Genomic DNA, 55,743 nt, shown 5'->3' on the forward strand with positions numbered 1-55,743 from the left:
CGCCTCCGCGGCGTCGCGGATCTCCCGCTCACCGCTGAGGAAGACCAGGATGTCGCCGGGGCCCTCGGCGCACAGCTCGTCCACCGCGTCGCCGATGGCCGTGATCTGGTCGCGCTCGACGTCCTCGAGCTCGTCGGAGTCGTCGACCAGCGGCCGGTACCGCACCTCGACGGGATAGGTGCGGCCGGAGACCTCCACGATCGGAGCGTCGTCGAAGTGTCGGGAGAACCGCTCCGGGTCGATGGTCGCCGAGGTGATGATCACCTTGAGGTCGGGGCGCTTGGGCAGGATCTGCTTGACGTAGCCGAGGATGAAATCGATGTTGAGGCTGCGTTCGTGGGCCTCGTCGATGATCAGCGTGTCGTAGCGCCGCAGCAGCCTGTCCCGCTGGATCTCCGCGAGCAGGATGCCGTCGGTCATCTGCTTGACCAGCGTGTCCTCGTCGGCGCGTTCGGTGAACCGAACCTGGTATCCGACCGCGTCGCCGACCTCGACGTCGAGTTCGGTGGCGATCCGTTCGGCGACGGTGCGCGCGGCGAGCCTGCGCGGCTGGGTGTGACCGATGGAACCGAATACACCGCGGCCCAGTTCCAGGCACATCTTTGGCAGCTGCGTCGTCTTGCCCGAACCGGTCTCCCCGGCGACGATGACCACCTGGTTGTCCCGGATCGCGCTCATCAGGTCCTCCCGCCGCCCGGTGACGGGAAGCTCCGCGGGATAGCTGATCTCGGGAACCCGCTCCCTGCGGCGGGTGACGCGCTTGTGCGCGGCCGCGATGTCGTCCGAGATCTCGGACGCGACGCCGCGCAACGCCTCCTGGTCGCGGATCTTGTGCGCGCCTTCGATGCGCCGCCGCAGCCGCCGGTGGTCCTGCGGCATGAGTTCGGTGAGGCGGTCGCGGAGCTCGGACAGCGAGGGCGGAACGGGTGCAGTGGCCATACTCTCTCCAGGATAGAGATCCCGGCGGGCGGCACGCCGCCGTGCTTCACGAATCACACTCGACCAGCTCGGCGACGGTCACGCCGAGCGGAAGGGAGCCGGGCGGAAGCGGGAACGCTATCAGCCCGTCTCCGCGCGGCACAGTATCGCCGTGGGGGTTCTGCCCACGCGGGTGAGCACCACGGTGGCCGCCTCGTCGCCGGAGAGCTTGAGCCTCCGGCGCAGGGCGTCCGGATCCACGTCCAGACCGCGGACCAGAATCTCCAGCCGCCCGACGCCGTGGCCGCGCAGCAGCGCGCGCAGGCTCTTCTCGTTGTACTTGCCGTGCTCCAGCACTCGGAACGCCCGCACGCCCGGGGGTGGTGTCTCGCCGGTCAGGTAGGCGATGCGGTGGTCGAGCTGCCCCAGGCCGTAGCGGGCGGCGTACTGCCGCACCAGCCCGGCACGCACGACGGCGCCGTCCGGATCCACCAGCCACTCCCCGATCGACCGCTCCGGGCAGTCGTCCGGTTCGGCGTCGGTGACGCGCAGCTTCGTCCCGCCCGACTCGTCGAGCAGGGTGGCCCCGCGACGAACCCCCGGTTCGGCCAGGCCGCCGAACCACAGCGACGCCTCACGCACCTGCCCGACCAGCGAGACCAGCTCGATCTCGGCCCGTTCCGGCACCGCCTCGAAATCCAGTCCGGGCGCGCACTTCACGACCAGGTCGCGGTCCCGGTAGGTCTCGACCAGCTCCCGAAGCGGCGGTTCCAGATCCTCCGGGCTCCACTTCCTGCGTCCCGCACCGTCGCGGCGGCCGGGGTCGGCGACCACCGTGGTCGCCGTGGTCACCGGTCGTAGTGCGTCCGCCCGCACCAGCATCGGTTCCACACCGCGCGCGGCCAGGTTGCCGCGGGCCATGCGGAGCCGCACCTCGTCACGATCGGAACCGACGAAGCTCCGGGCCAGCGGCGCGATCTCCGCGAGATCCGCCCCGATGGAACAGGTGACGTCGTGCACGTCCCTGCCCACCAGCCGGGCGGCGCGGTGCGCGGCGACCGAACCGGTCGTGGCCTGCTGCAACGCGGTGTCGGTGAACAGCCAGTCCGCGGCGTCGCGCAGCTTGGCGGCGGCCCTGCGACGCAGCGCGACGGTCTCCAGCACCGCCGCGGCGTACCGCTCGCCCGCCACCTCCCGGGCGGCTGCCGTGTCCGCCAGACGGGAGGAGTCGGTCAGCGGGAGTCGCGCGACCCGTTCCAACGCCTGCCGTCCCGGTGCGGAACGCAGAAACGCGACGTCGGAAGGGTCGAACCGGTATGCCACGATGCCGCCGGATCAGTTGCCGGTGAACTCGGCCTTGCCGGGACCGTTCTCGATGAACGAGCGCATCCCGATCTTCTGGTCCTCGGTGGCGAACAGGGAGGTGAACAGGTGGGTCTCGATCCGTAGCCCGGTGTGCAGATCGACCTCCAGTCCCTCGTCGATGGCCCGCTTCGCCGCGGCGAGCGCGTGGACGGGGCCGTTGACGAACTGTTCGGCCCAGCGGCGCGCGGCGGCGTAGACGTCCTCGGCGGCCACGATCTCGTCCACCATACCGATCGACAGCGCCTCCCGCGCCTCGACGAACCTGCCGCTGAAGACGATGTCCTTGGCCTTGCTCGGACCGACCAGCCGAGCCAGTCGCTGCGTGCCACCGGCGCCGGGGATCACCCCGAGCAGGATCTCGGGCTGTCCTACTTTGAGTCCCTCGCCCGCGATGCGGCGGTCGCAGGTGAGCGCCAGCTCGAAACCGCCCCCGAGCGCGTATCCGGTCATGGCGGCCACGGTGGGCTTGGGAATCTCGGCCACCGCGGTCAACGCGGCGGAGAGTCCGCTGCGCTCCTTGCTCGCCATCTCGGTGGCCGACTTCTCCGACATCTCCTTGATGTCGGCACCGGCCGCGAACACCTTCTCGCCGCCGTAGACGATCACCGCACGCACGTCGTCCCGCTCGGCGGCCTCGTTGGCCACCTCCAGGATCTCGCGCTCGACCTGACTGTTGAGCGCGTTCATCTTGGGCCGATCCAGCCGGATCGTGCCGATGCCGCCGTCCACTTCGAGCCCGACGAACTCACCCACGTCGCAAACCTCCTGAAAGCCTGTGAAAACGCGCTGATCCAACCACGAACGGTGCCGCAGGCTACCGCGCTGGAACACCCGCCGCGCCCGTGGCCTCGGTCACAACCGCCGCGCCCGGACCCGTGCCGGAGGTGGCGGGGAGGACACGAGGACGGGATCGAGACAGCAACGCGGGCGCGCCGAGAACTCGCCGCTGCGCTCCGGGCAGCGCTGACCACGCGGCGGTTCGGCCCCGGGACGTACGTGCGTGACACCTAGTATTCCGCTCGGAGCGCGGTCCGAAACGAGTGGCCCCGGTGGAGCGCGAGCCCGGGACCACTCTGTTGCCGGGCTACTGGATCACTCGAACCGCTCGTTCTTGACGGCGTCGATGAACGCGGCCCACTGGGTGCCGGTGGTGGTGAAGTATCCGGCCGAGCGGTCCTTGGTGTCACGCACCGCCGCGCCATTGCCGATGCGGCCGATCTCGACGCACGCGGTTTCGCGAGACGAGTAGCTCGCCTTGCGCCATCCCTGGGGGTGTACCGTCATGGTGTTGTTTCCTCCAGCTGTTCGATGCGGGTAGCGATGACCCCGGTCGTGTCCTCCTTGGTCATCGCTGCTTGCTGGAGGTTGTCTACCCCATTGCGATAAGTGGTGACCGCTCCGGGTGAGGAGAGGAACACTCCGGAGCCGAGGGTTTCGAGATGCACGATCGGTGCGGCGGTGCCGAACTCGAAGTACATGAAGTGCCCGCTGTGTAGCGGTGTCCATCCGAGCCCTTCCGACAGGACTCGGATCGAGACGTTCGGCAGCTCGTTCATCTTGACGAGGTGGCGGAGCTGATCCAGTCGAGCGTTGTCGTCGCACACGGGTGCGTCGAGGACGTGTTCGAGGATGAACGCCTCGAACGTCGGCGCGTTGGTCTTGGTGAGTACGTCGCGGCGACCCGCGCGCATTCCGATTTTCGCCTCGCGCTCGCCCGTCGGAAGTCCCGACATGATCGCCCGTGCGTAGTCCGAGGTTTGCAGGATACCCGGAATCAGCAGTGGCGCGGCCTCGACGAAGTGTGTCGCGGTGCGCTCGTACTCGATCAGTGTCACCAGTTCCTCGCGCACTCCGGGAATGCCGGGACGCAGCCAGTCGGGCTCGTCGGCGTCCCGTGCCATCTCGACCAGGCGCTCACGTTCCCTGCTGGTGATCTCCAGCGCCTCGAGAATGCTGGTCACGTCGTCCACAGTGATCACGCGGCTGCCGGATTCGGTGCGTGTGATCCAACCGTGCGAGGTTCCAATCCGGCGAGCCAATTCGCGGACGCCTATCTCGGATTCTTGACGCACTTTGCGCAGTTCAGCGGCGAGTGAGCGTGCTTTGGGGCTGCCTGGTCTGGATTGGGTCATGAACCGAATCTAGCGCGTTGTGGATTCAGAGATCATCCCCCGATCGAAGGATTGCAAGGGTGTATCTAAATCCAACAAACTGGTCCATGTCCAGTTGATACAGCGTTCGGTGCGGAGCGTATTCAATGCGAAACAGATACGACCTGTCCGGTATGGGTGAGCGGGCGAGGTGTGTTCATGAGGGTGGTCCGGGCTCGGTGCGGGTGTGGATGTCGCCGCACACGCCGACCGTGGTCCAGATCGACACTCCGACCGTCTACAACCGGACACGGTGGACGCTCGCGCAGGCCCGACACCTGCGCGCGGTGCTGGACGCGGCGATCCGGGCGGGAGAGCGGGCATGAGTCCCGGCGAGTTCGCGATGTGGGTCGCGCACGAGCAGTGGCGCATGGAACAGCTCTCGCACGACATCGCCGGGCGGCTGGCCACCGGACGGCAGTGCCGCGAGGCCGCCGAGGTGTTCGAGCGGATGGCCGAGTTCCTCCGGCGCTACGCCGACGAGCTGGACGGGACCACCGTCGTCGACGGCGACACCGATGCCTGACGAGGTCCGGGCCGACGCGGCGCTGACCGAGATCATGCCCACCCTCCGACTGGCCCGGTTCTCGCACTGGCGCGGCACGTTACCGCTGTCGGCCGTGACGAAGCGCCGCCCCGGAAGCAGCGACCTACCCGGTCGGCCCACGGCGGACAGCCCGCTCGCGCTCAACGGCGCGGACCCGGATCTGCTCGCCCGCGTCCTCGCGGGCCTCCGCGCCCTGTAAGCCACGGCTCGGCACCGTCGAGACCCCGACCTCCGGTGCCGGGCCGTCCACCGCCCGGCCGGTCTCTCCCCTTCCCCGTCCGGCCGGGCGGTTCCCAATCACCGCAGGAGACACACATGGATCTTTCCGGCACCCTCGAACCCCCACCTGAAACGTGGTCGGTCCGGTCGCCGCACTGGCACGCCTACCTGTTGTCAGGTGTGACCGGCAGGCGGGAGCGCAGGCATCACACGCCCGCGAGAGGGCCTGATCGACCCGCACGAGGCCGCCGCATGGGTCGCTGGGGACCCCACGGGGCGCTCCGATCGCGTCCGCGCCCGCGAATCCGCCGACCAGCGCACGACACACCCGTTGATGAACGCGATGCCCTGATACGAGCGCCGCAGCAGCCAATTCCGCCACGCCTCGGCGGTCTCGGGGGTTTCCCCGGCGGTCGCGGGGTCGTGCTCTCCGTGCGGGTAGTGCCAGTATCCGCGCCACTCGTCCTTGAGTCTCTCACGGCGTACGAGTGCGTCGGTCACGTCCTCGTTGGACAAGTCGAGCTCGGACTCCGGGGGATCTTCGGGGAGCACATCCCACTTGCCGTACTCGGCGGGCGTCGGAAACGGGCGCATGGCGCGGATCATACGAACCGGACGGACACCGCGAACCGACGAGACAACCACCAAACGCACTACACTGGTGAGCAATCCAGTAATGCTGATGCGCCGTCCCCGACCGAGGCCGGTGTTTTCTTGTGTTCCCGGCTTTCTATGCGACGAAGAACGCACCACGCTCGAACCTGAACCGCTCCCGCTCGTACGCCTTCGCTGTCGTCCCCTGCTGATAGGAGATCAGTAATGCTCGACGACATTCGCGACCGGCTGCGACAGATTACCGACACCGTGCCCGTCCCGGAACTGTCCGAGGCCGAAACCAAGCTCGACGAAGTGCGCTGCCAGCTGTGGCAGGTGGTCAGTGGCTCCGACCAGGAGCACGTGCGGCAGGCGCTGGGACGGCTCAACCTGGCCCATGAGAAGACCGGCGAAGCCCTGCAGGCCATGACGCTGGCTTCCGACCATACGCGCGACTACACCACTGCCCTGTAAGGAACCAAGGTGTCCGATTCCGACGTGCGACACCTGGCAAACGAGGTCAGCGGTGCTCTCGCACAACTACCCACCGAACAACTACAACAGGCACGGGTCTGGCTCGACGAGTACGCCCTGCCCACCCTCGATGAGATATCCGACGGCAGCCAGAATCCACAGCTGTACGAGGCCATCGGCCTGTTCCACCAGGCCCGCGAGCTCATCGACGACGTGCTCGCACTGTCCGACAACACCCGCGGACGCCTGGTGAACTACCTCGCCACCCTCGGCATGAGCGGCGACCGGCCCTCGCCGAGCCTGCCCCATCCCTCGACCCTCCCGCGTGTTCCCACCGACGCGTCCCGGGACCGTTCGTGGATCGACCAGGTCCGCGAACGGCTGCCCGAGCACACCGGCGGACAAACCACCGGACTCATCTACGACCAGGACGGAAACGAACAGATACTGACCAGTGGCCGAGACCAGAAACTCTCCGACCGCATACGCCTCACTCTCGACACATCGAGCGTGTATCCCCCACATCGAGGAGACGCGTCCCCAGTGGTCGACACGCACGTCGAAGCAAAGTACGCCCAACGGATGAAAGAAGCAGGGCAGACCTACGGCGTCGTCGTACTGAACAATCGCATGTGTCCTGACCCGTGGGGCTGCCATGCTGCGGTACGAGCCATCCTGCCTCGTGGATCAACACTGGCCGTATGGGAACCAGGGGAAATACGTCCCATCGAGATACGTGGAGAGGCAACACCATGACCACCATCGACACGGGGACCGTCGTAACCGGCATTCTCGGTCACGACCTCCACTACGCACGCACTGCCGAGGAAACCGCCGATCTCGTCGAGGCCGTCCTTCGCACCCGGTATTCCCAAATCTACGTGTGGGATCGACCCTGCTTGAGCTTCCGCGACGAACACGGTCCAGCTTTCCCGCACGCGAGACTGCGCATCACCGCCGACCCCAACAACGGTTGGGGCGCACTCAGCCACATGGACGCACGCCCCGAAGCGGTCAACGGTGCGGCGGCAGACTCATACAACCCCCACACCACCGAGGAGACACCACCACTGCTGTTCGATCCCGAGGGCGACCTGTGGTTCCCCGCCTCGGCCTCACTACCCCTCGACCAAGCCCGCGAAGCCATCACCGAGTACTGCCGCACCGGCACACGACCCGAATCCGTGCGGTGGCAACCCGGACAATGGTATTGAGCCCGACCCTTGCTGTGGATCGCTACCCGAATTCGGACCGTCCGGAACGAACGCAGGCGGGAGGTCCCGCCGAGCGAGCGTCCCGACGACCCGAAACCACGATCAGTCGCGCCGCGTCGCGAAGTAGCGGTCCCCGGTGCGCTGCAACCGCAGGTCCTGGCCGAAGGTCTCGGAGAGGTTCCGCTCGGTGAGCACGTCGTCGAGCAGTCCCTGCGCGACCACGCCGCCCTCGCGAAGCAGCAGCGCGTGGGTGAATCCGGGTGGGATCTCCTCCACGTGGTGCGTCACCAGCGTCATCGCGGGCGCGTCCGGATCGAGGGCCAACGCCGAGAGCCTGGCGACCAGTTCCTCGCGCCCACCGAGATCCAGCCCGGCAGCGGGTTCGTCCAGCAACAGCATCTCGGGATCGGTCATCAGTGCCCGCGCGATCAGGGCGCGTTTGCGCTCCCCCTCGGAGAGGGTGCCGAAGGGCCGATCGGCCAGCTCGGCGATGCCCATGCCGCGCAGCAGTTCCTCGGCGCGCTCGGTGTCGATGTGGTCGTAGTCCTCGTTCCACCTGCCGACCACCGCGTAACCCGCGCTGACCACGACGTCGCGCACGAGCTCCTCGGCGGGCATCCTCGACGCCAACGCGGCCGAGCACAGCCCGATGCGAGGGCGCAGCTCGAAAACGTTGGTGCTGCCGAGCCGCTCACCGAGCACGTCGACAGCGCCCGTGGTGGGATACATCTCGGCACCGGCGAGCTTGAGGACGGTCGTCTTCCCCGCACCGTTGGGTCCGAGTACCACCCAGCGCTCGTCCAGCTCGACCGACCAGTCCACATCGGTCACGAGTGCGTTCGCCGCCCGCCGGACACTGACGCCATCCATCCGGATGACCAGGTCGTCCACGTCTACCTCCCAGCCGTGACCGGCCGTTGTGCGCGCGTTGGTCGACACGCGCTTCGCCTCCGCCGCGGACCGGCGGGGTTTCCGCGTCCGCGCTTGTCATTGTCCCGCTCGTCCGGTGGGGCTCCTCCACCGGGAGACAACCCCACCGGCCACGATATGCCAGTTTTTCCCGCGAAATCGACGCCCGATTCCGACGGGGACGAGTAACATCCCTCGCCCGTGCACCCCTGGTTGAGACTACTCGGCAAACCCTGGTTCGTGGCGGCGACGGTGGCCCTGGTCGTACTGACGACCGTGGAAACAGCCCTGGGCAACGGCGCTCTCGGTGTGCTCGCGGCCGTGACCGGGGCACTGCTCGGCACGATCGTGCTCCCCATGTGCACTCGGACGGGACTACTGCTGGGCTCGTTCCTCCTGGGACTGCGGGTTCGACACATCGTGTTCGGCGCGGGCCGTCGACTCGGCACCGTACGGGCCGGGCAAGTGGAAGTGACCTTTCGCACACTGCCCGTGGTGCTCAGCGCGGACATCGGGCCACGGCGGGAACCGGTCATCGCACGCTGCTGGACGGCCGGACTCGTCTCGGCGCTGTTCGGGGTGGCCGTGGCCACCGCGGGGTGGTTCGGGCTCGGGACACCGTTCTGGGACGGCTTCGCGCCTGCCGCGACCGCGGTGCTGCTGTACCAGCTGATCCCCGGCAGGACGCCGCTGCGCACCTCGACGGGATGGCTGCTGTTCGGACTGCCCCGGCAGGACGCGGGGCGCGCGCGGGAGTTCCGCGCGGGCGCTTACGCCGCCGAGGCACACAGGCTGCTGCAACGCGGTGAGCTCGATCGGGCGCAGGCCGTGGTGGACGAACTCGGCGGGATCGCGCCGGACTCGCACACCGCGCTGTCCTGCCGGGTGACCATGCACGAGGCGCGCGGTGAGTTCGACACGGCCACCATGCTGCTGTTGGGACAGCTGTCCGAGCAGCAACCGCCGCGACGGGAGATGTGCTACATGCTCGCGGGACTGGCCGGACTGGGGCTGGCCGCGGCGGAGGCGGGACAGCTTCCCGCCGCCGACATCGTGCCCACGGCCGAGCGGGCGCTGCACGACTCCGTCCGGCTGGGTTTCCCCGCCTTCGAGCTCAGCGGAACGTTCGGGCTGCTCGCGCTGTCACAGGGCGAACCGGCGGAGGCGGTCCGGCTGTGCGGGACCGGGGCGGAGTACTCGACCTCGACCACCAGCCGGGCGGACAACCTGGCGACGCTGGCGAGGGCGTACATGGCCGAGGGCGAGAACGGGCGGGCCCGCGAGACGCTGGCCGAGGCGGAACGCCTCGCGGACTGGTGGCCCCGGGTCCGCTCGGTGCGGGAACGACTGGACGTGGTGGGTTGACCGGTGTTCCCGCGGTCGACCAGCGCGGGAACACACAGGAACACCGGAGGCCGACCGAGGGTGATTCACGACCTCTCGTCGGCGGGCACCACCTTGCCGAGCTCGGCGGGGCTGGAGAGCAACCGATGCTTGGGCAACACCCGGACGGTGTAACCGGCGGGTCCGGTGTGGGGCAGCGTCACGGTGGCCTGGTAGCCGCCGTCGGCGACACAGCGCATCGAGGTGGTGACGAAGTCGCGCAGCTCGTCGGAGTCGTCCACTCTGCCCACCACGACCTGCACGGTCACGTCGGAGTCGTGCAGGCCCGCGAGCTCCACCAGCGCGCGCACGGTGATCTTGCCGCCGAGCAGCGGGGTGGAACCGTCCTCAACGGACATGTAGGTGTCGGTGACCCGCACCGCGCTCCACGCCTCGTCCAACCGTTCCCGGTAGCTCGCGATCTCCTTCGCTCCCCGGTAGTCGTTCGCGGTGGCGGCCTGCACCGAACGAACCGCGGGCGAGTAGTGGTTGTCGACGTACTCGCGCACCATGCGGGAGGAGTGCACCTTGGGCCCCAGCGTGGCCAGCGTGTGCCGCACCATCGACATCCAGCGACCGGGCAGGCCGTCGCTGTTTCGCTCGTAGAACATCGGGGCGACGTGTTCGGTGATCAGCTCGTAGAGCGCGTTGGCCTCCAGATCGTCCCTGCGTTCCGGGTCGCTGACCCCGTCGGCGTTGGGGATGGCCCAGCCGTTGTGGCCGTCGTACATCTCGTCCCACCAGCCGTCGCGCACCGAGAGGTTCAACCCGCCGTTGAGCGCCGACTTCATGCCGGAGGTTCCGCATGCCTCCAGCGGACGCACCGGGTTGTTCAGCCACACGTCGCAGCCGGCGTAGAGGTACCTGGCCAGTGACATGTCGTAGTCGGGCAGGAAGACGATGCGGTGGCGCACCTCGGGATCGTCGGCGAACCGGACGATGCGCTGGATCATGGCCTTGCCGCCCTCGTCGGCGGGGTGCGACTTGCCCGCGACCACCACCTGCACGGGACGGTCCGGATCCAGCAGCAGGGCGCGCAGCCGTTCGGGGTCCCGCAACATCAGGGTGAGCCGTTTGTAGGTGGGCACTCTTCTGGCGAACCCGATGGTCAGCACATCGGGATCGAAGACCGAGTCGCACCAGCCCAGCTCCAGCTCGGAGGCACCGCGCTGCAACCAGGCATGCCGCAGCCTGCGTCGCACCTCCTCGACGAGCCTGCCACGCAACGAGCTGCGTAGCTCCCACAGCAGCGAGTCGCTGACCGGCTCGATGCCACGCAGCCCCGCCCCCTGGTCCATCTCCGACTCACCGATCAGCTTGCCGAGTTCCCGCGCCGACCAGGTGGGACCGTGCACCCCGTTGGTGACCGAGGAGATCGGGATCTCCTCGGTGTCGAAACCGGGCCACAGGCCGCTGAACATCCGCCTGCTGACACCGCCGTGCAGTTCGGAGACGCCGTTGGCGCGCTGCGCCAACCGCAACCCCATGTTGGCCATGTTGAAAGTACCCGGTTTGTCCTCGGCACCGAGTTCGACGACCTTGTCGGTCGGAACTCCGGGAAGCAACGACTGCGCGGAGCCGTCACCGAAGTAGTGCCGGACCAGGTGAATCGGGAAGCGGTCGATCCCTGCGGGGACCGGGGTGTGGGTGGTGAACACGGTGCCGGCGCGGACCGCGGCCACCGCCTCGTCGAAGCCGAGACCGGGATCGGCGAGCAGTTCCCTGATGCGCTCCAGCCCGAGGAAACCGGCGTGGCCCTCGTTGGTGTGGAACACCTCGGGGGCGGGTGTGCCGGTCAGCTCGCAGTAGGCGCGCACCGCGCGCACCCCACCGATGCCCGCGAGGATCTCCTGCCTGATCCGGTGACTGGCGTCCCCGCCGTAGAGCCGGTCGGTGACGCCCCGCAGGTCGTCCTCGTTGTCGTCGACGTCACTGTCCAGCAGCAACAACGGGACGCGCCCCACCTGGGCCTTCCAGATCCGGGCCCGCAGCAGCCTGCCCTCGGGCACCGCGACGTGCACCATCACGGGCTCCCCGGAGGGGCGGGTCAACAGCTCCAGCGGCAGCCCGCGCGGATCCAGCACCGGGTACTGCTCCACCTGCCACCCTTCGGGGGAAAGCGACTGCCGGAAGTAACCGGAGCGGTAGAGCAGCCCCACTCCCACCAGCGGAAGTCCGAGGTCGGAGGCGGACTTGAGATGGTCCCCGGCCAGCACACCGAGCCCACCGGAGTAGTTGGGAAGCGCCTCGGTCAGACCGAACTCCATCGAGAAGTACGCGATCGACGAGGGCAACGGCGTTCCCTCGTCGCGGCGTTGCTGGTACCACCGCGGCACCGTGAGATAACGACGCAGATCGTCGTCGACCGCGCGGCAGCGGGCGAGGAAGTCCTCGTCCGCTGCCAACCTGTCCAACCGCTCCGCGGGGACCTCGGCCAGCAGCCGGAGCGGATCACCACCGACCTCCGTCCACACGTCCGGTTCGACGGAGGCGAAAAGATCCTGAGTGGGCGGATGCCAACTCCAGCGCAGGTTGATGGCAAGTCGGCCCAGGGCCTGTAGGGAATCCGGCAGGTGCGCGCTGACGGTGAAGCGACGAACGGCTCTCACGGACGCGCAGGGTATCTCGCCGGGACACGAGGCCCGAACCACCCACGCGCGAAACCCGGCATGCGAACCTGGTGTACGTGCCCACGAGACCCCGCCGCGACCGCGTTCCCCGAGCGAATCGTGCCGAACCGGACTCGCGGACCTCGACGACGGGGCGGAGCCGCCCCCCTCCGGGGAGATCCGTTCGGAAGGCGCGGTGCCGGGTCGTGTCGCTGCTGCCGGTGGTGCTGCTCGCGGTGCTGAGCGGTTGCACCGCGATCCGAAGCGCACCCACCTCCGATCCGGGTGTCCTCCGTCACGCCGTGGCTCCCTCGTTCGTGTTCGGGACCGATTCCTCCGCCGTGGACGAACTGGCGGCGACGGTGGTCACCGACGCGCAGGACTACTGGGAGGGCGAGTTCCGCCGAGTGTTCGGACGGGACTGGCACGATCTGGACGGCGGCTTCTTCTCGGTGGACACCACCGACGAGAACGCCACACCACCGCCGTGTTCGGCCGACGTGGCGGAGCTGACCGGCAATGCCTACTACTGCGCCTCCGTGGACGCGATCGCGTGGGATCGCGCGGCGATGCTGCCGGTGCTGCGGGACCACTACGGCCAGTCGGCCGTGGTGCTGGTGCTGGCGCACGAGATCGGGCACGCGGTGGCGCATCGGCTCGACGGCGAACCCGCGTCCGGCGAGCGGAGCCCGCTGCGGATCGAGACCACCGCGGACTGCTACGCGGGCAGCTATGTGCGGTGGGTCGTCGACGGTGACTCGCGACGGCTGCGAATGGACTCGGCCGAACTGGACGCCGCGCTGCGAGCACTGATCAACTTCGCGGATCCGGCGGCCCGACGCGTCGCCGACGCGCACGGCACCGCCTACGAGCGCACGGGCGCGTTCCAGGACGGTTACACGAACGGTCCGCGAACGTGCACCAGCGGGCGCGAGTTCAGCGGTGAGTGGTCGACCGGAGGCGGCTCGCGGGGCAACCGCGACGTGACGACGCTGCTACGCGACCGAGTTCCCCCGGCCCGACAGTTCTTCGACGAGCTGGTGGAACGGCGGGGCGGTCGGTGGGATCCACCGAAACTGCTGGAACCGGGGGCGGCCGGCTGCGCGGGGGCCGCCATCCTCACCGAATGCGGCGGGAACGTGCTCGCGGTCAACCGCGAACGACTACGACGTTCGATCTACGAGCTCGGTGACCAGGCCGCCGAAACGTCCCTGATCGGCGCGTTCGCCACCGCCGCCGCACGGGGGACGGCTTCCGGGACGCCGGAACGGCGGGGAATCCGTGCCGCGTGTCTCACGGGTGCCTACACGGGTCACCTGGTACGCGACACCGATCGTGCCTCCGGCTCGGACCTGAACGAGGCGATCCGCGCCGTGCTCGCCGGTGACGCGGCACGCCGGGAGGTGTTCGGCACGAGCACGGCCAGTGGCTTCGAGGAGTTGCGGGCGTTCCGGGCCGGGGTGAGCGGTACCGCGAAGTCCTGTTCGTAGAGTGCCACCCCGCGCGGAACAACACGTCGAGTCGTGCGGACCTCCGGGATTCACTTGGTTCTCGGGCGGGTGCGCCTGGGGAAGTGTCGGGGATGGTTCATTCGCTACGCTGCGCGTGGCGCTCTGCCGAGCCGAGGTGGAGGGACAGGACCCGAGCGATTTCGAGGATGGGGCACGTCAGTGGGACGAAGCTCGACGACGCGGCGCCTGCTGGCAGGCTCGGCGACCGCCGTCGCACTGTGCTTGTTGGTGACGGGGTGTTCCCGTCCGATCGACGGAATTCCGACCGCCAACGACGAACCGGAGGTCGACACGGTGGCCGGACTGCCCGCCAGTGACGGCCCGAGTGGCCGCAAGCCTGGTGCGGCGGACGTGAAGTTGCCGGTGGTCGGGAGCACCGGGGGTGAGATAGACACCCTCGCGGTCGACACTGTCGCCGACGTGCGGGAGTACTGGAAAACGGCCTATCCGGACACTTTCGACGGCACCGCGTTCCGCCCGATCACACGGCTGGTCTCGTACGATTCCCGGAACACCGACAGGCGCGTCTGCGGACAGCGGCTGGCCGGGTTGGCGAACGCCTTCTACTGCCCGCGAAGCGACACGATCGCCTGGGACCGCGGGGTACTGCTGCCGAAGCTGCGCGGCACGTTCGGGCAGATCGCCCCGGTAACCGTGCTGGCGCACGAGATCGGGCACGCGGTACAACACCGGGCGGGCCTCGTGGACGAGGACACACCGACGCTGGTCAGCGAACAACAGGCGGACTGCTTCGCAGGGGCGTTCTTCCGGCACGCTGCGGAGGGCTCGGCACCACACATCCGCGTGTCGACCGGTAACGGGCTCAACACCGTCATGGGAGTACTCAGCTACATCCGGGACGCACCGGGGCGGACCGGCTTCGCGGATCCCCGGGCTCACGGCACCGCCTTCGACCGTGTTTCGGCGTTTCAGTACGGCTTCAGCGACGGTCCGAGCCGGTGTGCCGAGATAACCGAGAAGTCGGTCACGGAACGAACCACCCAGTTCCACTTCTGGAAGGACAAGCAGGAGTCGGATCTTCCGGTGGAAGCGGACAACATCCGAGCCGTGGAGCGGAGCCTGCGGAAGGTCTTCAGCGAGACCGGGTTCGCTCCCCCCAGGGTGATCATCGGTCCCCGCTCCTGCGGCGATGCCGACGGCACCGAGCCCGTTTCGTACTGCGTGGAGACCAACACCGTCTCGGTCCGGCTGGACGGGCTGCGGGAGATCGCCCAACCACCCACGAACGGCGAACGCACCTCGGGCTACGGGGACTTCGCCGCCTACGCCCAGCTGGCCTCCCGCTACACCTTGGCCGTGCAGGAATCGGCGGGGTTGTCGCTGCGTGGTGACGGGGCGGGGCTGCGTACCGCTTGTCTGGTGGGCGCGTGGAGCGGCCTGCTCGTGGAGGACCCGATCGGGCAACGCAATCCGGTCGGCAAGCTGCGAATCGCCCCTGGCGACGTCGACGAGGGCGTGGCGGCGCTGCTGGGTGAGGACAGTCTGATCGCAGCGGACATGGCCGGTAGTCAGGCCCCCGCAGGCTTTCCCCGGGTCGAGGCGTTCCGCATCGGATTCCAACAGGGGATGAGCCCCTGCGCTTCCGAGTACGGCACCTGACCGGCGAGTGCTCGTCTCATCCCCCTGGAACGAGTCCGGTGGCGCCTGCCGCCGAACTCGTTCCAGGGGCGGAAGAACCGGGCACCTCGGTCGAGGCACCCCGCGGCTCTCGCGGGGTGTCGTCTCTCGCGTGGCTCAGAAAAGCGCGTTGGCCAACGAGCGCCGCGCGTCGGCGACTCGCTGATCGCCTTCCGGGAACAGGCCGAACATCTCCAGCAGCTCCTCGCGAACACGATCGCGGTCCGCACCCGAAGTGCGCCGGACCGTACCGATCAGCCGGTTGAAGGCATCCTCCACGCGCTGTTGCGCCAGTTCGGCATCGGCGGCGGCGAGCTGTGCCTCGACATCCTCGGGTGCGCTCTCGGCACGCTCGATCGCGCCGGGATCGGCGCTCTCGGCACGGGCGGTGAACCGGACCTGTGCGAGTGCGGCCTTGGCCTGCTCGTTGTCCGGCTCCGCGTCGAGGATCGACTGATACGCCTGTTCGGCGGCCGCGTACTCACCGCGTTCCAGCGCCTGCTCGGCCGCGGTGAACCGGGAGTCCTCCTGCTCCTCCTCGGCCGCGCCCGCGCCCTGCTCGGCGGCACTGATACCGGGAAGCTGATCGCGCTGCGAGTCCAGGATGGAACTGATCCACTGCCGGATCTGTTCCTCCGGCTGCACGCCCTGGAACGCCTCGACCGGCTGCCCACCCGCGATGGCGATCACCGTGGGGATCGACTGGACACCGAACAGCTGCGCGATCCGCTGGTTGTTGTCCACATCGATGGTGGCCAGTACCCAGGAACCGCCACCCTCGTCGGCGAGCTTTTCCAGAATCGGGGAAAGCTGCTTGCACGGCTGGCACCAGGTCGCCCACAGGTCGACCACGACCGGCACCTGCATCGACCGGTCGACCACCTCGGCCTGGAAATTGGCCTCGGTGACCTCGACGACCGAAGCGCCTCCCCCACCGGAGTCACCACCGGCGCCCGAGCCCGCGGACGCGGACTTGGCCTGGGCGTCGGCCCGGTTCTTCAACCCCGACAGGTCGACCGCCCCTGCCATGGAGGCGGCGGCCGCCGAGCTCTGCGCTGCTTCGGAATTCTGGCGTGGATCAGGCCGTGTCACACCCCCATCGTGCCACGTCTCCAGTAGCAGGCGGTGCACACCCCGACACCCCGGCCCGGCAAGGTGAAGAGCCCGAAATCGATCACAGAATGCGTTCGAGCAGGCATTTTATCTCTCGAACGAGTTAGCTTTGCTCACTCGATCAGGGGGATCTGACGAAAATCTCTAATCTTCGAACGGGACAGCGTCGAAACCCACTCACGAGTCCGCGAGAGGCGCCGCACCATGCGGTGCCCCGCAACTCCGTAGGGACTCGATCGGGATTTTTCCCTACCCACAAGTTCGACGAGAGGTATCAGACAGTGCGTATTGCAACCCGTGTTGCCGGTGCAGCAGGCGTCGCCACCCTGGGCATGATGACCATGGGCACGGTCGCGTTCGCCGACACCAAGGACAACGACGGCATCAACGCGGTGGACGACAACAACATCAGCGCGGTGCCGATCCAGGCCTGCAACAACAACATCAGCGCCGTCATCGGTGTCACCCTCAACCTGCTGACGGCCCAGAACTCCCAGTGCGTCAACGCCCCGGTGGTCGACCACCCGCTGTCCAAGTGAGCTGACGGAGCTCCGCTGGGCGGCACGAGGAGCGTCCCGATCCGGGAACGTTCCGAGGCCGCCCCGTGAGTTGGTTGTCCGCCGCGGCGGGTGAATCCGCCTCGCATCCGGTGAACCACGGATGCGGTCGGCGTCCTCACGGACCCGGGACGCCACGAACGACGGGGATTCGCACCCCGTCGCGGCGGACACTTCACACGGCACGCGCGTCCCCGCGGCGCGCGTGCCGATGGCCGGTTCTGATCGTCCGATAGTCGGCTACCCGGCTTTTTGGCTGTCCGGCTTTGGCTGTCCGGCTTTTGGTCGCCCGCCCCGCTCGGCCGAACCATCGGGATCGACTCTCAGCTGCCGCCTTCGAGCCGCTGCTCGACGCGCTCGACCTTCTCCCGGAGTTGGTCGGTGTGACCCGGCCGGATGTCGGCCTTGATCACCAGACTCGTGCGGGGTGCCCTGGACGACACGGCCTCGGTGGCACGCCGAACCACGTCCATCACCTCCTCCCACTCGCCTTCAACGGTGGTGAACATGGCGTTCGTCTCGTGCGGTAACCCGGAGTCGCGCACGATCCGCACCGCCTCCGCGACAGCGGCACTCACGCTGTCGGAGTCCCCCGCTCCGGAGGGGGCCACGCTGAATGCGACCAACATGTGTGTTTCTCCTGACTACGAAGTCTCGTTTCCATCGGGCTTCGCGGAGCGGTACCGCGACGAACCTACCGGCACCGCCTGGCGCACGTGTCGGACACGCGCCGACCACGGCTGCGGCGAACACCCCACATCGCCCGTTCGTGCAACAGCACGCTGCTAGCGTCGAATGCCATGAGCCCCCGCCAACCGCTGCCTTTCGATCCCATAGCTCGCGCGGCCGAGACCTGGTCGCAACGTATCGGTCCTTCGTCGACGATGGCCGCGGTGACCAGCATCATGCGGGTCCAGCAAATCCTGCAGTCGGCGGTCGACTCGGCACTGCGGCCGCACAACCTGACTTTCGCCCGCTACGAGGCGCTCGTGCTGCTGTCATTCTCCCGGCAGGGAAGCCTTCCGATGCGTGTCATGGGGGACCGGCTGCAACTGCACCCGACCAGTGTCACCAACATCGTCGATCGGCTGGAAGCCGACGAACTGGTGCGACGCGTCCCCCATCCGACCGATCGACGTACGACGCTGGTGGAGATTACCGAACACGGCCGCACGGTGACGGACAAGGCCACGGAATCGGTCACCGACATCGACTTCGGACTCTCGGGCATCACCGAACGACAGACACAGCAGCTCACCGAGCTGCTCGGCAAGGTCAGACAGGCTTCCGGGGACTTCTGACCGGATTCCTCCGGCTCGGTCGTCCGAAGCTCGTCGAGCGGAACCACCCGGCGATTCCCACTCCCCGATGCGGAGTCATCGAGTGGGCACGGTCCCGGCAACCCCGGAGCCGTGTCACAGCTCCCGGCTGTTCGCCCCCACGAGGGGCCGGAACACCGCGGGCCGAAGCCGCCGTGCGGCGACCCACCGTTCCGCGACCGGAAACGGCCACGCACGTCACGCCCCGGTCAGTTCAACGCACGCAACGCGCCGACCAGCCTCGACAACGACGTGGGACCCAACGGTTCCGGTGTGGTGAGCAGTCCGCGTCGCAGCGCCCAGCGCTCGAAAACCACCGATCCGAACGGCGGGACCGAAGCGATCAGGGCGAGCACCAGCACCCGGAAACTCCATCGCAGCGGCCCGTACATCACCAGGCTGACGACTACGTAAGCGGTGAACACCAGACCGTGAATCCATCCCGTGACGGTCACGGCCTCGGGAAAGCCGAACCCGTACTTGAGCACCATCGCGAGCAGCAACCCGGCCCACGAGACGGCCTCGGCGACCGCGATCAGTCGGAACCATCCGACACCAGTCCTGAGCACGATCTCACCATATCGTGGGAGCCGCCCGCTCCGATGTCCGGTATGCACCGGTGTGGGTACGACACGGGCGCACCGGACTGGTCGTTGTCGGTGGAATTTCGTTCAATGAAGGCATGACTCGTTGGGTGCTGCACTTGGACATGGACGCTTTCTACGCGTCCGTGGAACAGCTCACCCGCCCAACGCTGCGCGAACGGGCCGTGCTAGTCGGTGGAACGGGGCCGCGCGGCACCGTGGCGGGAGCCAGCTATCCGGCGAGGAAGTACGGAGCTCGCTCCGCCATGCCCATGTCGGAGGCCAGACGCCGGTGCCGCACCGCGGTGGTGCTGCCGCCGCGTTTCCGGCTCTACCGGGAGGTGAGCGAGCGTGTCTTCACGATAGTCAGGCAGCTTTCCGAGCGGTTCGAGCAGGTTTCGATCGACGAGGCGTTCCTGGAGCCGATCGAGTTGACCGGGTCCGCTCCGGAAGTCGTGGCGGAGTTCGCGGAAGCCCTCCGTGCCCGGGTGGCCACCGAGGTCGGAGTGCCCGCCTCCGTCGGGGCGGGATCGGGCAAGCAACTGGCCAAGATCGCCTCGGGAATGGCGAAACCGGACGGCTCGATGGTTGTTCCCCCCGACGAGGAGCGGGAGCTGTTGGCCGAGCTGCCGGTACGCCGCCTGTGGGGCATCGGCCCCATCGGTGAATCCAAACTGCGCCGTATCGGGGTGCAGACGATCGGTGAACTCGCGGCGTTGAAACTCGGCGACGTGACCTCGTTGCTGGGGCAGGCGCACGGCACCGAACTGCACGAACTGGCGCACGGCATCGACGAGCGGGCCGTGACCGAACGAGCCGAGGCCAAACAGGTCAGTGCCGAGACGACCTTCGACACCGACCACACGGAGCCGGCCGTGCTGGCGGAGGAGATAGTCGGCATGGCCGAAGCCGCCCATCGACGGCTGGTGGCCTCCGAACGCGCGGCACGCACCATCACCCTGAAGGTGCGCGACGCCGACTTCAGCACCATCAGCCGCTCCGAAACGCTGTCCTCGGCCACCACCGAACGCGAGGAACTGGTGGCGGCCGCGCGACGGTTGGCCGGAATCGCGGTCAGTCCCGGCGTGCCCGTGCGACTGGTCGGGGTCTCGTACTCGGGACTGACCGTCGCCGAACAGGCCACCCTGTTCCGGGTTCCCGAGACCGACGAGAGCGAACGCCCACCCGCCTCCTCGGAACCACCACCCCGCTCACCCACGCCCCCCGCCACCGCCGAGGGACGGCAGTGGCGCCAGGGCGACGATGTGAGCCACCCCAGCTGGGGTCACGGCTGGGTGCAGGGTTGCGGCCACGGACGCGTGAGCGTGCGGTTCGAGACGTCCATCACCGGCCCCGGGAGGATGCGTACCTTCGACAGCGGGGATCACGAACTGGTGACAGCGGACCCGCTCGACAGTCTCGGCGGAAGCGGTGAACCGGCCTGACCGCTCTGCCGCCGACCGGCGCGCCGGGGGGCCGGGTCCGGTTCCCCCGTGCGCCGAACCCCGTACGCCGAACCCCGTGCTCCGCTGCGCTCACCGCGGCGCTTCGATGATCGTTCCGGCTTCGGCGATTTCGCGAGAAATCGACGCGGATTCGGTGCTGCCGGTGCCGAACCCCTGCCACTCTCGCAGCCGCCACCAGCACCGTCACGCAGACCGACCGGTGACGTTGTGAACGGAGTCAGGTTTCGGGTGTCGGGGGCCGCCTGCGGTAGTTCCCCACCCAGACGCGCGGCGCGGCGGCCTGCACGGCCTGCTCCAACCGCTTGGGAAGCCTGCTCAGCACCGGCAGGTGGAATCGGTAACGCACCGAGGGAAGTCCCTGCATGGGCGGGGTCTCCTCGACCCGCCAGCGCTCCAGCTCGGGATGCCTGCCGGGAAACGCGGAATCCGCGGGGAACAGTTCCAGACAACGCCGACGCTCGGGGTGCACCAGCCTGCGGTTCTCGATCGGGCGCAGCGAACCGATCCCGGCAGCCGCTACCTCGTCCCAGGGCACCGCGAACACCTCACCACTGGTGCGGGGGCAGATGCCGCGCTGGTCCACCAGGAACCCGCGACCGCTCAACGACCCCTTGGCCGAGGTGATGAACCAGACGAAACAGACCCCGAACACGAGCTGCCAGATCCACAGCCACACCCCTCCGGGGGAATCGACCAGCGCCGCCGCGCACAACACGGTCAGGAAACCGCTGATACCACCGCCGACCGCGAGATTGCGGAAGGCCGCGGCGCTGACGTCGATGTCACGGGCGTGCTCGCCGAGCAACACGGCCCGACCGCCCGCACGTTCCGGGCCCGCGCTGGTCGGGTCACCACCCGCTCGTCGCTGCACCCGGGTGGACGGATAGGCGTCCTGCCTGGTGCTCCCGGGGGCGGACGGCGGAGTGGGCTCCCCCGGCGGGACGTTGCGACGTTCCACGACCGTTTCCTGCTGTGGAACCGTACGGCGTGGGGCCGTCTTTCCCTCCGGATCCACACGATCGGCGCGTTGCCATCCCCCGGGTAGCCACTTCATGGCGCCAGAATATCCTCACCAGCGGTGTTCAGGTGTCACGGACCGCCGCTGGAACGCACCGACGGTCGCGTGAACCCGATCACGTCCGATCAGCTACGCGGCGCGTGCAGCAGCAGGGCGTCACCCTGTCCGCCACCGCCGCACAGCGCGGCGACACCGTCGCCGCCCCCTCGCCGATCGAGCTCGAGGGCCAGGTGCAACGCGAGTCGCGCTCCCGACATGCCGATGGGATGCCCGAGCGCGATCGCTCCTCCGTTGACGTTGACCTTTTCCTCGTCGATCCCCAGCACCTCGGTGGAAACGATCCCCACGGCGGCGAACGCCTCGTTGATCTCGACCAGGTCGAGGTCGGTCGGTGCCACTCCCGCACGGTGGCAGGCCCGGTTGATCGCGTTGGAGGGCTGCTCGTGCAGACTGGCGTCCGGCCCAGAGACCACGCCGTGCCTGCCGATCTCGACGAGCCAGTCGAGCCCCAGCTCCTCGGCTTTGGACTTGCGCATCACCACCACGGCCGCGGCCCCGTCCGAGATCTGCGAAGCCGTCCCTGCCGTGATCGTGCCGTCCGGGTCGAAGGCGGGGCGCAGTTTGCCGAGGCCCTCCGCCGTGGTGTCACCGCGGATTCCCTCGTCGCTGTCGACGATCACCGGGTCGCCCTTGCGGCGCGGCACTGTCACCGGCGCGATCTCCTCCGCGAACACACCGCGTTCGGCGGCTGCCGCGGCCCGCTGGTGCGACCGTGCGGCGAACTCGTCCTGCCGGGCACGGGTCAACCCGTAACGACCGTTGTGCTTCTCGGTGGAGGCCCCCATCGCGACCTGGTCGAACGAGCAGAACAGCCCGTCATGGGCCATGTGGTCGAGCATCCGCACGTCGCCGTACTTGAAACCCTCCCGCGAATCACCCAGCAGGTGCGGCGCCCGCGTCATGGATTCCTGCCCGCCCGCCACGACGACGTCGAACTCACCGGCACGGATCTGCTGATCGGCCAACGCGATCGCGTCCAGCCCGGAGAGACAGACCTTGTTGACGGTCAACGCGGGAACGTCCATGCCGATGCCCGCCGCCACGGCCGCCTGCCTGGCCGGGATCTGTCCGGCACCTGCCGTGAGCACCTGCCCCATGATCGTGTACTCGACCTGCTCCGGAGCGACCCCGGAACGGCGCAGCGCCTCGGCTATGGCGATCCCACCGAGCTGGGCGCCGGAGAAGTCCTTCAGCGAGCCCAACAGCCTGCCCATGGGGGTACGGGCCCCGGCTACGATCACGGAACTTTCCACGGCTGCCTCCGATGCGGTGTAGGGAAGTCTTGGGTAACGAACGGTCCGCCGGGTCGACATCGGTCGGGCGGTCGACCACGGTTGTCCCCCGTCCGGCCACCATGATGAACCGTGCCGACCGGCGGAACCATACCTGCACGGAACCGCACGACCCGCTGTGAGACGAAGCACACCGCTGTGACGTTTCCACCGTGCCGCACCGGCGGGTTAGGGTGCCGCCATGCGGGAGGAACTCGGTGAGCTGGTGACCGCGGTCGATCACGTGGGGGTCGCTGTGGGCGACCTCGACAGGGCGATCGACTTCTACCGGAACACCTTCGGCCTGGTGGCCACTCATCGCGAGACCAACCAGGAGCAGGGGGTGCACGAGGCGATGCTGGCCGCCCCCGACTCCGCCGAATCGGACACGAGGGTGCAGCTGCTGGCCCCGGCCGACGAGAGTTCCACGATCGCGAAGTTCCTCGACAAGAACGGTCCGGGGCTACAGCAGCTCGCCTTCCGCGTAACCGACGTCGAGGCCGCGTGCGCGACGTTGCGGAACAGGGACGTACGGCTGCTGTTCGAGACACCACGGCGGGGCACCGCGAACAGTCTGGTGAACTTCGTCCACCCCAAGGACGCGGGTGGTGTGCTGGTGGAGCTGGTCGAACCGGCTTGACGGTCCCAGCGGTTCCGACGCGCCGGTGCGCGCGGTCGGGCACGAAGACCGCGCGGACACCGGTGAGCGGTCGTTCAGTGCTGTCCCGCCATTCCCGAACGGTGGGCCGAGTTGGCCTCCGGCAACGCCGCGACCCCTACGATCACGGCCAGCACTCCCACCACCCAGGAGGTCCAGGCCGCGCCGCCGAAAGCGGCGAACCCGAGCGCCCAGGGCGAGATCACCAGCAGGATCCCGAGCAGCACGTGCGCGTACTCGCTCGTTATGGATCCCGGCATCGCGAGTGACCACACTCCGGATACTCCGAGCAGCACGCCGAGCACGATCATCGACGTCAGCGCCGCCGGGCCGGTGAGAGTCCACAGCGTGGCCAGAATCAGATAGACACCGAGTACCACGGCTCCCCAGTCCTGCCACCGGGTCCACGGCCGTGTCTTCGAACCAGCCGAACCACGAGCCATAGTCGATCACCTCTCCACCCGTCGTGACCGCCGGAAACACATTTTCCTCCCTGGCTGGTCGAGCGGTCAAATTGTGAGACAGCTCGCATCGAGGGGCGAATTCCCGGCCCGTTCCGGACGCGGAGCGCGCACCGGACAACATCGACAACGGTTCGGAGGTAGCGTAGTGCCATGGGTCTTGCCGACGATCGTGATCTGCTACCGCTGGGATCGGGCTTCGACATCGTTCGTAAGGGTGGCTACGACAGAGCCCAGGTCGACGAGCACCTGGAACGTATCGACGCGGACCTGCGCCTGCTCACCTCGGATCGTGACGCGGCGGTCTCGCAGTCGGGGGAACTGTCCAAACAACTGGAATCGGCGCGCTCCGAGATCGAGAGCCTACGTGGACAGGTCGAGCGGCTGGGGAAACCGCCGACCACGATGGAAGGACTCAGCGAGCGCCTGCAACGAATGCTGCGACTCGCCCAGGAGGAAGCGGGCGAGATCCGTTCCAAAGCGGAGAGTGACGCCGCCGAGCGGCGGGAGCGCGCCGAGCGGGAGGCCACGGATCTCCGCAACCGCTACGAGCAGTTGATTTCCGAACTCGACTCACGACGCGCCGAAATGGAGTCCGAGCACCGCTCGGTCCTGGAGACCGCGAGGGCCGAGGCCGAGCGCATCACGACCGAGGCCGAGGAGAACCGCAAACGGGCCGACGAGGAATCCGAGGCACGTCGCGCCCAGGTCGAGGAGGACTTCGAGATCGCCATGGCGGCTCGCCGCAGCGAGTCGATGCGAACCCTCGCCGACCAGGAGGCCAACAGCAAGGCCGAGGCCGAGCGTCGTGTCAGCGAGGCCGCCGAGGAGGCCGACCGCAGACTGCGGGAGGCCAGCGGGGAGGCTCACCGCCGGATCCAGGAGGCCACCGAGGAGGCCGAGCGGCTCACCCGGGAGAGCACCGAGGCCGCGGAACAACGCGAGCGGGAGAGCAAACAGGCCGCCGAGCAACGCGAACGCGAGAGCATCGAAGCCGCCGAGCAACGCGAACGCGAAAGCGTCGAAGCCGCCGAGAAGCGGGACCGCGAGAGCAGGGAAGCGGCCGAGCGACGCGAACGCGAAAGCGTCGAAGCCGCCGAGAAGCGCGAGCACGACAGCAAGGCCGAAGCCGAACGCCTGGTCACCGAAGCGCAGGAGCAGGCAAGGCTGACAACACAACGTGCCACCGAGGAGGCCACCCGCCTCCTGGAGGAGGCGACCCTCGAGAGCAACCGGCTGCGCGGCAGGGCACGTGCGGACGCCGAGGAACGGATAACGGCCACCACGCGGGAGTGCGAACGGCGGTTGAGCACGGTTGACGAGCAGGTAGGCACCCTGACCGAGCTGCGCGACAGCGTGGCCGGGAAGCTGCGGGACGCGGCCGAACTGCTCGGGCAGACCACTCCGCTGCTGGACAGGCTCACCAACGACGACGAGGCGGAACAGCAGCTGCGGGAATCCGCAGCCACCGCACGTGAGACGGCCCGGTTGGAAACGATCGCCGCGCTGGACGAGCCGGAACGGGACAGCGGGGAGATTTCCTCGTCCGAGGCTGCCAGCACGGAAACGGCCGAAACCGAGACCAGCTCGGAGACCGTGGACGAGGAGAACGGCAACACCGCGACGATACGGTTCGCACTGGCCGACATCGAGAGTTCGGGCGTCGCACTCGCCGATCCGTCCGACAACGGTCACACCGGACCGGAAACCGCCGATTCCACCACCGACGGGAAAGCGGACTCCAACGGGGCGGCGCCGACCGGAAAAGCCTCGCTGGAGGCGGCTACCGAAAAGATCGATCGTTCGAAGCTCCCGCAGCGGGGAACGGACACGAACGGGGGCGTGGACGCCCACGATCCACCGACCAGGCGGATCCCACTTCCCGACCTCGGGAACGGCTCGGCACCCACCGGGGACGACGACTCGGGGACCGAGCCGGAGCACGGCTCCGATCAGCCCGTCCAGCAGCACTGACCGGGCACCCCGGTTACGTCACCGGCACGGTCCGGTGCCCCGACCCTTCCGGTGAGTGGTGTCATCGTTCATTCGCCCAACCACTCCCGCACGGCGTGGGCGAACGCCTCCGGGGTCTCCAGCGGGGAGAGGTGTCCGGCTTCGGGCAGGGTGACGACCTCGGAGCGGGGCAGCAGCGCCGCCGTGTCACGCGCGGACCGGGGCGGGCAGAGGGTGTCCTCGTTGCCTGCCAGCACCAGGGCCGGCCCCTGGTAGGCGCGCAGCGTCTCGGAGCTGTCCGGGCGGTTCGCCATGGCACGCTGTGCCCAGGCGACCCCGGCGGGAGGCTGTTGCTCGACCAGGTCGCGTGCCTGCTCGACCACGTTGCCGCGCCGCTGCCGGGTGGTGTCGCCGAGGATCCCCGGCAGGGTGTTCTCGGCCAGCCAGCCGGTGATCCCCTCCCGCTCGGCCCGATCGGCGATCCGCAGCCGGTTGTCGCGCTGTTCGGCGGAGTCCGCCTCCGCCTTGGTGTCGGCGAGGATCAGCCCCTCGAGTCGCTCCGGCGCCTCGCGGGCCATCGCCATCGCCACGTAGCCGCCCATGGAACAGCCCGCCACGTACGCCCGCCGCACCCGCAGCTGGTCGAGCAGCGCGAGCACGTCCTCGGCGACCGTTTCCATGCCGGGTTCCTCCGGAACGGACCGCTGCGGGTCGTCGGAGGTGAGTTCGGTCGTGGCGGCTTCCCGCGAGGAGCGCTGCCCCATCCCGCGTTGATCGGGGGCGATGACTCTGACGTGGTCCTCGAGTTCCGTACGCACCCCCTGCCACATCCGTGCGTCCACCGGGAACGCGTGCAGCAGCACGACGGGCGTCCCGACTCCAGACTCGACGTAGTGCACGATCTCCATAATGCCGTAACGGATCACCGCACGCGCGGTGTGGTGATCTTCCGACCCGGTGGTTGTCGGGCCCAGCGGGTGAATCCCGCCGCGGACTCTCAGGAGTCCACGATCGTCACCTGGTGAGTGTCGACCTCACCGTCCCAGTAGCGGGGCAACGGGGTGGGAACATCCGGGGCGACCGCACCGACGACGGCGTCGAGCGCCTGGTCGGCCTTGCCGACCCACAGGTGCTTGGTGTCGGGGAATCCGGTGACCTGGGCCTGGGTCAGCGGGGCGAACCTCCGGCGTGCCTCCTCGGGACGCAAGTAGTCGTCGAATTCCGGGACCAGGGCGTGCACCGGTTTGCCGGACTCGGCCCAGGCACGCAGATGTCGCTCTTCACTCCAGCGCAGCGGCGGTGAGAGGAGCACCGCGCCCGTGACCGACGGGTCCAGACCGTGCACCAGCGTCAGATCGGTGCCGAAGGACCAGCCGAGCAACCAGACATCGGGCAGATCGTGGAACTCGGCGTACTCCAGTGCCGCGGCAACGTCGAAGCGTTCCGAGTCACCGTTGTCGAAGGCACCGTCGCTGCGGCCCGCCTCGCTCGCGGTACCACGCGTGTTGAAGCGCAACACGGCGAGATCGGCCAACGCGGGCAACCGCCAGGCCGCCTTGCGCAGCAGATGCGAGTCCATCATCCCACCGTGGGTGGGAAGCGGGTGCAGACACACCAGGGTGGCTCGGGGAGAACGGTGCTGTGGCAGGGCGAGTTCGCCCACCAGTCGCAGCCCGTCCGCGGTGTGCAGCGTGATCGGCTCACGGTGCCCCGGGAGCACGGTGTTGGCGCGGATTTCGGTGCTCATCGTCGCGATCCTGCCACGAAGGGGTGAGTTTTCGTAGCCGGGTAAGCACCGGAGTTCCCCCGCTCGCCCCGGGAGCGGGCGGCGGTTGGTCCGCTCCGGAGCTCGGCGGACACGGCCGGCGCTCCGGCTGGTAGCGGCCCCCGGTGGAGCACCGCCCCACGGGTCTTACCGGAGGCCGAATCCGCGTCCACTGCGTTTGCGGCCGTTCCAGCATCCGGTGTGCCAGTGGCGGCGATCTCCCACGGTGCCGTACTCGTCGGCGGGCCAAGCGACGACGTGTCCCACACCGGGACGTATCTCGTGGTCACAGCCGGGACAGCGGTAGTCCTTCTGCGCCTGGGCAGCCGGCACGGTTCGCACGATCCAGTCACCGTCCGGCCCCGTCTCGGTACGCGCGAAACCGAAACCGGACCCGAGCGGGCGCGCCGTGGAATCCGGTCGACGAGAACTCTTGGGGCGGTTGCGGCGAGGCACGTCCCAACGTTAACCGGCGGGTTCAGCCCCCGAAAGCACCTCCCCGGCCGGGGTGTCCACGAGTGGCTCCGCCTGAGCGCTGTTCGCGATCGGGGTCTTATCCGCTCGGACCGAGCTGCCTCGCCTTGCCGTTGCGTCGGTGCGGCGTCAATTTCCCACGAAATCGCCGGGCCCTCGGTGCGGTGCCGAGTCGCACCACGACCGCAGTGGAAACTCCCACCACCCTCGCAGCAGGACCGACCGCGGGTTCTCCCGTGCGGCTCTCGCGAGGACGCCGGAGGCGTTGTGTAGTACCTACCCGATGTCGCCGGACCCGCGGCGAGAGCCGTGCGAGAGGTTCCGCCAAGTGAGGGCCCGAGACAACCACGGTGCCGACTTTGTGCCGGGTCACCGTTTCGGGAGTTCGGGCCAGACGTGTTCGGCCAGCCCACGGGCGTACTCGCACGCCCGCACCCCGTCGGCCTCCGGCAGAAAGACCACCAGCATCGCGACCTCGACCTCACCGGAAGTGGGATCTCCGAACGGGATGTGTCCGGTTTCCGCCGCGCACAGCCCCACCTTCGGGTCGTCGCCGATGATGTCGACCACGGTACGTCTGCCCGCGGTGCGCTCCACGACAGCCGTGGCGTCCCGCCTGCGTGGTGGTTCTCCAGCGGTGAGCGTCAGTTCGACGCTGGGCACCCGGATGCTCCCACCGCCCCAACTACACCGGTGCCCGGCGGGACTCGCCTGCCGCTCGGCTCGTCGGAGCCCCTCGACCCGGTGCACGAGCTCCGTCGGCAGCAGCCCGCACGAATCCGTCCTGGCCAGCGAGTTCGGTGGAAACTCCCGGTGCTCGACCCCACCGGCCAGCACGGCCTCGGCGGTGGCCTCCGTTCCCGAGCCGGCCACGGTGCACAGCCCCACCTCGGGATCGCCGGACAGCAGATCGACGTCGACACTCATGGCGATTCCGTCTGAGAACAGGATCCGCCTGCCGCAGTGCTCGGGAACCGGCTGCTCGTCGACAACCCGAAGGCCACCGACGTGCCGGACGGGGTTGTCGGAGGTCAACTCGGCGGCGTTCACGTCCTGCAGCCGCCCCACGGCCAGTTGCAGCAGTCCGCCGGACTCCGGACGCAGGTGGAACAGGCAGTAGTCCAACGAGACGGTGTCCGCACGAGTCACTTTTCCGAACCGTTCGAGCCGCCGGGACCGCAGCAGCCCGCACGGATCGAGCGTGGCCAGGTCTCCCAGCACCGCGCTGGAGACTCCCCGCTCTCCCCGACGCGTGGAATCCCCGGACGGAAACACCGCACAACCGGCGAGCAGCCCGAACAACAGTCCGAACACCACGAGCGATCGGATGCCTCGGTAAGGCGGGCGCGTGACCCCGCGTCCTCCGCCGGGGAACGTGCGGAACGGTTCGCGCACCGAAACTGTTCGAGATGCCGTCGGGCTCACCCTTCGAAATCGCGGTCGGCCAGTTCGGTCACACGTCGCAGTGCCGACTCGGCGTCCGGCCCGGTGGCCCGGAGCCCGATGCGGTCGCCCTTGCGCGCCCCGAGCCCCATGACGCCGAGCACGCTGCGGGCATCCGCGGAGTTCCCACCCGCTGTGACGGTGACCTCCGCGTCGAGCCCGGTCAACACGCGCGCCAACAGCGCGGCGGGTCTGGCGTGCAGTCCCACTTCGTTGCGCAGGACCAGTTCCTGTTCCACGCGCGGAGATGTCGTGGTGGGCGACTCGGCCCCGGAATCCGCACCTTCGGCCGCGGTGGTCGCCTGTTCGGGGGAATCGACGGTACCCCCCACGGCACGCTCCGCCGCGTCGACAACGGTTTTCAGCCCGTCGCCTCCCTGCGCCGAGGCCGCGGCGGCGACGGCACCCTCGACGAGCGGGGCCTCCGCCACCGCGGCGGCGTCCGGATCGGCCAACGACTCGACCGCGAGCTCCGCCGTCATGCGGGCACTGCCCAGGTCGTACAGCAACACCACCCCCGCGCCGGTGTCGGCATCGGCCAGCGCGGCGGACGTCGCCTCGAAGTCGGTTCCGAGTCCTCCGCCCGACATACCGCCCGCGGGTTCGACCCTGACGTCGGGAGCGAGTTGCCCCAACAGTTCGACGACACCCCGCGCGAGGGAGTCGCTGTGCGAAACGATCACAAGTCCGACCGGCATCACTCGGCTCCTTCGACGTCGGCGAACGCGGCCAGTAACAAGGCCACGGAACGGGCCCCCGGGTCGAGGTGCCCGGCGCTGCGGTCCCCGAGGTAGGAAGCGCGCCCCTTCCTGGCGACCAGCGGCACGGTGGAGCGTGCCCCCACCTCGGCCGCCTCGGCCGCCGCCGACAGCGTCCCGGCCGGTTCACCACCCCGGCCCGCGCTCTCCTCCGCGGCACGCACGGCGGGGAGCAGCGCGTCGATCATCGTCTTGTCCTCGGGCTCCGCCTTGCCGCGGGCCACGACGCCGTCCACACCCGCACGCAACGAAGCCGCGAGCGCCGTACCGTCCAGCGATTCGGCATCCCCCGCGGTGGATGCCGCGCGCAGGAAGGCGGTACCGAACAACGGTCCGGAGGCCCCACCCACGGAGGAGATCAGGGTGGTGGCCACCAGTTTGAGGACGGCACCGGGGGTGGCCGGCTCGGCGAGTTCCAGTTGTGCCACCACCGCGCGGAAACCCCGGTCCATGTTCTCCCCGTGGTCGCCGTCACCGATCGCTCTGTCCAGTTCGACCAGCTCGTCGCGGTGGGCGGACATCACCTCGGCACCCCGACGTATCGCGGCGGTGACTTCTCGTGCCGTGCAAGACATGCGGTCCTCTATCCTGTCTTCGGGAGTCCTCACGCGACAATCGGAGAACTCGCGCGGGAATGCGGCGGTGACGAGTCCCCGGGCGAGAACGACGCCGGACAGCGCCGCGTCCCGCCGAACGGATCATTCGGTCCGGGGCTCACCAGGTCAACGCGGGGGTGCTCACCGGTGCGTCCCACAGCTGCCGCAACTCGTCATCCAGCTTGAGCAGTGTAAAGCTCATCCCCTGCATTTCCAGACTGGTGATGTAGGGCCCGACCAGTCTCCGGGTGACGCGAACACCGCGTTCCGCGAGGAACCGCTCGGCGACGCCGTGCGCGAGATACAGTTCCGTCGGAGGTGTGCCCCCCATCGAGTTGGTGAACAACAACACCTCGTCGCCCTCCCGGAACGGCAGATCCTCCAGGATCGGCTCGAGCAACCGTCGCACGATCCGGTCGGCCGATTCCAGCTCGACCCGTTCCCTGCCGGGTTCGGCGTGGATGCCCACACCGATCTCCATCTCGTAGTCGGCGAGCTCGAAGCTCGGTTCACCGACGTGGGGGACGGTGGGAGCGGTCAACGCCATCCCCATGGAACGCACCCCGGCACTGACGCGTTCGGCGATCTCGTGGCAGCTCGGCAGGTCGTGACCTCGTGCGGCGGCGGCACCGACGATCTTCTCCAGCAGGACGGTCCCGCCCACCCCGCGCCGCCCCGCGGTGTTGGTGGAGTCCCGTACCGCCACGTCGTCCTGGACCACGACGGTGCGTACCCCGATGTCCTCCGCCTCGGCCAGCTCGGCGGCGGTCTCGAAGTTGAGCACGTCGCCGGTGTAGTTCTTGACCACCAACAGCGTCCCCGCACCACCGTCCACTTCCCGGACAGCCGCTTGCACGGCGTCCGGGGTGGGTGAAGTGAACACCGCCCCCGGGACGGCGGCGTCCAGCATCCCGGAACCGACGAACCCGACGTGCAGCGGTTCGTGCCCGGAACCTCCGCCGGAGACCACGGCCACCTTGTCGGAGACCGGGGCGTCGACACGGGTCACGAAGTCCGGCTCCAGGTGCACCCGCAGTCGATCGGGATGGGCCGCGGCCATGCCGCGCAGCGCGTCGGTCACGACATCGGCGGGAGCGTTGATGATCTTCTTCACTGGCGACCTCCTGACAGACCGTGGCGCTTTCGGCCCGGCTCCACCGCTGGATTCCCGGAACCGACACCTACCGGGCCGGGAGGACGGGCACACGCCGGACGAATCCACCTGGAGCCCGGAGCCGACCGACCTGGTCGTGAACGGTTCCGCGCACCCAGGATCCTTCGGGACACCACAGTCCGGCAACAGTCGAGTACCGGCCAGTCGAAAAGTCGTTCCACGGGAGGGCCCCGTCGAAGCGGTGCGTCCGCTCACCGGTGGCCGGCTCCGTGCCGGGACCCGTCGACACGCCCCCGAAGGGGTGAGGGACCGCGCGGGCGCCGTGTCAACGCGGAACGCTCACCGGCGTCCGCGAATCAGCTTCATCAGCCGCACCAGATACCGGACGGTCCGCGCGGAACGGCCGAAGGTCATCGGATCGATCGGCATGCGGAACCGGGTCCGGGTGACGGACTGCGCCCTGGCGAACTCACGCAGCCCGTCGGCACCGTGAATCCGGCCGAAACCGGAGTCCCCCACCCCACCGAACGGCAGGGCAGGCACGGCGGCGAACGAGATCACCGAGTTCACCGCGACCATCCCGGTGCGCATCCGACGCGCCAGCTCCGTCCCCCTGGAACGTGAGAACACCGTTCCGCCGAGGCCGTAGTCACCGTCGTTGGCACGCTCGACGCCCTCCTCGGCGGTGCTCACCCGGTTGATCACGATCGTGGGACCGAAGGTCTCCTCCGTGACCGCGGCCGAGTCCTCCGGCACGTCGGTGAGCACCACCGGATGGACGTAGGGCGGGCGGACCGAACTCTCACCGCCCAGCTCGGCCTTCCCCCCGGAACGGACGGCATCGGCGATGTGCTCGCGGATCACCTCCACCTGCGAACCCATCGTGATGGGACCGAGGTCGGCGGTGGGCTGTCCGCCCGGGCGCAGCTTCTCCGCGCGGTCGAGCACCAGCTGGACGAACCGGTCGGCCACGGAGTCGACCACGTAGACGCGCTCCACCCCGATACAGGTCTGTCCCGCGTTGGAGACGGCTCCCCACACCGCGGCCTCGGCGGCAGCACGCAGATCGGCGTCCGAATCCACGATCAGGGCGTCCTTGCCGCCGCACTCCACCAGCACCGGGGTCAGCGACTCCGAACAGGTGGCCATCACTCGCTTGCCGGTTTCGGTCGAACCGGTGAAGGCGATTTTGTCCGTCTCGGCACGACACAGCGCGGCACCGGTATCACCGAAGCCGGTAACCACCCGCAGTACGGGCTGTTCGGGAACCACCTCGGCGAAGGTCCGCCGCAGCCACTCCCCCACGCCCGGGGTCAGCTCGCTGGGCTTGAACACCACCGAGTTACCCGCGGCGAGCGCGTAGGCGATGGATCCCATCGGGGTGAAGGCGGGGTAGTTCCACGGCCCGATGACTCCCACGACGCCGAACGCGCGGTACTCCACGGTGGCGGCCTGGTTTGCCATGAGGACCCCGGCGGAAACCCCGCGCCTGCGGAGCACCTTGGACGCGTTGGCGGCCGCCCAGTGCAGGTGGTCCACGACGAGCACCAGTTCGAGCCTGGCGTCGTCCATCGGCTTACCGGTCTCCGCGGAGATCAGTTCCGCGGCCTCGTCCAACCGCGAGACCAGCAGCTCCCGCCAGGCATCCAACCGGAGTTTCCGCTGGTGGAACCCCAGTTCCTCCCACCAGTGCTGGGCGTCGCGAGCGGTGCGGACGGCATCGGCGACGTACTCCCGATCATGAATCGGGTGGGTGCCCACCACTTCACCGGTACGCGGATCGATGGATTCGAAGGTGGAACCGGGCGAGGTGTCGGCAGTCTTCTCGACGGGTGCTTCGACACCGCCACGGGCGGTCTGGGTCATGCTCGGCCTCCCCACCGATCGGTGTTCGCCGGTCGCGACGTCGCTGATGTGACGCAGCCTACGCAATTCGGCCGGACGGCGACGCACGCGACCTCCGCGCGGGCACGTGCCCGCGCGGAGGTTCAACGAATCATCGGCTCAATGGTTGCGCCGAACCCGCGACCGGGAAAAACGGGGAGTCGACGAGCTCCCGCTAGGAGGACTCGCTCTCCGAGTCGGTGGGAACGACGATCGGACGCAACCAACCCCAGAGGATGAAGGAACCGGCGAAGATCAGCATGCCGATACCGCTCCAGAGGTTGATGTTGACCCCCGCCGCCTGATCGATCTCCCGCGAGCTGGTGCCGAACAGCCCCATCAGAGTGCAGATCAGACCGTAGAGCACGAACAGCGCGGCGATCACCTGGCGAACGTCGAACACTCCGGCACGCTGCCCGCTGCGGGAGCCGTTCTCGTTGGATGCGCTCATACTTGCCTCCCGATATGGCGAACGCGGTTACCCGAAGACGATGTTGAGGATGATGACTATCACCAACACGATCCCGGCCAGCAGCGCGGGCCTGCGGTACCAGCCCGCGTCCTCTCCGGTCGTCGAGGCGGTGCGGTCCTCCTTCGGCGTCAGTCCGTAAACCAGTCCGACGAGCTCGGCGGCGGGCTTGGGCCTGGTGGCCAGGCTGACCACGACGCTGACGAGGATGTCGACCACGAAGGCCGCGCCGGCTCCGACGAAGCTCGCTCCCTGTCCCGGCAGGTCCAGCACACCGGTCTCGGCCATCAGGAAGACGCTCAACGAGGCGGCGGTACCGAGCACGAGACCGGACCAACCGGCGGCCGGGGTCATGCGCTTCCAGAACATACCGAGGATGAACGTGGCGAACAACGGCGCGTTGAACAGCGAGAACAGCTGCTGCAGGTAGTCCATCAGGTTCGAGTAGCCCGAAGCGATGAACGCGGTACCGATCGCGATGACCGTGGACCCCACCGTGACCCAGCGACCCATGTTCAGGTAGTAGCTGTCCGGGCGGTTCCGGATGACGTAGGCCTGCCAGATGTCGTAGGTGAACACGGTGTTGAACGAACTCAGGTTCGCGGCCATGCCCGCCATGAACGATGCCAGCAATCCGGCGAGCGCGATCCCCAGGATGCCGTTGGGCAGCAGATCACGCATCAGCAGCAGGAGGGCGTCGTTGTACTCGACGTTGCCCTCACCCGTCTGCTTGAACACCATCATTTCCTGGACGGAAGCACCGGCGATCATACCGGGGATGATCACCAGGAACGGGATGAGCATCTTCGGGAAGGCACCGATGATCGGGGTGCGCTGCGCGGCGGACATGCTCTTGGACGCCATCGCGCGCTGGACCTCGACGAAGTTGGTGGTCCAGTAGCCGAAGGCCAGCACGAAGCCGAGCCCGAAGACGATCCCCAGCACCGACAGGAAGTTGCTGCCGAATCCGGTGAGTTCGTTACCCGGCCAGGCCGAGAGCTCGTTGGCGCCGTACTGGGTACCGACCTTGTCGACCAGTCCGGACCAACCGCCGACCTTGATCATGCCGACGATGGTCAGTGGGAGAAGCGCGGCGACGATGACGAAGAACTGCAGCACCTCGTTGTAGATCGCCGCGGAGAGACCACCGAGCCCGGTGTAGCTGAGCACGATCAACGCGGCGATGATCACGGAGACCCACAGCGGCCAGCCGAGCAGGACGTTGACGATGCTGGCGAGCAGGAACAGGTTCACACCCGCGATGAGCAGCTGCGCCACCGCGAAGCTGATGGCGTTGACCAGATGCGCGGCTTTGCCGAAACGGCGCAGCATGAATTCCGGAACGCTGCGCACCTTCGAGCCGTAGTAGAACGGCATCATCACGACACCGAGGAACAGCATCGCCGGGATGGCACCGACCCAGAAGTAGTGCATCGTCGGCATGCCGTACTGGGCGCCGTTGGCGGACATTCCGATGATCTCGACGGCACCGAGGTTGGCCGCTATGAAGGCCAGCCCCGTCACCCACGCGGGCAGTGACCGCCCGGAGAGGAAGAAGTCAAGACTGCTCGACACCGAACGACGCGCCAGGAGCCCGATCCCGAGCACGAACGCGAAGTAGAGCGCGAGCAGCAGGTAGTCGACCGGCCCGGCGTCCAGTCGAAGCTGCTCCTGGGCTAGCACATGCACGCTACCCCACCTCCAAATTAAACAAGTTCAAACGGTAATCACCATTCACCAAAGCAGGTGAACAATACCCCACAGTGCGCCGAGTCACAGAGGGGCCGATATCAATTCGTTGACTACGGACGCTAAATCGATCAGGCACGCTCGGCCAAGCAGCCGAACGGAAGATCATCCTAGCCGATCAGGAGCAGTCCGTACTACGACATCCGTCCCAGCGCGGACATGCCGCTCGACTCCGTAGCCGCATGGCAGCGCCGAACCGGAACGAAAACGGGAACCAACACGAGCGCGATCGAGGATCGAACATCGCACAGCACGACAAGAAAGATCAACAAGTCATCACGAAGAGTAACCACAAAAATGAATCACGCTCGAACGTTCGGGACGGTCTCACCACCGCGACACTCAACCGAACACACACAGTCGAGAATCCGCACCACACAACCGCTACACGGGCCACTACCAGGGAGAGATATTAACCCGAAAAGTGCAGTGAATTCCGAACATCTACCACGGAAAGGAGGTCACACATAGCATCGTATCGACCACAGGAGGTGAATTGATGAGCATCGCCGCCGTACTGGCGCTACTGGCTGTGACACTGGTGGTGGGACCCTGGTTGCTACTGCGCTGGCTCTCCGACACCCCACGGCGCGGCACGCCGCATGGTTGAACCGGCTCGGTCGCGGAGCGAGAAATCCGAACCCGAGTCACCGAGCTAGGAGGCATTCCCGTGAATGAACGGACCCCGCGGTCGGCCGCGTGGTGGACACGGCACCGGTGGCTGCCCGGCGAACGCCGGTTGCCGACCGGAGCCGCGACGGAGCCGACCGTTGTGCTCACTCCGGTGACTCGAACACCGAAACGTGGCAAGGAGACCGAGCAGTGACGGCTCCCGCGATTCCCGAAGCACTTACCCCCGTCGAGGCGGATCCGCTGCCGCGGGCACCACGCCCGTGCCGGACACATCGTTACGTAACCGCGTTCCGGGGCGAACTGCAACGACAGCACTCCCTGGGAGCCACCGCGTCGCCGGCGTACCGACCGCCGGAGTTCCCCGCACACGGCTGGAGCACACCACGGGTGAGCTCGCCGGACATGGAGCTGATGGAGCGGATTCTGAACGGCCTCCGCCGGCTCTGAGAGTGTTCCCCCGAACGTACTGCGCAGCTGGTTGCGTGACGGAACCTCTCGCACGTCTCGTGAGCGGTTGCCCCGACATCGAGCAGTCGCTCAGAAGAGCCGGTACTCGTCGGGGGTGATCCCCCGCAGCTGTTCGTAGTCCAGCGTCACACAGCGGATCCCGCGATCCTCCGCGAGCGTGCGCGCCTGGGGTTTGATCTGCTGTGCAGCGAAAACACCGCCGACGGGTGCCAGCACGGGGTCACGGTTGAGCAACTCGAGATACCGGGTCAACTGTTCGACTCCGTCGATCTCGCCGCGCCGCTTGATCTCGACGGCGACGTTGCCGCCCCGGGAATCACGACACATCAGGTCGACCGGCCCTATCGGGGTCGGATACTCCCGGCGCACCAGACTCCAACCGTCACCGAGTGTGCTGACGTGCTCGGCGAGCAGCTGCTGCAGGTGCGACTCGACGCCGTCCTTGACCAGTCCCGGTTCCGCCCCCAACTCGTAGTTGGAGTCCTGCAGGATCTCCTTGATATCGATGACCAGCTTCTCGCCCGCCTTGTTCTGCACGGTCCACACATCGGGATCCTCGATCAGCCAGCAGGGTGGACTCATCCAGTTCAACGGCTTGTAGGCTCGGTCGTCGGAGTGCACGGACACCGAGCCATCGGCTTTGATCAACAGCAGTCGTGTCGCCAACGGCAGATGAGCGTTGAGCCTGCCGATGTAGTCGACCTTGCAGGAAGCGATTACCAGACGCACTCGACAGAGCGTAAAGGCAAGACCCACCACTTCCGACAACCGCCTACCGGGATCACATCCAAAGAGGACCGAGCAGATGCGAACCGAGAGCAGCAGGCAGGTTTACGCCAATGCGTGGATGACCGTCCGCGAGGACGCCATCCGGCGTGCGGACGGTTCCGACGGGATCTACGGCGTCGTGGACAAGCCCGACTACGCTCTGATCATCCCGCTGGAAACCGGTGTGGGGAGCGACGCTCCGGGCGCCGAACGAGTGCGGCTGGTCGAGCAGTACCGCTATCCACTGGGGATACGCCGTTGGGAGTTTCCGCAGGGAACCGCACCCGGTCTCACCGAGCTCGACGGGCTGGAACTCGCCCGGCGCGAGCTGCGCGAGGAGACCGGCCTGCGGGCCGAGCGTCTCGTCGAGCTCGGTTCGCTGGACGTGGCGCCCGGACTGTCCAGCCAACGGGGTCGCGCCTTCCTCGCCACCGGTCTCACCCCCGGCGAGCACGAACGTGAACCCGAGGAACAGGACATGCGCTCGGCCTGGTTCACACGTGCGGAACTCGAAAGGATGATCCGACGGGGTGAGATAACCGATGCGCAGTCCATCGCCGCCTACACGCTGTTGTTGTTGCACGAACGAGGCGGAGCGGACGAGGCGCACGACTCCTAGCGGGAGTGCGGGACGCGGTCGTTCCGCCGAGTGAGTGACCCGATAACCCGACCGGGAAACTTCGATCAGTCGTGGCTGCCGAGCAACAGCAGCGGGACCGCGGCCACGATCACTACGCCCTCGGCGATCCCGGCCAGCAGCTGCGGAACACCCACCGCCACTTCCTCGGAACCGAACAGGCCGATGGTGACCGCGAGGAAGAAGGCGACCAGCGTGAGAACGCCGAATCCGAGCGAACCGAGGACGGGAAGCCAGTGCTTCCACCACAGCAACACGAACGCGAGCACCACTCCCGCCACCGCGTTGAGCAGAAAGAGCGGTCCGATCACCGCTACGTCGCGCACACCTTGCGCCCAGAGTTCGAGGTGCACCACGGCGGACATGAGCAGTCCTGTCGCCACCAGTGTCCTCAACAGCTCGACGGTCGCGCGTCCGGCTTGGTCAGAAGGGCTCATGGTATTTCCAGCTCCGCCGTCGAAGTGTCCGTCACCAGGTACGCCGATGCCCGCGCGCTCCGTTCACTTCCCGGAATGCTGTACCGCACTCGGCGACCGTGCCACTATGCCGGTATCATGCGGTTCGACGCGAGTGACAGCTCGGAGGCGAGATGAGTTCCGAACGAGCGACCTCCCGTCGTCGGTTACTGGTCACCGGAGGGGCCGTCGCGGGCGTGACGGCGTTGAGCGGCTGCGGGGACGGTTCCTACAGCGGGTCCTCGTTGACGACCACCGAGGAGACCGACTCCCCGACGGAGGAAAGCCCGAAGCAGGGCGAAGCACTGGCACGTGTTGACGAGGTTCCGGTCGGTGGCGCGTTGATAACCGAGGGCCCCGACAACGAACAGATCGCGCTGGCCCAGCCGAGCGAGGGGGAGTTCACCGCGCACAGCGCGGTGTGCACCCACATGGGCTGCACGGTGCGGGCCGACGGCGAGCGACTGCGCTGCCCCTGCCACAACTCGGTGTTCGAATCCTCCTCGGGTGAAGTGGTCAGTGGTCCGGCCCGCACCGCGCTTCCCGGGATCGCCGTTCACGTGGAAGGGGAACGGATCATCAGCGGAGAGGGCTGACCGAAGTCTTCACCTCGGAAGCTCACCAGGAAGCACGTCGGAACCCCATGTCCGCGATACGCTCCGTCCGTGGTCCGTCGAGCGCGGTCGTCCCGCTCTCGTCGAGCGGTACCGCCGTCCCGGTGGCACGAGACGAATGCGGCGAGGTGTGGCATGACATCCGCGGCAACGGTGGTTTTCCTGGGCGGTTTCGGCACATCCGAGCACGGACGGGACCGCCCCTGGAGTAACCGGCATACCGGGCAGAACGGAAGAGTCCCGCGGTGACGTTTTCCTGTCGTGTGGGCTGCTCCGCATGGGCCTTTCCGGCGCTGGAAACGCCGGAAGTCCCTGCAGTACCGACCCACCCGCGGGTTCTCCCACGTCGCGCTCTCGCGAGGAAGGCCCGACGTTGTGCAGGTCGCTACCCGAGGTCGGGCCTCCCGGGGCGAGAGCCGGCGGGAGGTTCCACCAAGCGAGTAGCTCGACAACCCGACCGGAAAACTTCGATCAGATTCCGAACTCACCGTTTCTGATCCCGGAAGCGAACGCCGCCATCTCCGCCCCGGTGAACTCGAGTACCGGCCCGTCGGGATCCCGTGAGTTCCTTATGCCGTAGGTATCACCGAGTCGCGCCACTTCGACGCACTCGGTGCCCTCGATGCTGGAGGCTTCCGCCTTGCGGAAGGTGGCCTGCGACCAGTCGAAGCCCATATCAGCTCCTCATCGGATCCTGCGGCCCGAGAGCCCGAGACGCTCACGGAACACGGTCTGCAGCGAGCCGCGCCTTCAGTCGATCGGGAACTTCATCGCACCCATGCTCTTGAGATCGTGCAGAATCTCCGAGTTGCGCGCGGTCACGGCAGCGGCCGCCCGGGTCTCGCCGGGTACCGGACCGATACGTGAACACAGCTTGCTGAACCTGCCTTCATCCAGCATCTGGGTCACCTGCTCCCAGGGAGCATCGCTGTCCCGGGAGTTGTGATCCCATGAACCACCGCACCGCAGACAGTCGATCTGGACCAGCCACTGCTCGAACGGTCCGGTGAAATCACCGAGCCAGCGCAGCCGCTCCCGCGGATGCGGGCACTCCGACTGTGTCAGCCGGATCGCGTTCGGATGGTCGAGATCGTGTCGAGGACTCTGCACTCCGTCTTCCATGGCCGCGTGAACTCCCCTGCAATGCCGACGACAACCACGCCAAGATCATCGACAGCACACCCAAGGTAACTGAACGAACACCAAATGTAACCACACGCAAGTGTGTAGTTCCCCGGTGAAACGGCACCGTCGGGGTGCCGAGCACAATTCGACGTCCGTACCTGACCTCGGGTAGCTCGCCGGAGGTTCCGCCGGAACGGGCTGATCTTCGACGCTCGGGGCTCCCGTCAGTCGGACACCCGCTCGATGTCGGCCCCCAGCCCGCACAGCTGCTTGACGAAGTCCGGATAACCGCGATCGATGTGGAAGACGTCCCAGACCTCGGTGATTCCCTCGGCGCACAGCCCCGCGAGAACGAGCCCCACTCCGGCCCGGATGTCCGAGGCCCACACCGGAGCGCTGGAGAGCCGTTCCTGCCCCCGCACCACGGCGTGGTGCCCGTCGGTACGAGCATCGGCACCCATTCGGACCAGTTCCTCGATGAAGCGGAACCGGGATTCGAAGAGGTTCTCGGTGATCATGGATGTACCGTCGGCCACGGCCGACAGGGCGAGTGCCATTGGCTGCAGATCGGTGGGAAAACCAGGGAACGGCAACGTGACGTAGTCCACCGCGCTGGGACGCCGGTCCATGGCCACGCGAAAGCTCTCGTCCTCGAACGACACCTCGGCCCCCGCGCCACGCAGCTTCTCCAGCACGAGATTCACGTTGTTCGGATCCACCCCGTGCACGGTCACGTCGCCACGGGTGGCAGCGGCGGCGAAGGCCCAGGTCGCCGCCACGATGCGGTCGCCGATGACCTGGTGGCGAACCGGTTCGAGCCGCGGCACGCCGTGCACTGTCAACGTGGAAGTACCCGCTCCCTCGATCCGTGCGCCCATCTGCCGCAGCATCACGCACAGATCCACGATCTCCGGTTCGCGGGCCGCGTTGTCGATCACGGTGGTGCCGTCCGCGAGTACCGAGGCCATCAGAATGTTCTCGGTGGCACCGACGCTGGGGAAATCGAGCCATATCCGCGCACCGTGCAGATTGTCGGCCTCGGCCACCACGGCACCGTGCTCGATGTGGCTGGAAGCCCCCAGCTGCCGCAGCCCGTTCTGGTGCATGTCCAACGGTCGGGAGCCGATCGCGTCCCCACCGGGCAGGGTGACCACCGCGCGCCTGCAGCGAGCCACGAGCGGCCCGAGTACGCACACCGAGGCACGCAACCTGCTCATGTGAACCGAAACGGCTTCGTGACTGATATCGGGCGGTGTGGTGATGGTGGTGGTGGGACCGTCGACGCTGACCGAGCACCCCAGGCTGCGCAGCACATCGGCCATCAGCGGGACGTCCAGGATCTCCGGGCAGTTCGTGATGGTCGTCGTCCCCTCGGCCAGCAGCGAAGCGGCCATCAGCTTCAGCACGCTGTTCTTGGCGCCGACCACGCCGACCTCTCCGACGAGACGGGCGCCACCGTGTACCCGGAAATGCTCACTCACGGACAGCCAGGTTACGGCCGCGGTGCGGTTGATATCCGAGTGGGTGGTACAACGATCGGACCAACGCGCCCACCGATACCCCGAAACGGCCGCCGAAACGGTTCGAGGGTCGAGGACGCATAGGCTTGCACGCATGAGCGTGCACTTGACCAAGATCTACACGCGTACCGGCGACTCGGGTACCACCCGGCTCTCGGACAACTCCGAGGTGTCGAAGACCGATCCGCGGCTGGAAGCCTACGCGGACGTGGACGAGACCAACTCCGTGCTCGGTGTCGCCCTGGCCACCGCCACCTTCGACGCTGACGTGCACGACGTGCTGCGTTCGGTGCAGAACGACCTGTTCGACGTCGGGGCGGATCTGGCCACCCCAGTACTGGTGGAACCGAAGTATCCACCGCTGCGAGTACAGCCGAGCTACGTGTCGCGGCTGGAGAGCTGGTGTGACGAGTACAACGAGCGGCTGGGCAAGCTGGAGTCGTTCATACTCCCCGGGGGCACTCCCGGTGGTGCGCTGCTGCACCAGGCCCGTTGTGTGGCTCGGCGGGCCGAGCGTTCGGCCTGGCGGCTGCTCGACGCCCATCCGGAGGACACCAACGAGGCACCGGCCAAGTATCTCAACCGGCTCTCCGACCTGCTGTTCATTCTCGCCCGCGTGGCGAACCCGGCGGGCGACGTCCTGTGGCGTCCCGGTGGCAACGCGGAACAGGAGTCATGACCCGAAGCCGGTTCGACTTCCCTCAGGTGGATCGACTTCCCGCCGTCGGTATCGCGGTGAAGGCAGATCCATCAATCGGCGCTCCCAGCGCCGATTTCCCACCAAACCCGCAGCTCGCACCGCCGCGGGTTCTCGCGTGCGGCTCTCGTGAGGAAGGCCCGACGTTGTGTAGGTCGCTACCCGATGTCGGGCCTCCCCGCGGCGAGAGCCGTGCGCGAGGTTCCGCCACCCGACCTCGGGGCGGCGTCGACTTCTCGCGAAATCGCCGCACCGGGACCGTCCGTCGAGACGCGACCGTGTGGATCGCAGCGGGGATGTCCCCGGTGCGTGAGTCGGATGCATCGCGAGGCCGGGCCGCTCGCCGCGTAGATCGCTGCTCGACAGCCGGCCCAACGCCGCAAGGCACCGACTCACGTGCCGGCTACCCGACCACCGCACCAGAGCACCTTTCCAAGGTCTAGTTGAGTTCCTTGGCGAAGCATCTGCTGTCGGGCTCGTCGCGGTACACCCCGAACTTGGCTATCTCGTGATAACCGGACGACTCGTACAGACCGATCGCCTCGGGCTGCTGCAGCCCGGTCTCCAGGACCATACGCTTCCGGCCGGCTCGTGCGGCGGTGTCCTCCAGCTCGGCGAGAACCGCCCGCGCGAGGCCGGAGCCACGTGCTTCCGGAACCACGTACATCCGCTTCATCTCGGCGTCGCCGTCCTCGAATCCGTCGACGTCGGAGTCCTGCGAACGCCAGCCACCGATCGCCACCGGAAGCTCGGAGCGGTAGCCGATCAGGAACAGTCCACGCGGCGGCAGGAAGTCCTCGGGCAGCAGCGGCGTGCTGTCGGGCCCACCGTAGCGGTGGACGTACTCCTGCTGCACCTGACGGACGAGTTCACCCGCGTCGGGATGATCGTAGCGACAGATCTCGATTCGCACTTCGCCATGCTAAGCAATGCGTCTCGCAGTCCACCACGGAATTCTCCGGAAGTTTCCGCCCCCGCTGGGACGGCACGGCGGGGTGGGACAGCACGGCGGGGTGGGCGTCAATTTCTCGCGAAATCGCCGCGCCGCTGGGCGAGAGCCGTGCGAGAGGTTCCGCCACAGCAACACCCCGGCAACCCGGGCGGAAAACCTCAATGCCCGGCCCAGGGGGCGACACTGCTGGGCGGCGCCGACTCCATCCAGGAGAGAAAACCCGTCAACGCGTCGTTGCCCATCGCGATCTCGATGTCGTCGCCGGGTCGGCTCAGGTGTACCACCAGCGATCCGGCGGGCATGGTGTAGGTCTCGGCGGTACTGGGGCTGCGCCGAGCGGCGATCTCCATGTCGCCTCGGTTGAGTGCCCAGTCGGGGCCGGAACGCAAACTCAACGCGCGATACCAGGCGAACTCCTCGCCGTGGTAGTGCGCGACCCCCAGATGCCAGCCCCGACCGGGTTCACCGCGGTGGACCCGCAGTGCGACCTCGATGCCCCCCGCCTTGAGCTTGCCCAACCGCCGACGCGCCAGCAGCAGACCGCCGAGCACGGCCAGCACGACGACAACCGCCGAGCCGAGCACGAGGGCAAGCAGCAGGATCGAGGGGCTCATTCGTCGTGGCCGTCAGACGGAGTAGCCCGCCACTCGCAGCCGTGACCTGGCCCGCACCCTGGCCTGTTCATCATCGCCCTCGGCATCACGCCGTGCGGCGGCCACGTCGATCTCCTGAGCCAGCTCCGCCGACTCCGCGAGAACGCTGACGACGCCGTTCGAGGTCGAGAGGAAACCACCGTGCACCGCGGCGGTGACGGTCTCGTGATCGGGGGTCGTGATCTTTACGACTCCCCCTTCGACCAACTGACCGAGCATCGGCTCGTGTCCGGGCAGGATGCCGATTACACCTTCGGTCGTCTGAGCAACCACGCTGGTCGCGGTACCGGACCAGAGTCGGCGCTCCACGGCGACCAGCTCGACGGACATCTCGGCCACGCGTGTCTCCTTCGTCGGTGTGTCGTCGTAGTCTATCCGATGGATCGGGCACGCCCGAACAGCGGCATCACCGTGGTTCGAACCGTCCCGAACACGGCGCGGGTGCCGGGAGTCCCGACACCCGCGATCCGTCGAAGCAACGGGTGACTACCCGATCACTCCTGGTTGTACTTCTCGTAGGCCTGCTGCAGGTCCTCGAGCCCACCGATGGACAGGAACGCCTGCTCCGGGTAATGGTCGAAGTCACCGTTGCAGAGCTTGTCGAACGCCTCGATGGTCTCCTTCAACGGCACGAAGGAGCCCTCCTGGCCGGTGAACTGCTTGGCCACGAAGAAGTTCTGCGACAGGTAACGCTCGATCCGGCGCGCCCGGTTGACGGTGACCTTGTCCTCTTCGGAGAGCTCGTCCATACCCAGGATCGCGATGATGTCCTGCAGCTCCTTGTACTTCTGCAGGATCTGCTTGACCTGCTGGGCCACCCGGTAGTGGTCGTCCCCGACGATGCCGGGGTCGAGGATGCTGGAGGTGGAGGTCAGCGGGTCGACCGCCGGGTAGATCCCCTTCTGAGTGATCGACCGGGACAGCTCGGTCGTCGCGTCCAGGTGGGCGAACGTGGTCGCGGGCGCCGGGTCGGTGTAGTCGTCCGCGGGCACGTAGATCGCCTGCATGGAGGTGATGGAACGCCCCTGCGTGGAGGTGATCCGCTCCTGCAGCGCACCCATCTCGTCGGCCAGGGTCGGCTGGTAGCCGACCGCGGAGGGCATCCGGCCCAACAGGGTGGAGACCTCCTGCCCGGCCTGGGTGAACCGGAAGATGTTGTCGATGAACAGCAGCACGTCCTGGTTCTGCACGTCGCGGAAGTACTCCGCCATCGTGAGCCCGGACAGCGCCACCCGCATACGGGTGCCCGGCGGCTCGTCCATCTGACCGAACACGAGCGCGGTGTCGGCCAGCACGCCGGACTCCGACATCTCGACCCAGAGGTCGTTGCCCTCACGGGTACGCTCACCGACACCGGCGAACACCGAGGTGCCACCGAAGTTCTTGGCGACACGGCGGATCATCTCCTGGATGAGCACCGTCTTACCCACACCGGCACCACCGAACAGGCCGATCTTGCCGCCCTGCACGTAGGGAGTCAGCAGGTCGATGACCTTGATGCCGGTCTCCAGCAACTGGGTCTTGCCCTCGAGCTTGTCGAAGGTCGGCGGGTTCCGGTGGATACTCCAACGCTCCGCGTCGGAGGCGTAACCGGGCTCGTCCAGGCAGTTGCCGAGGGCGTTGAACACGTGGCCCTTGACCACGTCACCGACCGGCACGGAGATGGGGGAACCGCTGTCGGTGACCGGCGCGCCACGCACGAGGCCCTGGGTGGGCTGCATCGAAATGGTGCGCACCACGTTGTCACCGAGGTGCTGCGCGACCTCGAGCGTGACGTTGTTCGACATCCCCACTGCCGTGATCTCCACGGACAGCGCGTTGTTCAGGTCCGGCACGTGATCGCGGGGGAACTCGACGTCCACCACCGGGCCGAGGACCCGGACGACGCGACCGGTGCCAGTAGCAGTGCTAGTGGCAGTTGCAGTCATGTCACTCACTTCCTGCAGACGAGAGCGCCTCGACACCACCGACGATCTCGCTGATTTCCTGGGTGATCTGGGCCTGGCGCGCCCGGTTTGCCTCACGGCTGAGGTTCTGCACGATCTCGTCCGCGTTGTCCGTGGCCGACTTCATGGCGGTACGGCGCGCGGCGTGCTCGGAGGCAGCCGAATCCAGCAACCCGGCGAACAGGCGGGTGTTGATGTATTTCGGAAGCAGCTCCCGGAACAGGGTCGAGGCGTCCGGCTCGAAGTCGTATGCCGGTCGCAGTCCCTGCGATTCGGTGTACTCCACTTCCAGCGGAGCGACGCGCCGGATGATCGGACGCTGGGTGAGCATCGAGACGAACTCGGTGTGCACCAGATGGATCTCGTCCACGCCCAGCACGTCCTCGGGCGTCTCCCGATGCTTGGCCTCTTCGGTGCCCTGCATGAAGGCATTCACCAAGGTCTCACCGACGTCCGCAGCGTTGGCGTAGTCCGGCCGATCGGTGAAACCGCTCCAGCTCTTGGTGATCTCCCGGTTGCGGAATCGGTAGTACGCCTCACCCTTGCGTCCGATCACGTACAGCAACGGGGTCTTGCCCTGCTGCCGCAGCGTGTTCTGCAGCTCCTCCGCCGCGCGGATCACGTTGGCGTTGTAGGCACCACAGAAGCCGCGATCACTGGTGACGACCAGCACGGCGGAGCGCTTGGAGTTCTCCCGCTCGACCAACAGCGGATGATCGAGTGGGCTGGCATCGGCCAGCGCGGTCAGCACCCTGGTGATCTCCTCGGCGTAGGGCCTGGAGGCCTCCACCCTCGCCTGTGCCCGCGTGATCCGCGAGGTGGCGATGAGCTCCTGCGCCTTGGTGATCTTCCGGGTCGACTGCACCGACCGGATGCGGTCTCGTAGTTCGCGAAGCTGAGCCATAGCTACCCGGTCACTTCTCGCTGTCCCCGGCGGGGCGGTTGACCTTCACCGTCTCCTGGGCGACCTCGTCGGCCTCCACGGTGCCGGCCTCGTCGTGCTGCGGGAGCGCAGCACCGCCTTCCGAGGTGGTGAACTGCTTCTTGAATTCCGTGACGGAGTCCTCGATGGCCCGGACACCGTCGTCGGAGAGCTTCTTGCTCTCGACGATGTCCTTGAGCACCGTGTCCTGGTTGCGCCGCATGTGCGCCAGGAACTCGGACTCGAACCGACGCACGTCGGCGGTCGGGACGTCGTCCAGGTGCCCCTTCGTGCCCAGGTAGAGCGAGACGACCTCTTCCTCGACGGGGAACGGCGAACCCTCACCCTGCTTGAGGATCTCCATCAGGCGCGCACCACGATCGAGCTGCGCCTTGGAGGCGGCGTCCAGGTCGGAGGCGAACGCGGAGAAGGCCTCCAGCTCACGGTACTGCGCCAGGTCGATCTTCAACGAACCGGTGACGGTCTTCATCGCCTTGAGCTGCGCGGAACCACCGACACGGGACACCGAGATACCGACGTCGATGGCGGGGCGCTGCCCGGAGTTGAACAGATCCGACTGCAGGAAGCACTGTCCGTCGGTGATGGAGATGACGTTGGTGGGAATGTAGGCCGACACGTCGTTGGCCTTGGTCTCGATGATCGGTAGACCGGTCATCGAACCACCGCCCAGGTCGTCGTGCAGCTTGGCACAACGCTCCAGCAGCCGGGAGTGCAGGTAGAACACGTCGCCGGGATAGGCCTCACGACCGGGCGGACGCCGCAGCAGCAACGAGATCGCACGGTAGGCCTCGGCCTGCTTGGAGAGGTCGTCGAAGACGATCAGCACGTGCTTGCCCTGGTACATCCAGTGCTGACCGATGGCCGATCCCGCGTAGGGGGCCAGCCACTTCAGACCCGGGGAGTCCGACGCGGGGGCGGCGACGATGGTGGTGTAGTCCATCGCGCCCGCTTCCTCCAGCGAACGCTTCGCCGCCGCGATGGTCGAGCCCTTCTGACCGATCGCGACGTAGACGCAGCGAACCTGCTTCTCCGCGTCGCCACTCTCCCAGTTGCTCTTCTGGTTGATGATGGTGTCGAGCGCGACCGTGGTCTTGCCGGTCTTGCGGTCACCGATGATCAGCTGGCGCTGGCCACGGCCGATCGGGGTCATGGAGTCGATGGCCTTGATGCCGGTCTGCATCGGCTCGTTGACCTCTTGGCGCTGGACGACCGAAGCGGCCTGCAGTTCCAGGTCGCGGTTCTGCTCGGCCTCGATGTCGCCGAGCCCGTCCATGGGCTCACCGACCGCGTTGACCACGCGGCCGAGGAAGTTGTCGCCAACCGGTACAGACATCACCTTGCCGGTGCGCCTGACTTCCTGGCCCTCCTCGATCTGGTCGGCTTGACCCAGGATGACCGCACCGATCGACTGCGCCTCGAGGTTCATCGCGACGCCGTAGATGCCGCCGGGGAACTCCAGCAGTTCCTCGGTCATGACCGAAGGCAGACCCTCGACATGGGCGATGCCGTCACCGGTGTCCGTGACGACCCCGACCTCCTCGCGGCTGACCTCGGGTGAGTAGCTGGAGACGTACTTCTCGATCGCACTGCGGATCTCGTCCGACGAGATCGTCAGCTCCGCCATGTCTCGTTCCTGCTCTCGCTTCGTTCTGTGGAAAGGGGGTCCGGCCCCTTCCGACGACGGACTCGGGTATGCCGTCCGTCAGTCGGAGAGGTCGCGCCGCAGTGCCTGCAGCCGTCCGGACGTGCTGCCGTCGATGACTTCCTCACCGACCCGGATGACCAGCCCACCACCGATTTGCGGGTCCACTTCCAGGTGTACCGCAATCGGCCGCGCGTATATGCGCTGCAGGGTACTGGCCAATCGCTGCTGCTGCTCGTCGCTGAGCGGAATCGCCGAGCGAACGTGGGCGACCGAACGTTCCCGCCGCTTGGCGGAAAGCTCGGCCAGCTCCTCCAGCCCTTCGCTGAGGTGCTGCCCCGACGACTGCTCGACCAACTGCCGAACCAGTCGCTCGGTCACGTCCTCGACCCTGCCGCCGACCAGCTGTTGGATGACGGCTCCCTTACCGGTGGCATCGGCCGCGGGGTCCGACAACAGCCGTTCCAGCTCGGGTTGACCGCCGATGATGCGGCCCAGCCGGAACAGCTCGTCCTCGACCGCGTCGAGCCTGCCCGCACGCTCGGCCTGCACCAGCAGCGCGACACGGGCGAGCCGTTCGAGACCGTGCACCAGGTCACCGGGGTACGACCAGCGAACTCCCACCGCCTCGGTGACCACCGGCAGCGCCCGTGCACCGAGGTGATCGGTCAGCAGTTCGCGGACCAAACCTTGCCTGGACTCAGCGGGGGTGGCGGCATCGGCAAGAGCACGCCGCAGGGCGGACTCGCCGCGCAACAGCGCGGCGACCCCGAACAACTCCTCGGCGAGCCCGGTGATCTCCGCGGGTCCTGCCCCGTCAGTGGCCTGCAACAGCTGCAGCTCGCTAGCTGCCAGGGCATCGCGACTCGCGGCGTTCACGAGGGTGCTCAACTCTGCACGCCTTTCTCTCCTGGGCCCATCACTTACGTCCCTTCGACCTTCGACCGAACGGTCGGAACCGTTCAGCTGTTGGCCGACGTCGACGGGGCGGAAGCGGCGTCCAGCTCGTCCAGGAACCGGTCCACCGTGCCGCGCCGCCGGGCCTCGTCCTCGAGGGATTCACCGACGACCTTGCTCGCCAGATCAACGGCCTGCCTGCCGAGATCCTCACGCAGCTCCGCGATGACCTGCGAACGCTGCGCGGCGAGCTGTGCCTGACCCTGGCTGATGATGCGGTCGCTCTCCTCCTGAGCCTGCGAACGCATCTCGTCCAGGATCTGCTGCCCCTCGGCACGGGCGTCGTCGCGAATCCTGGCGGCCTCCGCGCGTGCCTCGGCGAGCTGTGCCTTGTACTGCTCCAGGGTGCGCTGTGCCTCGGCCTGCGCCTCCTCGGCACGGGCGATGCCACCCTCGATCCGTTCGCTGCGCTCCTGGTAGACCTTCTCGAAGCGTGGAACGGCGTACCTGTAGAGCACGAAGAGGAGGGCGGCGAACGCGACGAAACCGACGATTATCTCGGCCGGAGCGGGCAGAATCGGATTGTGGCCCTCCGCTGCCAGCACCATCTTGTTCTCCATCAGGACTTCTCCCAACCCGTCAAGCTGTCAGACTCAGGCGGCGGAAGCGATGAAGTAGATGACCAGACCGATCAGCGCCAGCACCTCGACCAGAACGAAGGAGATCCAGGCGATACCCATCAGCTGGCCCTGCGCCTCGGGCTGGCGAGCGGTTCCGTTGATAACGGCCGACCAGATCAGACCAACGCCGATACCGGGACCGATCGCACCGAGGCCGTAGCCGATGGCGGCCAGACCAGGGTTGATGTTGCTTGCGGTCTCCGCAGCCTGTGCAAGAACGATGTTGCTCACTGTTACTACCTTTCAACTCGGTCCGCATAACTCGCGGATCGTGAGGTCTCGATCTGTCCTTCAGTGGTCTTGCGCGAGTGCGGCACCGATGAAGTTGGCGGTGAGCACCGCGAAAATGTACGCCTGCAAGACCTGAATCAAGGCCTCGGCGAAGGTCAGAAGGATCGCGAAGGCGAAGCTGACGATGGAAACCGGCTTGAGCAGCGCACTCCCCTCGAGCAGCAGGAACTGCCCACCGAGGGTGAACACCAGCAGAATGAGGTGTCCGGCGAACATGGCCGCGAAGACTCGGATGGCCAGCGCCGCCGGCTGGAACAGGAACTTCTGCAGGAACTCGATGGGGGCCAGCAGAACGTAGACCGGCTTGGGTACCCCCGGGGGGAACATCACATGCTTGAAGTACCCCAGGAAGCCGTGCCGCCGGAATCCCACGGTGTGGATAACGACGTAGACCATGAGGAACAGTGCGATCGGGAAACCGATCTTGGCCATCGTGGGGTACTGGATCAGCGGAATGATCCCGAACAGGTTGTTCACCAGGATGAAGGTGAACAGCCCGAAGATCAGCCCGATGAAGGGGCGGAAGTGCTGCGCCCCGATCTGATCCCTGGCGATCGTGTTCCTGCTGAAGTCGTAGATGTACTCCGCCGCGAACTGAGCCTTGCCAGGTACCAACTTGAGATTGCGGGTGGCAATCAAGAAGTACGCACCGACGATGACAGCCGAGAGCACTACGAGCACGATCGGCTTGGTGACTTCACCAAAGATCGGCGGGAGGAAAAAGCTATCGACACCGGGCGGCTCGAAAGTTCCGCCCTGGCTCAACACCAGCGCGCCCAACTGGGCTCCTTCCGGTTCTCCCGGCTGGAGCTAACTCCACCGGGGGAATCGTCACGATTTGCACTCAACGTACCTGATACACGATCGAGGACTAAGGGGCCCTCCCACCGGGCAGGTTCCGCCAGGCAAGCCCCACGGGACGGACCACTACTCCCGGGAGCGGAGGACGTACTCGCGTCGAAACCCGAGTTACCTGCGCAGCGAACCCTACCATTCGGTAATAAAACGGTCGTAACGCCCACACGCCAGGACGAGTGCCCCGGGGCGAGTCGGTTCGTTCAGGAGCGGTCCGCCACCGCGATCGTGGGGGTCCTGGTTTTGCGGAAGCCGCGCACCTCGGCCGCGGTCCACACCAGGACCGTGACCAGTATCGTCAGCGCCACGGCATCCACGTGGACGAAGTCGAGCCCACGCAGCAGGGTCACCACCACGAACAGCACGATCATCTTCCCGATGTAGCCGCCCAGCGCGGCCACCATCACGAACATCGGGTGAAAATCGGCCGTACTTCGCATCAACCACAGCGTGAGCAGCGACGAACCGAAAGCCACCGCGCCACCGATCAACCCGCCCAGCAGCCCCGGCATCCCTGTCAGGAAAGCGGCGACGACCGTGCACAACAGCACGGCCAGGGCACCCGGCAGCACGGCGGCGCGAAGCATGGCCGCGGCCAACCGGCGCACCGTCCGGGCGTGTGGATTCGTCTCCTCGGCCGTGGGCCGGTCGGTGTCGTCGGGCGTTCCGGTCGCTTCCGTCATCACTCTCCCGCCGCGAAGTTCTACTTGGTCCTCATTCGGGGTATCGCGGATACGGTACCCGCTACGAGCACCGCGAAACCCACAGCCCATGCCACGAGGAGCATATCGTCGAACAGCGTGAGCGAGACGGCACCGAACGCGACCACCCCGGCCCACAGATAGATGAGCAGCACCGCACGCCGCTGCGAGTGCCCCAGCTCCAGCAGCCGGTGGTGCAAGTGCATCTTGTCGGCGTGGAACGGGCTCTTACCCGCCCTGGTCCTGCGCACCACGGCCAGGCTCAGGTCCAGCAGCGGCACGAACAGCACCGCCGCCACCACCAACAACGGAGCGAACAGTCCGAAGGCGTCCAGGCTCGTGGGGTCCATCTTGCCCGCGGCGGTGGTGCTGGCCGAGGCGAGCATCAGCCCGATCAGCATGGATCCCGAGTCACCCATGAAGATGCGGGCGGGCTGGAAGTTGTGCGGCAGGAAACCGAGACAGGCACCGGCTATGGTCGCCGCGATGAGCGCGGGCGGATAAGCCGTGACGTCGCCACCCTGGTCGTTGAGCAGCCCCAGGCAGAACGCACAGGTCGCGCTGGCGGCTATCAGACCTATGCCGGAGGCGAGACCGTCCAACCCGTCGACGAAGTTCATCGCGTTGACCATGGCCACGGTCAACAGCACCGTCAGCAGCTGCCCCTGGTTTCCGCTGAGCACCAGCACCGAACCGGACTCACCGCCCTGGCCGCCGGGCAGCATGTACCACTGCACACCCATCAGCACCAGAATCCCCGCCGCGGTGACCTGACCAGCCAGCTTGGTCCACGAATCGAGTTCGAAGCGGTCGTCCAGCGCGCCGACGAGCGTGATCAGCCCACCGGCGAAGATCACGGCGAGCGCGTCGTTGGAGTAGTCGAACCCGCGGGAGAGAGCGGGCAGGTTACCGGCGAGGAACATGCCGCCGAGCACGCCGAAGTACATCGCGACCCCGCCCATCCTGGGGATGGGGGTCGAGTGCACGTCCCGGCGTCTGGGATGCGCCACGGCCCGGCCGCGGATGGCGAAAATCCGGATCAGCCCGGTGAGCAGGAAAGTCACGGCCGCGGAAGTCAGGCACACCAGCAAGTACTCGCGTGCGGGCACCCCGACCGGCGCCCAGGAGGGGACGGTATCCATCGTCGCCACCTAGCCGTGCGTGGGAACGTGGCGTACGACACCGCTTTGATCCCACGACAGCACAGTCACCGTTGGTTGCTCCTCGTCATTTTCCGGGGCGAACACGAAAACCGGCGCAACCGCGCCGACGCGCTGTTGCCGACAACCGCGCGGCACGGGACGAAGGCGTCGTCCACTGGCCGCGCACGCTCGTTCACGCTATCGAGAAGCGGTGCGGCACGCCGCGCGGGTCCGCACCGACGATCTCGGGACATCACCGCGGCACCGTTTCAGCAGGTCAATACCCCGCACGGCGCAGAGTGACACGAGTTCCACGCAGCGGCTACTCACCCGTCCGCGGGAGGAGCGGGTCGGACGAACAGCCGCACGAGACGAACGGCGCGTTACTCCACCGGTAGCTCGACACCAAGTTCGGCGGCCAGCTCGTCCCGACCGACCGCTCCTTCACGCAGCACCCGCGGCTGATCCCCGGTAAGGTCCACGATCGTGGAAGCGACGGGTTCGCCGGAGGGTCCGCCGTCCAGATAGACCGGAACGGCCTCACCGAGCTGCTCCCGCGCCTGCTCCACGGTGGCGGCGGGGGGATTGCCGGTGGTGTTGGCACTCGAAACAGCCATGGGGCCGACCTCGCGCAACAGATCCAGAGCCACCGGGTGCAGCGGCATCCGGAGGTTGACCGTGCCGCGGGTCTCCCCCAGGTCCCAGGACAGGGAGGGTGCCTGCGGTAGAACCAGCGAAAGCCCACCGGGCCAGAACGCCTCGATGAGTGCCCTGGCCTGCCGCGGCACGGACATGACCAACCCGTCGACGGTGTTCCAAGAGCCAACCAGCACCGGAACGGGCATGTCGGGGCCGCGTCCCTTCGCCGAGAGCAATGCGCGGACCGCCTCCGGGTCGAACGCGTCCGCACCGATTCCGTAAACCGTGTCGGTCGGCAGGACAACCAGTCCACCGCCGCGCAACGAACTCGCAGCCCTGCTCAGGCCGGCACTGCGACCGTCCGGGCTGTCGCAATCATAGACCGTGCTCACGGTCCCAAATCCTGGCACGCGCCCGAAACTCGGCTGCGAGTGGTACCTCACCCGCGCATCGGGCAACATGTCCGGGCGATCTCCCTCGCCAGGGACGACAACGGTTCCAGGAGGACACCCCATGACCGCTCCACCACAGGGCGCGGCGACCGAACACGCCGAGTTCCCGGCGGGCACGATCCGCTACTACCGGGCAGGCACGACGGGCCCCGCGATCGTGTTGGTGCACGGTGGCGGCGTCGACAACGCGATGATCAGTTGGCGGCACACGATTCCGGCCCTGGCGGCGGACCACCGCGTCTTCGTCCCGGATCTTCCCCGGCACGGTGGCAGCCGGAACTGGTCGGGCCGGGTCGGTCAGCGCACGATGGAGGAGATACTGCACTGGCTGCTGGATCTCTGGGGGGTCGAGAGGGCGGTGCTGGTGGGACTGTCCACCGGGGGCAGTGCGGTGACGGGTTTCACACTGCGCTATCCGCGGCGGGTCAGCGGACTCGTACTCGTCGCCTCCGGCGGCCTGCGACACCGGATCGCCGGACAACTGCCGATGTATCTGATGCTGCGATCCCGCGTCGCGGGACCGGCGATCGCGAGGCTGGCGAAGCTTTCCCGCGGGACGTGTCGGCGATACCTGAGTCGTGGTGTGCTGCACGCACCCGGACGCGTGGCCGATCTCGAACAGTTGCTCGACGAAGTTCTCGCGGAACTTCGTGGGACGGATTCGGTGTTCTCCGACTGGCTTTTCGAGGCGGTGGGTAGCCGGAGCATGCGGGTCAACCACCTGCCGCTGTTGGACCGTGTCCGCTGCCCGACCATGCTGATCCACGGTGCGGCCGACCGGCAGGTTCCG

The 55,743-nt window shown here is 67.5% G+C and carries 61 protein-coding genes (2 of these 61 cut by a window edge); 19 read left to right on the forward strand and 42 right to left on the reverse strand.

What is annotated here, in order from left to right; genetic code table 11:
• From hrpA to BM394_RS07460, 5 genes are all read right to left on the reverse strand, one after another.
• Positions 1–939: the start of an ATP-dependent RNA helicase HrpA gene (gene hrpA / locus BM394_RS07440; protein ID WP_092975789.1), read on the reverse strand. The gene continues 3,021 nt to the left of window position 1, outside the view; only the first 939 of its 3,960 coding nucleotides appear in the window; it begins with the start codon at positions 937–939; the stop codon falls past the left edge of the window.
• A 120-nt stretch (positions 940–1,059) separates the two neighbouring features.
• Positions 1,060–2,241 carry a THUMP-like domain-containing protein gene (locus BM394_RS07445; RefSeq protein WP_092975792.1) on the reverse strand — a complete coding sequence of 394 codons (1,182 nt, stop codon included), beginning with the start codon at positions 2,239–2,241 and terminating at the stop codon, positions 1,060–1,062.
• A 12-nt stretch (positions 2,242–2,253) separates the two neighbouring features.
• Positions 2,254–3,036: an enoyl-CoA hydratase/isomerase family protein gene (locus tag BM394_RS07450; RefSeq protein ID WP_092975795.1), complete on the reverse strand. Its 783-nt coding sequence runs from the start codon at positions 3,034–3,036 to the stop codon at positions 2,254–2,256.
• Positions 3,037–3,375: 339 nt separating this feature from the next.
• The gene (locus BM394_RS07455; protein ID WP_092975798.1) at positions 3,376–3,567 is read right to left on the reverse strand and encodes a DUF397 domain-containing protein; all 192 of its coding nucleotides are present in this window, start codon (positions 3,565–3,567) and stop codon (positions 3,376–3,378) included.
• On the reverse strand, positions 3,564–4,415 hold the full coding sequence (locus tag BM394_RS07460) for a helix-turn-helix domain-containing protein (RefSeq protein WP_092975801.1): 852 nt from the start codon (positions 4,413–4,415) through the stop codon (positions 3,564–3,566). Before BM394_RS07460 ends, BM394_RS07455 begins: the two co-directional genes overlap by 4 nt.
• Positions 4,416–4,540: 125 nt before the next feature.
• Between BM394_RS07460 and BM394_RS07465 the strand changes: the two genes are divergently transcribed.
• The 3 genes from BM394_RS07465 to BM394_RS07475 are packed head-to-tail and all read left to right on the forward strand — an operon-like array spanning position 4,541 to position 5,179.
• Complete coding sequence (locus BM394_RS07465) at positions 4,541–4,759, forward strand: hypothetical protein (RefSeq protein ID WP_130466609.1); 219 nt, start codon at positions 4,541–4,543, stop codon at positions 4,757–4,759.
• Positions 4,756–4,959: a hypothetical protein gene (locus tag BM394_RS07470; RefSeq protein ID WP_092975807.1), complete on the forward strand. Its 204-nt coding sequence runs from the start codon at positions 4,756–4,758 to the stop codon at positions 4,957–4,959. The genes BM394_RS07465 and BM394_RS07470 overlap by 4 nt, the downstream gene beginning before the upstream one ends.
• Positions 4,952–5,179, forward strand: coding sequence for a hypothetical protein (locus BM394_RS07475; RefSeq protein ID WP_092975810.1), 228 nt, complete (start codon positions 4,952–4,954; stop codon positions 5,177–5,179). Before BM394_RS07470 ends, BM394_RS07475 begins: the two co-directional genes overlap by 8 nt.
• A gap of 194 nt (positions 5,180–5,373) precedes the next feature.
• On the opposite strand, the gene BM394_RS07480 is transcribed toward BM394_RS07475, so the two are convergent.
• Positions 5,374–5,793 carry a hypothetical protein gene (locus BM394_RS07480; protein WP_175530002.1) on the reverse strand — a complete coding sequence of 140 codons (420 nt, stop codon included), beginning with the start codon at positions 5,791–5,793 and terminating at the stop codon, positions 5,374–5,376.
• Between the two features lie 225 nt (positions 5,794–6,018).
• Here BM394_RS07480 and BM394_RS07485 point away from each other — a divergent pair, with 225 nt between their 5' ends.
• Genes BM394_RS07485 through BM394_RS07495 form a run of 3 tightly spaced genes read left to right on the forward strand, consistent with a single transcriptional unit; the run spans position 6,019 to position 7,481 of the window.
• Positions 6,019–6,267 carry a hypothetical protein gene (locus BM394_RS07485; RefSeq protein WP_092975813.1) on the forward strand — a complete coding sequence of 83 codons (249 nt, stop codon included), beginning with the start codon at positions 6,019–6,021 and terminating at the stop codon, positions 6,265–6,267.
• Positions 6,268–6,276: 9 nt separating this feature from the next.
• Positions 6,277–7,023, forward strand: coding sequence for a DddA-like double-stranded DNA deaminase toxin (locus BM394_RS07490; protein WP_092975816.1), 747 nt, complete (start codon positions 6,277–6,279; stop codon positions 7,021–7,023).
• Positions 7,020–7,481, forward strand: coding sequence for an Imm1 family immunity protein (locus tag BM394_RS07495; RefSeq protein WP_092975819.1), 462 nt, complete (start codon positions 7,020–7,022; stop codon positions 7,479–7,481). Before BM394_RS07490 ends, BM394_RS07495 begins: the two co-directional genes overlap by 4 nt.
• A gap of 102 nt (positions 7,482–7,583) precedes the next feature.
• Here BM394_RS07495 and BM394_RS07500 read toward each other — a convergent pair whose 3' ends face one another.
• A complete protein-coding gene (locus tag BM394_RS07500; protein ID WP_175530021.1) occupies positions 7,584–8,351 on the reverse strand; it encodes an ATP-binding cassette domain-containing protein in 768 nt (255 codons plus the stop codon).
• Positions 8,352–8,591: 240 nt separating this feature from the next.
• Here BM394_RS07500 and BM394_RS07505 point away from each other — a divergent pair, with 240 nt between their 5' ends.
• Complete coding sequence (locus BM394_RS07505) at positions 8,592–9,755, forward strand: hypothetical protein (RefSeq protein WP_245780037.1); 1,164 nt, start codon at positions 8,592–8,594, stop codon at positions 9,753–9,755.
• A 65-nt stretch (positions 9,756–9,820) separates the two neighbouring features.
• Here BM394_RS07505 and glgP read toward each other — a convergent pair whose 3' ends face one another.
• Positions 9,821–12,382 (reverse strand): alpha-glucan family phosphorylase, encoded by a 2,562-nt coding sequence (glgP, locus tag BM394_RS07510; RefSeq protein ID WP_092975822.1) that lies wholly within the window; start codon positions 12,380–12,382, stop codon positions 9,821–9,823.
• Between the two features lie 206 nt (positions 12,383–12,588).
• On the opposite strand from glgP, the gene BM394_RS07515 reads away from it, so the two are divergent.
• Together BM394_RS07515 and BM394_RS07520 are read left to right on the forward strand one after the other, a co-directional pair.
• Positions 12,589–13,872 (forward strand): neutral zinc metallopeptidase, encoded by a 1,284-nt coding sequence (locus BM394_RS07515; RefSeq protein ID WP_092975825.1) that lies wholly within the window; start codon positions 12,589–12,591, stop codon positions 13,870–13,872.
• Between the two features lie 180 nt (positions 13,873–14,052).
• Positions 14,053–15,513 carry a neutral zinc metallopeptidase gene (locus BM394_RS07520; RefSeq protein ID WP_092975829.1) on the forward strand — a complete coding sequence of 487 codons (1,461 nt, stop codon included), beginning with the start codon at positions 14,053–14,055 and terminating at the stop codon, positions 15,511–15,513.
• A 135-nt stretch (positions 15,514–15,648) separates the two neighbouring features.
• Here BM394_RS07520 and BM394_RS07525 read toward each other — a convergent pair whose 3' ends face one another.
• Positions 15,649–16,560 carry a tetratricopeptide repeat protein gene (locus BM394_RS07525; RefSeq protein WP_092975832.1) on the reverse strand — a complete coding sequence of 304 codons (912 nt, stop codon included), beginning with the start codon at positions 16,558–16,560 and terminating at the stop codon, positions 15,649–15,651.
• A 365-nt stretch (positions 16,561–16,925) separates the two neighbouring features.
• Between BM394_RS07525 and BM394_RS07530 the strand changes: the two genes are divergently transcribed.
• Positions 16,926–17,183, forward strand: a complete 258-nt coding sequence (locus BM394_RS07530) for a hypothetical protein (protein WP_342752522.1) — start codon at positions 16,926–16,928, stop codon at positions 17,181–17,183.
• 341 nt (positions 17,184–17,524) lie between these two features.
• Here BM394_RS07530 and BM394_RS07535 read toward each other — a convergent pair whose 3' ends face one another.
• Positions 17,525–17,830 (reverse strand): MTH1187 family thiamine-binding protein, encoded by a 306-nt coding sequence (locus tag BM394_RS07535; protein WP_092923835.1) that lies wholly within the window; start codon positions 17,828–17,830, stop codon positions 17,525–17,527.
• A gap of 171 nt (positions 17,831–18,001) precedes the next feature.
• Between BM394_RS07535 and BM394_RS07540 the strand changes: the two genes are divergently transcribed.
• On the forward strand, positions 18,002–18,502 hold the full coding sequence (locus BM394_RS07540; RefSeq protein WP_092924405.1) for a MarR family winged helix-turn-helix transcriptional regulator: 501 nt from the start codon (positions 18,002–18,004) through the stop codon (positions 18,500–18,502).
• A 227-nt stretch (positions 18,503–18,729) separates the two neighbouring features.
• On the opposite strand, the gene BM394_RS07545 is transcribed toward BM394_RS07540, so the two are convergent.
• Entirely contained in the window at positions 18,730–19,089 is a 360-nt protein-coding gene (locus BM394_RS07545; RefSeq protein ID WP_175530004.1) for a DUF3817 domain-containing protein, read from the reverse strand.
• 113 nt (positions 19,090–19,202) lie between these two features.
• Between BM394_RS07545 and BM394_RS07550 the strand changes: the two genes are divergently transcribed.
• Positions 19,203–20,549, forward strand: a complete 1,347-nt coding sequence (locus BM394_RS07550; RefSeq protein WP_092975835.1) for a DNA polymerase IV — start codon at positions 19,203–19,205, stop codon at positions 20,547–20,549.
• Positions 20,550–20,787: 238 nt separating this feature from the next.
• Here the strand turns inward: BM394_RS07550 and BM394_RS07555 are convergent, their stop codons facing one another.
• Both BM394_RS07555 and BM394_RS07560 read right to left on the reverse strand, forming a co-directional pair.
• Positions 20,788–21,624, reverse strand: a complete 837-nt coding sequence (locus BM394_RS07555; protein WP_092975838.1) for a hypothetical protein — start codon at positions 21,622–21,624, stop codon at positions 20,788–20,790.
• An 89-nt stretch (positions 21,625–21,713) separates the two neighbouring features.
• Entirely contained in the window at positions 21,714–22,901 is a 1,188-nt protein-coding gene (locus BM394_RS07560; RefSeq protein WP_342752653.1) for an acetyl-CoA C-acetyltransferase, read from the reverse strand.
• Between the two features lie 220 nt (positions 22,902–23,121).
• Here BM394_RS07560 and mce point away from each other — a divergent pair, with 220 nt between their 5' ends.
• The gene (gene mce / locus BM394_RS07565) at positions 23,122–23,559 is read left to right on the forward strand and encodes a methylmalonyl-CoA epimerase (RefSeq protein ID WP_092975844.1); all 438 of its coding nucleotides are present in this window, start codon (positions 23,122–23,124) and stop codon (positions 23,557–23,559) included.
• Positions 23,560–23,633: 74 nt separating this feature from the next.
• Here the strand turns inward: mce and BM394_RS07570 are convergent, their stop codons facing one another.
• Positions 23,634–24,020, reverse strand: a complete 387-nt coding sequence (locus tag BM394_RS07570) for an SPW repeat protein (protein WP_092975847.1) — start codon at positions 24,018–24,020, stop codon at positions 23,634–23,636.
• A gap of 171 nt (positions 24,021–24,191) precedes the next feature.
• Here BM394_RS07570 and BM394_RS07575 point away from each other — a divergent pair, with 171 nt between their 5' ends.
• Entirely contained in the window at positions 24,192–26,012 is a 1,821-nt protein-coding gene (locus BM394_RS07575; RefSeq protein WP_245780040.1) for a coiled-coil domain-containing protein, read from the forward strand.
• A gap of 68 nt (positions 26,013–26,080) precedes the next feature.
• Here the strand turns inward: BM394_RS07575 and BM394_RS07580 are convergent, their stop codons facing one another.
• The 10 genes from BM394_RS07580 to BM394_RS07625 form a co-directional block, all read right to left on the reverse strand.
• Positions 26,081–26,899: an alpha/beta fold hydrolase gene (locus tag BM394_RS07580; RefSeq protein ID WP_175530022.1), complete on the reverse strand. Its 819-nt coding sequence runs from the start codon at positions 26,897–26,899 to the stop codon at positions 26,081–26,083.
• Positions 26,900–26,988: 89 nt separating this feature from the next.
• On the reverse strand, positions 26,989–27,738 hold the full coding sequence (locus BM394_RS07585; protein ID WP_092975850.1) for an alpha/beta hydrolase: 750 nt from the start codon (positions 27,736–27,738) through the stop codon (positions 26,989–26,991).
• 165 nt (positions 27,739–27,903) lie between these two features.
• Positions 27,904–28,212, reverse strand: a complete 309-nt coding sequence (locus BM394_RS07590; RefSeq protein ID WP_092975853.1) for a hypothetical protein — start codon at positions 28,210–28,212, stop codon at positions 27,904–27,906.
• Positions 28,213–28,599: 387 nt separating this feature from the next.
• Positions 28,600–29,544: a DUF3558 domain-containing protein gene (locus BM394_RS07595; RefSeq protein ID WP_217643400.1), complete on the reverse strand. Its 945-nt coding sequence runs from the start codon at positions 29,542–29,544 to the stop codon at positions 28,600–28,602.
• Positions 29,545–29,651: 107 nt separating this feature from the next.
• On the reverse strand, positions 29,652–30,371 hold the full coding sequence (dhaM, locus tag BM394_RS07600; protein WP_092975855.1) for a dihydroxyacetone kinase phosphoryl donor subunit DhaM: 720 nt from the start codon (positions 30,369–30,371) through the stop codon (positions 29,652–29,654).
• On the reverse strand, positions 30,371–31,006 hold the full coding sequence (dhaL, locus tag BM394_RS07605; RefSeq protein WP_092975858.1) for a dihydroxyacetone kinase subunit DhaL: 636 nt from the start codon (positions 31,004–31,006) through the stop codon (positions 30,371–30,373). Before dhaL ends, dhaM begins: the two co-directional genes overlap by 1 nt.
• Before the next feature lie 139 nt (positions 31,007–31,145).
• Positions 31,146–32,141 (reverse strand): dihydroxyacetone kinase subunit DhaK, encoded by a 996-nt coding sequence (gene dhaK / locus BM394_RS07610; protein ID WP_092975861.1) that lies wholly within the window; start codon positions 32,139–32,141, stop codon positions 31,146–31,148.
• Positions 32,142–32,480: 339 nt separating this feature from the next.
• Positions 32,481–34,007, reverse strand: coding sequence for an aldehyde dehydrogenase family protein (locus tag BM394_RS07615; protein ID WP_092976319.1), 1,527 nt, complete (start codon positions 34,005–34,007; stop codon positions 32,481–32,483).
• A 193-nt stretch (positions 34,008–34,200) separates the two neighbouring features.
• Positions 34,201–34,476, reverse strand: a complete 276-nt coding sequence (locus BM394_RS07620; RefSeq protein WP_092975864.1) for a hypothetical protein — start codon at positions 34,474–34,476, stop codon at positions 34,201–34,203.
• A 27-nt stretch (positions 34,477–34,503) separates the two neighbouring features.
• The gene (locus BM394_RS07625) at positions 34,504–36,183 is read right to left on the reverse strand and encodes a sodium:solute symporter family protein (RefSeq protein ID WP_092975867.1); all 1,680 of its coding nucleotides are present in this window, start codon (positions 36,181–36,183) and stop codon (positions 34,504–34,506) included.
• Positions 36,184–36,913: 730 nt separating this feature from the next.
• Here BM394_RS07625 and BM394_RS22985 point away from each other — a divergent pair.
• The gene (locus BM394_RS22985; RefSeq protein ID WP_207227161.1) at positions 36,914–37,069 is read left to right on the forward strand and encodes a hypothetical protein; all 156 of its coding nucleotides are present in this window, start codon (positions 36,914–36,916) and stop codon (positions 37,067–37,069) included.
• A gap of 344 nt (positions 37,070–37,413) precedes the next feature.
• Here the strand turns inward: BM394_RS22985 and nucS are convergent, their stop codons facing one another.
• Entirely contained in the window at positions 37,414–38,073 is a 660-nt protein-coding gene (gene nucS, locus BM394_RS07635; protein ID WP_092975873.1) for an endonuclease NucS, read from the reverse strand.
• A 76-nt stretch (positions 38,074–38,149) separates the two neighbouring features.
• Between nucS and BM394_RS07640 the strand changes: the two genes are divergently transcribed.
• On the forward strand, positions 38,150–38,731 hold the full coding sequence (locus tag BM394_RS07640; RefSeq protein WP_092975876.1) for an NUDIX domain-containing protein: 582 nt from the start codon (positions 38,150–38,152) through the stop codon (positions 38,729–38,731).
• 65 nt (positions 38,732–38,796) lie between these two features.
• Here the strand turns inward: BM394_RS07640 and BM394_RS07645 are convergent, their stop codons facing one another.
• Positions 38,797–39,186: a hypothetical protein gene (locus tag BM394_RS07645; RefSeq protein WP_092975879.1), complete on the reverse strand. Its 390-nt coding sequence runs from the start codon at positions 39,184–39,186 to the stop codon at positions 38,797–38,799.
• 152 nt (positions 39,187–39,338) lie between these two features.
• On the opposite strand from BM394_RS07645, the gene BM394_RS07650 reads away from it, so the two are divergent.
• Complete coding sequence (locus BM394_RS07650) at positions 39,339–39,800, forward strand: Rieske (2Fe-2S) protein (RefSeq protein ID WP_092975882.1); 462 nt, start codon at positions 39,339–39,341, stop codon at positions 39,798–39,800.
• Between the two features lie 489 nt (positions 39,801–40,289).
• On the opposite strand, the gene BM394_RS07655 is transcribed toward BM394_RS07650, so the two are convergent.
• From BM394_RS07655 to murA, 3 genes are all read right to left on the reverse strand, one after another.
• Positions 40,290–40,493, reverse strand: a complete 204-nt coding sequence (locus BM394_RS07655; RefSeq protein WP_092975885.1) for a DUF397 domain-containing protein — start codon at positions 40,491–40,493, stop codon at positions 40,290–40,292.
• 75 nt (positions 40,494–40,568) lie between these two features.
• The gene (locus tag BM394_RS07660; protein WP_092975889.1) at positions 40,569–40,940 is read right to left on the reverse strand and encodes a hypothetical protein; all 372 of its coding nucleotides are present in this window, start codon (positions 40,938–40,940) and stop codon (positions 40,569–40,571) included.
• A gap of 227 nt (positions 40,941–41,167) precedes the next feature.
• Positions 41,168–42,424, reverse strand: coding sequence for a UDP-N-acetylglucosamine 1-carboxyvinyltransferase (murA, locus tag BM394_RS07665; protein ID WP_092975893.1), 1,257 nt, complete (start codon positions 42,422–42,424; stop codon positions 41,168–41,170).
• Positions 42,425–42,557: 133 nt separating this feature from the next.
• Here murA and BM394_RS07670 point away from each other — a divergent pair, with 133 nt between their 5' ends.
• A complete protein-coding gene (locus tag BM394_RS07670; RefSeq protein ID WP_092975896.1) occupies positions 42,558–43,142 on the forward strand; it encodes a cob(I)yrinic acid a,c-diamide adenosyltransferase in 585 nt (194 codons plus the stop codon).
• A 457-nt stretch (positions 43,143–43,599) separates the two neighbouring features.
• Here the strand turns inward: BM394_RS07670 and BM394_RS07675 are convergent, their stop codons facing one another.
• The 13 genes from BM394_RS07675 to BM394_RS07735 form a co-directional block, all read right to left on the reverse strand.
• Entirely contained in the window at positions 43,600–44,073 is a 474-nt protein-coding gene (locus BM394_RS07675; RefSeq protein ID WP_092975899.1) for a GNAT family N-acetyltransferase, read from the reverse strand.
• Between the two features lie 197 nt (positions 44,074–44,270).
• On the reverse strand, positions 44,271–44,726 hold the full coding sequence (locus BM394_RS07680) for a DUF2550 domain-containing protein (protein ID WP_092975902.1): 456 nt from the start codon (positions 44,724–44,726) through the stop codon (positions 44,271–44,273).
• A gap of 12 nt (positions 44,727–44,738) precedes the next feature.
• Positions 44,739–45,104, reverse strand: coding sequence for a F0F1 ATP synthase subunit epsilon (locus tag BM394_RS07685; protein ID WP_092923911.1), 366 nt, complete (start codon positions 45,102–45,104; stop codon positions 44,739–44,741).
• Positions 45,105–45,259: 155 nt separating this feature from the next.
• Positions 45,260–46,693 (reverse strand): F0F1 ATP synthase subunit beta, encoded by a 1,434-nt coding sequence (gene atpD / locus BM394_RS07690; RefSeq protein ID WP_092975905.1) that lies wholly within the window; start codon positions 46,691–46,693, stop codon positions 45,260–45,262.
• A gap of 1 nt (position 46,694) precedes the next feature.
• Positions 46,695–47,615, reverse strand: coding sequence for a F0F1 ATP synthase subunit gamma (locus BM394_RS07695; protein WP_092923917.1), 921 nt, complete (start codon positions 47,613–47,615; stop codon positions 46,695–46,697).
• 10 nt (positions 47,616–47,625) lie between these two features.
• Positions 47,626–49,278, reverse strand: a complete 1,653-nt coding sequence (atpA, locus tag BM394_RS07700) for a F0F1 ATP synthase subunit alpha (protein ID WP_092923920.1) — start codon at positions 49,276–49,278, stop codon at positions 47,626–47,628.
• 78 nt (positions 49,279–49,356) lie between these two features.
• Positions 49,357–50,187, reverse strand: coding sequence for a F0F1 ATP synthase subunit delta (locus BM394_RS07705; protein WP_092975907.1), 831 nt, complete (start codon positions 50,185–50,187; stop codon positions 49,357–49,359).
• 71 nt (positions 50,188–50,258) lie between these two features.
• Complete coding sequence (locus tag BM394_RS07710; protein ID WP_092923926.1) at positions 50,259–50,813, reverse strand: F0F1 ATP synthase subunit B; 555 nt, start codon at positions 50,811–50,813, stop codon at positions 50,259–50,261.
• A 33-nt stretch (positions 50,814–50,846) separates the two neighbouring features.
• Positions 50,847–51,104: an ATP synthase subunit c family protein gene (locus tag BM394_RS07715; protein ID WP_092923928.1), complete on the reverse strand. Its 258-nt coding sequence runs from the start codon at positions 51,102–51,104 to the stop codon at positions 50,847–50,849.
• A 60-nt stretch (positions 51,105–51,164) separates the two neighbouring features.
• The gene (atpB, locus tag BM394_RS07720; RefSeq protein ID WP_092923931.1) at positions 51,165–51,944 is read right to left on the reverse strand and encodes a F0F1 ATP synthase subunit A; all 780 of its coding nucleotides are present in this window, start codon (positions 51,942–51,944) and stop codon (positions 51,165–51,167) included.
• A gap of 278 nt (positions 51,945–52,222) precedes the next feature.
• Positions 52,223–52,702: a Cg1360 family ATP-synthase-associated protein gene (locus tag BM394_RS07725; protein WP_092975910.1), complete on the reverse strand. Its 480-nt coding sequence runs from the start codon at positions 52,700–52,702 to the stop codon at positions 52,223–52,225.
• Between the two features lie 20 nt (positions 52,703–52,722).
• Positions 52,723–53,862 (reverse strand): MraY family glycosyltransferase, encoded by a 1,140-nt coding sequence (locus BM394_RS07730; RefSeq protein WP_092975913.1) that lies wholly within the window; start codon positions 53,860–53,862, stop codon positions 52,723–52,725.
• Between the two features lie 383 nt (positions 53,863–54,245).
• Positions 54,246–54,893, reverse strand: coding sequence for an L-threonylcarbamoyladenylate synthase (locus BM394_RS07735; RefSeq protein ID WP_092975916.1), 648 nt, complete (start codon positions 54,891–54,893; stop codon positions 54,246–54,248).
• A 121-nt stretch (positions 54,894–55,014) separates the two neighbouring features.
• Here BM394_RS07735 and BM394_RS07740 point away from each other — a divergent pair, with 121 nt between their 5' ends.
• Positions 55,015–55,743, forward strand: the 5' portion of a protein-coding gene (locus BM394_RS07740; protein WP_092975919.1) for an alpha/beta fold hydrolase. 147 nt of this gene lie beyond the right edge of the window; 729 of the gene's 876 nt are visible here — the first part of the coding sequence; it begins with the start codon at positions 55,015–55,017; its stop codon lies off the right edge, out of view.

The sequence above is a fragment of the Actinopolyspora lacussalsi subsp. righensis genome (assembly GCF_900116555.1).
GTDB lineage: Bacteria > Actinomycetota > Actinomycetes > Mycobacteriales > Pseudonocardiaceae > Actinopolyspora > Actinopolyspora lacussalsi.

Coding starts and splice junctions, on each gene's coding strand:
- BM394_RS07455 (WP_092975798.1), bottom strand. CDS start 3,567: ATGACGGTACACCCCCAGGGATGGCGCAAGGCGAGCTACTCGTCTCGC.
- BM394_RS07460 (WP_092975801.1), bottom strand. CDS start 4,415: ATGACCCAATCCAGACCAGGCAGCCCCAAAGCACGCTCACTCGCCGCT.
- BM394_RS07465 (WP_130466609.1), top strand. CDS start 4,541: ATGCGAAACAGATACGACCTGTCCGGTATGGGTGAGCGGGCGAGGTGT.
- BM394_RS07470 (WP_092975807.1), top strand. CDS start 4,756: ATGAGTCCCGGCGAGTTCGCGATGTGGGTCGCGCACGAGCAGTGGCGC.
- BM394_RS07475 (WP_092975810.1), top strand. CDS start 4,952: ATGCCTGACGAGGTCCGGGCCGACGCGGCGCTGACCGAGATCATGCCC.
- BM394_RS07480 (WP_175530002.1), bottom strand. CDS start 5,793: ATGCGCCCGTTTCCGACGCCCGCCGAGTACGGCAAGTGGGATGTGCTC.
- BM394_RS07485 (WP_092975813.1), top strand. CDS start 6,019: ATGCTCGACGACATTCGCGACCGGCTGCGACAGATTACCGACACCGTG.
- BM394_RS07495 (WP_092975819.1), top strand. CDS start 7,020: ATGACCACCATCGACACGGGGACCGTCGTAACCGGCATTCTCGGTCAC.
- BM394_RS07500 (WP_175530021.1), bottom strand. CDS start 8,351: ATGGATGGCGTCAGTGTCCGGCGGGCGGCGAACGCACTCGTGACCGAT.
- BM394_RS07525 (WP_092975832.1), bottom strand. CDS start 16,560: ATGGCAGGGGCGGTCGACCTGTCGGGGTTGAAGAACCGGGCCGACGCC.
- BM394_RS07535 (WP_092923835.1), bottom strand. CDS start 17,830: ATGTTGGTCGCATTCAGCGTGGCCCCCTCCGGAGCGGGGGACTCCGAC.
- BM394_RS07540 (WP_092924405.1), top strand. CDS start 18,002: ATGAGCCCCCGCCAACCGCTGCCTTTCGATCCCATAGCTCGCGCGGCC.
- BM394_RS07550 (WP_092975835.1), top strand. CDS start 19,203: ATGACTCGTTGGGTGCTGCACTTGGACATGGACGCTTTCTACGCGTCC.
- BM394_RS07555 (WP_092975838.1), bottom strand. CDS start 21,624: ATGAAGTGGCTACCCGGGGGATGGCAACGCGCCGATCGTGTGGATCCG.
- mce (WP_092975844.1), top strand. CDS start 23,122: ATGCGGGAGGAACTCGGTGAGCTGGTGACCGCGGTCGATCACGTGGGG.
- BM394_RS07570 (WP_092975847.1), bottom strand. CDS start 24,020: ATGGCTCGTGGTTCGGCTGGTTCGAAGACACGGCCGTGGACCCGGTGG.
- BM394_RS07575 (WP_245780040.1), top strand. CDS start 24,192: ATGGGTCTTGCCGACGATCGTGATCTGCTACCGCTGGGATCGGGCTTC.
- BM394_RS07580 (WP_175530022.1), bottom strand. CDS start 26,899: ATGGAGATCGTGCACTACGTCGAGTCTGGAGTCGGGACGCCCGTCGTG.
- BM394_RS07585 (WP_092975850.1), bottom strand. CDS start 27,738: ATGAGCACCGAAATCCGCGCCAACACCGTGCTCCCGGGGCACCGTGAG.
- dhaM (WP_092975855.1), bottom strand. CDS start 30,371: ATGCCGGTCGGACTTGTGATCGTTTCGCACAGCGACTCCCTCGCGCGG.
- dhaL (WP_092975858.1), bottom strand. CDS start 31,006: ATGTCTTGCACGGCACGAGAAGTCACCGCCGCGATACGTCGGGGTGCC.
- BM394_RS07615 (WP_092976319.1), bottom strand. CDS start 34,007: ATGACCCAGACCGCCCGTGGCGGTGTCGAAGCACCCGTCGAGAAGACT.
- BM394_RS07620 (WP_092975864.1), bottom strand. CDS start 34,476: ATGAGCGCATCCAACGAGAACGGCTCCCGCAGCGGGCAGCGTGCCGGA.
- BM394_RS07640 (WP_092975876.1), top strand. CDS start 38,150: ATGCGAACCGAGAGCAGCAGGCAGGTTTACGCCAATGCGTGGATGACC.
- BM394_RS07645 (WP_092975879.1), bottom strand. CDS start 39,186: ATGAGCCCTTCTGACCAAGCCGGACGCGCGACCGTCGAGCTGTTGAGG.
- BM394_RS07650 (WP_092975882.1), top strand. CDS start 39,339: ATGAGTTCCGAACGAGCGACCTCCCGTCGTCGGTTACTGGTCACCGGA.
- BM394_RS07655 (WP_092975885.1), bottom strand. CDS start 40,493: ATGGGCTTCGACTGGTCGCAGGCCACCTTCCGCAAGGCGGAAGCCTCC.
- BM394_RS07660 (WP_092975889.1), bottom strand. CDS start 40,940: ATGGAAGACGGAGTGCAGAGTCCTCGACACGATCTCGACCATCCGAAC.
- BM394_RS07670 (WP_092975896.1), top strand. CDS start 42,558: ATGAGCGTGCACTTGACCAAGATCTACACGCGTACCGGCGACTCGGGT.
- BM394_RS07680 (WP_092975902.1), bottom strand. CDS start 44,726: ATGAGCCCCTCGATCCTGCTGCTTGCCCTCGTGCTCGGCTCGGCGGTT.
- atpD (WP_092975905.1), bottom strand. CDS start 46,693: ATGACTGCAACTGCCACTAGCACTGCTACTGGCACCGGTCGCGTCGTC.
- BM394_RS07695 (WP_092923917.1), bottom strand. CDS start 47,615: ATGGCTCAGCTTCGCGAACTACGAGACCGCATCCGGTCGGTGCAGTCG.
- atpA (WP_092923920.1), bottom strand. CDS start 49,278: ATGGCGGAGCTGACGATCTCGTCGGACGAGATCCGCAGTGCGATCGAG.
- BM394_RS07710 (WP_092923926.1), bottom strand. CDS start 50,813: ATGGAGAACAAGATGGTGCTGGCAGCGGAGGGCCACAATCCGATTCTG.
- BM394_RS07725 (WP_092975910.1), bottom strand. CDS start 52,702: ATGACGGAAGCGACCGGAACGCCCGACGACACCGACCGGCCCACGGCC.
- BM394_RS07730 (WP_092975913.1), bottom strand. CDS start 53,862: ATGGATACCGTCCCCTCCTGGGCGCCGGTCGGGGTGCCCGCACGCGAG.